At 64.8% G+C, this 46355-nt stretch carries 37 protein-coding genes (1 of these 37 only partly in view); 21 read left to right on the top strand and 16 right to left on the bottom strand.

The window, feature by feature from the left end:
* Positions 1-45 precede the first annotated feature (45 nt).
* Together AD89_RS19340 and AD89_RS0111545 are read right to left on the bottom strand one after the other, a co-directional pair.
* Positions 46-441 (bottom strand): hypothetical protein, encoded by a 396-nt coding sequence (locus tag AD89_RS19340; protein ID WP_025779019.1) that lies wholly within the window; start codon positions 439-441, stop codon positions 46-48.
* 212 nt (positions 442-653) lie between these two features.
* Complete coding sequence (locus tag AD89_RS0111545) at positions 654-1688, bottom strand: agmatine deiminase family protein (protein WP_025779017.1); 1035 nt, start codon at positions 1686-1688, stop codon at positions 654-656.
* Positions 1689-1888: 200 nt separating this feature from the next.
* Here AD89_RS0111545 and AD89_RS0111540 point away from each other — a divergent pair, with 200 nt between their 5' ends.
* The 3 genes from AD89_RS0111540 (at position 1889) to AD89_RS18520 (ending at position 5390) form a co-directional block, all read left to right on the top strand.
* A complete protein-coding gene (locus tag AD89_RS0111540) occupies positions 1889-3064 on the top strand; it encodes a CaiB/BaiF CoA transferase family protein (protein WP_025779014.1) in 1176 nt (391 codons plus the stop codon).
* A 306-nt stretch (positions 3065-3370) separates the two neighbouring features.
* Complete coding sequence (locus AD89_RS0111535; RefSeq protein WP_025779013.1) at positions 3371-4159, top strand: DUF5819 family protein; 789 nt, start codon at positions 3371-3373, stop codon at positions 4157-4159.
* A complete protein-coding gene (locus AD89_RS18520) occupies positions 4149-5390 on the top strand; it encodes an HTTM domain-containing protein (protein ID WP_025779012.1) in 1242 nt (413 codons plus the stop codon). Before AD89_RS0111535 ends, AD89_RS18520 begins: the two co-directional genes overlap by 11 nt.
* A gap of 412 nt (positions 5391-5802) precedes the next feature.
* Here the strand turns inward: AD89_RS18520 and clpB are convergent, their stop codons facing one another.
* Both clpB and AD89_RS0111515 read right to left on the bottom strand, forming a co-directional pair.
* Entirely contained in the window at positions 5803-8409 is a 2607-nt protein-coding gene (clpB, locus tag AD89_RS0111520; RefSeq protein WP_025779008.1) for an ATP-dependent chaperone ClpB, read from the bottom strand.
* A 205-nt stretch (positions 8410-8614) separates the two neighbouring features.
* The gene (locus AD89_RS0111515) at positions 8615-10192 is read right to left on the bottom strand and encodes a Na+/H+ antiporter (RefSeq protein ID WP_025779006.1); all 1578 of its coding nucleotides are present in this window, start codon (positions 10190-10192) and stop codon (positions 8615-8617) included.
* Between the two features lie 108 nt (positions 10193-10300).
* On the opposite strand from AD89_RS0111515, the gene AD89_RS0111510 reads away from it, so the two are divergent.
* Together AD89_RS0111510 and AD89_RS0111505 are read left to right on the top strand one after the other, a co-directional pair.
* Entirely contained in the window at positions 10301-11080 is a 780-nt protein-coding gene (locus tag AD89_RS0111510) for an enoyl-CoA hydratase (protein WP_025779005.1), read from the top strand.
* A 33-nt stretch (positions 11081-11113) separates the two neighbouring features.
* Positions 11114-12046, top strand: coding sequence for an NAD-dependent epimerase/dehydratase family protein (locus tag AD89_RS0111505; protein ID WP_025779004.1), 933 nt, complete (start codon positions 11114-11116; stop codon positions 12044-12046).
* Between the two features lie 41 nt (positions 12047-12087).
* Here AD89_RS0111505 and AD89_RS0111500 read toward each other — a convergent pair whose 3' ends face one another.
* The 7 genes from AD89_RS0111500 to AD89_RS0111470 all read right to left on the bottom strand — a co-directional run bounded on the left by AD89_RS0111500 (position 12088) and on the right by AD89_RS0111470 (position 19587).
* Positions 12088-12927 carry an SDR family NAD(P)-dependent oxidoreductase gene (locus AD89_RS0111500; protein ID WP_025779003.1) on the bottom strand — a complete coding sequence of 280 codons (840 nt, stop codon included), beginning with the start codon at positions 12925-12927 and terminating at the stop codon, positions 12088-12090.
* Entirely contained in the window at positions 12924-14759 is a 1836-nt protein-coding gene (locus AD89_RS0111495; protein ID WP_025779001.1) for an FAD-binding dehydrogenase, read from the bottom strand. Before AD89_RS0111495 ends, AD89_RS0111500 begins: the two co-directional genes overlap by 4 nt.
* Positions 14760-14945: 186 nt before the next feature.
* Positions 14946-15884, bottom strand: a complete 939-nt coding sequence (gene pheA / locus AD89_RS0111490) for a prephenate dehydratase (protein WP_025778999.1) — start codon at positions 15882-15884, stop codon at positions 14946-14948.
* Positions 15881-16654, bottom strand: a complete 774-nt coding sequence (locus tag AD89_RS0111485; RefSeq protein WP_025778997.1) for a glycosyltransferase family 2 protein — start codon at positions 16652-16654, stop codon at positions 15881-15883. Before AD89_RS0111485 ends, pheA begins: the two co-directional genes overlap by 4 nt.
* Before the next feature lie 81 nt (positions 16655-16735).
* A complete protein-coding gene (locus AD89_RS0111480) occupies positions 16736-17614 on the bottom strand; it encodes a DUF5926 family protein (protein WP_025778995.1) in 879 nt (292 codons plus the stop codon).
* Between the two features lie 132 nt (positions 17615-17746).
* Complete coding sequence (locus AD89_RS0111475) at positions 17747-18661, bottom strand: GTP pyrophosphokinase (protein WP_025778994.1); 915 nt, start codon at positions 18659-18661, stop codon at positions 17747-17749.
* A 131-nt stretch (positions 18662-18792) separates the two neighbouring features.
* Positions 18793-19587 (bottom strand): exodeoxyribonuclease III, encoded by a 795-nt coding sequence (locus AD89_RS0111470; protein WP_025778992.1) that lies wholly within the window; start codon positions 19585-19587, stop codon positions 18793-18795.
* Between the two features lie 156 nt (positions 19588-19743).
* On the opposite strand from AD89_RS0111470, the gene AD89_RS0111465 reads away from it, so the two are divergent.
* Together AD89_RS0111465 and AD89_RS0111460 are read left to right on the top strand one after the other, a co-directional pair.
* Positions 19744-20568: a thioesterase family protein gene (locus AD89_RS0111465; RefSeq protein WP_025778990.1), complete on the top strand. Its 825-nt coding sequence runs from the start codon at positions 19744-19746 to the stop codon at positions 20566-20568.
* Entirely contained in the window at positions 20565-21416 is an 852-nt protein-coding gene (locus AD89_RS0111460) for an SDR family NAD(P)-dependent oxidoreductase (RefSeq protein ID WP_025778989.1), read from the top strand. Before AD89_RS0111465 ends, AD89_RS0111460 begins: the two co-directional genes overlap by 4 nt.
* 582 nt (positions 21417-21998) lie before the next feature.
* On the opposite strand, the gene AD89_RS0111455 is transcribed toward AD89_RS0111460, so the two are convergent.
* A complete protein-coding gene (locus AD89_RS0111455) occupies positions 21999-22211 on the bottom strand; it encodes a hypothetical protein (RefSeq protein ID WP_101595372.1) in 213 nt (70 codons plus the stop codon).
* 105 nt (positions 22212-22316) lie between these two features.
* On the opposite strand from AD89_RS0111455, the gene AD89_RS0111450 reads away from it, so the two are divergent.
* Positions 22317-22505 carry a hypothetical protein gene (locus AD89_RS0111450; RefSeq protein WP_025778985.1) on the top strand — a complete coding sequence of 63 codons (189 nt, stop codon included), beginning with the start codon at positions 22317-22319 and terminating at the stop codon, positions 22503-22505.
* Positions 22506-22579: 74 nt separating this feature from the next.
* Here AD89_RS0111450 and AD89_RS0111445 read toward each other — a convergent pair whose 3' ends face one another.
* Entirely contained in the window at positions 22580-22852 is a 273-nt protein-coding gene (locus tag AD89_RS0111445; RefSeq protein WP_025778983.1) for a GlsB/YeaQ/YmgE family stress response membrane protein, read from the bottom strand.
* Between the two features lie 343 nt (positions 22853-23195).
* Here AD89_RS0111445 and pyrE point away from each other — a divergent pair, with 343 nt between their 5' ends.
* The 4 genes from pyrE to AD89_RS0111425 all read left to right on the top strand — a co-directional run bounded on the left by pyrE (position 23196) and on the right by AD89_RS0111425 (position 27089).
* Positions 23196-23762 carry an orotate phosphoribosyltransferase gene (gene pyrE, locus AD89_RS0111440; RefSeq protein ID WP_025778981.1) on the top strand — a complete coding sequence of 189 codons (567 nt, stop codon included), beginning with the start codon at positions 23196-23198 and terminating at the stop codon, positions 23760-23762.
* 182 nt (positions 23763-23944) lie between these two features.
* Positions 23945-24820 (top strand): ABC transporter ATP-binding protein, encoded by an 876-nt coding sequence (locus tag AD89_RS0111435; protein WP_025778979.1) that lies wholly within the window; start codon positions 23945-23947, stop codon positions 24818-24820.
* Positions 24820-26463, top strand: coding sequence for an ABC transporter permease (locus tag AD89_RS0111430; protein ID WP_025778976.1), 1644 nt, complete (start codon positions 24820-24822; stop codon positions 26461-26463). The genes AD89_RS0111435 and AD89_RS0111430 overlap by 1 nt, the downstream gene beginning before the upstream one ends.
* Positions 26460-27089, top strand: coding sequence for a TrmH family RNA methyltransferase (locus AD89_RS0111425; RefSeq protein WP_025778974.1), 630 nt, complete (start codon positions 26460-26462; stop codon positions 27087-27089). Before AD89_RS0111430 ends, AD89_RS0111425 begins: the two co-directional genes overlap by 4 nt.
* Positions 27090-27300: 211 nt before the next feature.
* Here AD89_RS0111425 and AD89_RS0111420 read toward each other — a convergent pair whose 3' ends face one another.
* Both AD89_RS0111420 and AD89_RS0111415 read right to left on the bottom strand, forming a co-directional pair.
* Positions 27301-28446 (bottom strand): acyl-CoA dehydrogenase family protein, encoded by a 1146-nt coding sequence (locus AD89_RS0111420; protein ID WP_025778972.1) that lies wholly within the window; start codon positions 28444-28446, stop codon positions 27301-27303.
* A 38-nt stretch (positions 28447-28484) separates the two neighbouring features.
* The gene (locus AD89_RS0111415; protein ID WP_025778971.1) at positions 28485-29678 is read right to left on the bottom strand and encodes an acyl-CoA dehydrogenase family protein; all 1194 of its coding nucleotides are present in this window, start codon (positions 29676-29678) and stop codon (positions 28485-28487) included.
* Positions 29679-30358: 680 nt separating this feature from the next.
* Between AD89_RS0111415 and AD89_RS0111410 the strand changes: the two genes are divergently transcribed.
* From AD89_RS0111410 to AD89_RS19335, 9 genes are all read left to right on the top strand, one after another.
* Positions 30359-32929 carry an AAA family ATPase gene (locus tag AD89_RS0111410; RefSeq protein ID WP_025778969.1) on the top strand — a complete coding sequence of 857 codons (2571 nt, stop codon included), beginning with the start codon at positions 30359-30361 and terminating at the stop codon, positions 32927-32929.
* Positions 32926-35604: a LuxR C-terminal-related transcriptional regulator gene (locus tag AD89_RS0111405; RefSeq protein WP_025778967.1), complete on the top strand. Its 2679-nt coding sequence runs from the start codon at positions 32926-32928 to the stop codon at positions 35602-35604. The genes AD89_RS0111410 and AD89_RS0111405 overlap by 4 nt, the downstream gene beginning before the upstream one ends.
* 260 nt (positions 35605-35864) lie before the next feature.
* Positions 35865-36947 (top strand): ATP-grasp domain-containing protein, encoded by a 1083-nt coding sequence (locus tag AD89_RS0111400; protein WP_025778965.1) that lies wholly within the window; start codon positions 35865-35867, stop codon positions 36945-36947.
* Positions 36948-37011: 64 nt separating this feature from the next.
* The gene (locus tag AD89_RS0111395; RefSeq protein WP_025778963.1) at positions 37012-38271 is read left to right on the top strand and encodes a hypothetical protein; all 1260 of its coding nucleotides are present in this window, start codon (positions 37012-37014) and stop codon (positions 38269-38271) included.
* Positions 38272-38512: 241 nt separating this feature from the next.
* Positions 38513-41197: a helix-turn-helix transcriptional regulator gene (locus AD89_RS0111390; RefSeq protein WP_025778961.1), complete on the top strand. Its 2685-nt coding sequence runs from the start codon at positions 38513-38515 to the stop codon at positions 41195-41197.
* Between the two features lie 118 nt (positions 41198-41315).
* Positions 41316-42422: a sugar transferase gene (locus AD89_RS19705; RefSeq protein WP_025778959.1), complete on the top strand. Its 1107-nt coding sequence runs from the start codon at positions 41316-41318 to the stop codon at positions 42420-42422.
* Entirely contained in the window at positions 42422-43045 is a 624-nt protein-coding gene (locus AD89_RS18510) for an arsenate reductase/protein-tyrosine-phosphatase family protein (RefSeq protein ID WP_025778957.1), read from the top strand. The genes AD89_RS19705 and AD89_RS18510 overlap by 1 nt, the downstream gene beginning before the upstream one ends.
* A 154-nt stretch (positions 43046-43199) precedes the next feature.
* A complete protein-coding gene (locus AD89_RS18505; protein WP_025778955.1) occupies positions 43200-44816 on the top strand; it encodes a polysaccharide biosynthesis tyrosine autokinase in 1617 nt (538 codons plus the stop codon).
* 5 nt (positions 44817-44821) lie between these two features.
* Complete coding sequence (locus tag AD89_RS19335; protein WP_025778953.1) at positions 44822-45463, top strand: arsenate reductase/protein-tyrosine-phosphatase family protein; 642 nt, start codon at positions 44822-44824, stop codon at positions 45461-45463.
* Positions 45464-45490: 27 nt separating this feature from the next.
* Here AD89_RS19335 and AD89_RS0111365 read toward each other — a convergent pair whose 3' ends face one another.
* On the bottom strand, positions 45491-46355 hold the 3' portion of the coding sequence (locus AD89_RS0111365; RefSeq protein ID WP_155807421.1) for a lipopolysaccharide biosynthesis protein. It continues 404 nt past the right edge of the window; 865 of the gene's 1269 nt are visible here — the last part of the coding sequence; its start codon lies off the right edge, out of view; its stop codon occupies positions 45491-45493.

Genomic DNA, 46355 nt, shown 5'->3' with positions numbered 1-46355 from the left:
TCACCTTTTTCTGTGCTGTTGCCGACTGACTCAGCCAGCCGATTCTCAGTCGTCGTCGGCGACTCCGGCCGGGCCTTCGTCGTCGAGGTGACGCTCGGGATCGGCAATCGTGTCCTTCGCCTTCGGCGACGGCGAGTGCTTGGCGGCACCGCCCGATGCCTTCGCGCCGGCCGAATCCTCGTCACCGTCGAATTCGGAGACCGGAGTATTCGTGGCTGCGGCGGCATTGACCTTGTCGGCCGCGGTCTGCACGGCATCGGCGACGGCCGGCGACTTCTCGCGGATCGACTGGTTGGCTTTTTCCACGGTGTCCTGGACGCGCGGGTCGGTCCACAGTTCCTGAGCCTGGGCCTTCAGCCGTTCGTAGCTCTGGCGCCCGGTGCGTGATCCCAGGATGAATCCGACTCCGAGACCGGCCAGGAGAATCAATCTCTTCTTCATGGTCTTGCTCCTCTTCGCAACTCGACGTCACCGTATTCGGCTCTGCTGTGCGACACAGGTCCGGGCAACGATGTGGCCGCGCACGGGCACTGTGCCCTCTGGAACCACCTTATACCGAGTGGGGCCCGTGCGGGTATGGATTGCGCCGCTGAAGCGGATTCCCCACGGCCACCGGGCCGGCACGCGGTGATTGCGATTGTGCCCTGTCCGGCTCAGCCGAGACTCGGCTGCTGCTGAGTGATGCAGTGGATTCCGCCGCCGCGGGCGAAGAGCTCGCGAGCATCGACCCCGACGACCTTCCGGCCCGGGTAGACGCGTTCGAGCACGGCAGCCGCCTCGGCGTCCATCGGATCATCGAAGGTGCACGCGATGACCCCGCCGTTGGTGACGAGGTGATTGACGTACGAGTAGTCGACCCATCCCTCCTCGTCGCGCAGCACCTCGGGGGCCGGGATCGGCACGACCTCGAACGGTGTGTCGTCGGCCGTGGTCTCGGCCGCGAACTGCTCCTTGAGTCCGCGACTGAATTCGAAGTCCGGATGCTCGGGATTGCGCTGATCGTGGACGAGCACGACGCCTGGGCTGGGCATCGCGGCGACGATGTCGACGTGTCCTCGGGTGCCGAAGGTCTGGTTGTCCCGGTGGAGTCCGCGGTCGAGCCAGATGACCTTCTTCGCCCCGATCGTGCGCGCGAATTCGGCCTCCACATCGGCTTCCGTCAGCCCCGGGTTGCGCCCGGGATCGAGTTGGACGCTGCGCGTGGCGAGCACGGTGCCCGCACCGTCAACATGGATTCCGCCGCCTTCATTGCGCAGATCCGAGGACACCACGGGCGTCCCGGCGAGGTCCGCGACGAATTTCCCGATGTGCTCGTCGTGATCCCAGCTCGCCCATTCCTGCGCACCCCAGCCGTTGAACACCCAGTCCACCGCGTGCAGCGCGCCCGCCTCGTCGATGACGAAGCTCGGCCCGATATCGCGCATCCACGCATCGTCGAGGTCGGCGTTGACGATCGTGATCCCATGGGTGATCCCCTCGCCGAGGTGGCGCTTGGCATGATCGGTCTGTGCCCTGGTCACCACGACCGTGACTGGGGTGAATTCGCTGGTGGCGCGGGCGACGGCGGCCCAGGTGGCGCGTGCGGCCTCGGCCTCTGCTTCCGTATCGCCGAGGGCGTAGCCCGACGACGGGAACGCCATCCAGACTCGATCCTGGGCGGCGGTCTCCGCTGGCATGTGCAACGTCATCGTTCGTCCCTTCGCTTGGCCGGTCACTGAGCCCGAGTGTAGCCAGAATCTCGCCACGGCGGTCGACGGATTTCGTTGTCGACCTGCCCGGCTCTCGACTCGTTTCCGCTCTCGAGCAACCCGCAGTCCGGGGCAGCCATGTCGATTCCGTATAGTCAGGCGGAGAACGGACAAGTCGAACGTGCCAAGGGAGGCATCAGTTGTCAGCAGCGGACGCAGACGCAGCATTCGGCCGGCAGGGGACGGGGCCGCTGGCCGGAACCGTCGTGGCCGACTTCTCGCGAGTCCTCGCCGGCCCCTACGCGACGATGATGCTTGCGGACCTGGGGGCCACGGTCATCAAGGTGGAGGGGGAGACCGGGGACGATACACGTCACTGGGCGCCGCCTCGGCGAGGGGACGATGCGACGTATTTCCTCACGGCGAACCGGAACAAGCACTCCGTCGTCCTCGATTTCAAGGACGAGGATGATCTCGCCTTCGCGCAGCAGCTGGCCGCGCGTGCGGACGTGCTCGTGGAGAACTTCAAGGCCGGGGGACTGGCGAAGTACGGCCTCGACTATGACACGGTCAGCGCGGTCAACCCCGGAATCGTCTACGCCTCGGTGACGGGTTTCGGTCGAGGCAACCCGCAGCCCGGCTACGATCTGCTCATCCAGGGTCTGTCCGGATTCATGTCGGTGACCGGATCCGAGGAATCGGGCCCGGTCAAGGCCGGTGTCGCCGTCGTCGACGTGATCACGGGGCTGCACACGGCCGTGGGCATCCTCGGTGCGCTCAACCATCGCAAGGACACCGGCGTCGGTCAGCTGGTGGAGACGAACCTGCTGTCCTCGGCGCTGTCCGGTCTGGCGAACCAGACTTCGGCGTACGTGGCCGGCGGCGTGACTCCGCAGGCGATGGGCAACAAGCACCCGAGCCTCTACCCGTACCAGCCGATGCCCACGGCCGAGGGGCAGATCATCATCGCGTGCGGCAACGACAAGCAGTTCGCCCGCCTCGCCGAGGTGCTCGGCCACCCCGAATGGGCTCGTGATGAGCGGTTCGCGAACTTCGCCGACCGCAACGTCAACCGCGACGACCTCGAACCCGAGCTCATCGCCGCGCTGAGTGAGAAGACGAATCAGGAATGGTTCGACATCCTCACCGAGGCGGGGCTGCCCTGTGCACCGATCAACTCGATCGCCCAGGGCGTGGACCTGGCATCGTCGCTGGGGCTCGAACCCGTCGCCGAGGCGGGTCAGGGAGATCGCGTCATCCCCACCGTGGCCAACCCGATCCGACTGTCCGAGACCCCGCCCAGCTACGAACTGGCCCCGCCGACGCTCGGCGATTCCACCGAAGCGGTCAAGGCGTGGCTGCGGGCCGGCGAATAGGCGGCGCTCTGCCGTGGTCGGTCTGCCGTGGGTCGGCGAGGCGGCCGTGGTCGGTCTGCCGTGGTTCGGCGAGCCATCGTGCCTGCGACCGCGAAAGGTGGGACATCGTGTGTGCGGTGGTCGCGGATGATGGGTCATCGTGCGTCTGATGACCGCGAATGATTGTGCCGACACCCGGGCGGGCAGCGCCACAGCTGAAGTACGCTATTGACTGTGCGTTGTCACCGAGGGAACTGCGAAGCGACCAGCGCGGTGCGGGACCTGCAGTGACGACAGTCGTAACCCCAAGAGAATTCCGGAACCGAGATGGACAATGAGCCGACCGAGGTCACGCCTCGGCGACGTTCGGCGGTGAAACGGACCCTGATGGTCATCGCGATGGCGATCACGGGGTTCCATATCTTCGCCAGCTTCCTGTGGATCGCCCCTGCGTCGACGATGCGGGAGGTGATTCCCGGTGACCTGCTCTCCAAATACATGATCCCGCTGTGGGGACAGTCGTGGAGCGTGTTCGCCCCCGAGCCGATCAACGGAGACTACTACTTCGACGTGCGCGCGGTGATCACAACCGACAGCGGCGAAGAGATCACTCAGTGGGTGCGGGCCACCGACGTCGAACTCGACCACTCCACCTACAAGCTCTTTCCGCCGCGGTCGGCGGGACTGGGCATCGGAGTGGCCTCGGACATCAAGGGCTCGTGGGAGGACCTGCCCGACGACCAGAAGGCGATCGTCAAACTCGACTACTTCAAGGGCGATGACTCCGTCGACCGTCTGGAGACGAAGATGAAGGAGTACGACGACCCGGAGAACGCGATCCCGGCCTATCTCGAGAGCGAACACCTGGCCACGGCCTATGCGACCCAGGTGGCGAAGGCCATCTGGGGCGACGATGTCCAGCGCGTCCAATACCAGGCCGCCCGTCAGAACGTCGTGCCGTTCGCCGACCGCAACGACAAAGGCGCGAAACGTCCGAACATCCAGCCCGTGCCCGTGGGCTGGCGCGCACTCGTCGTCGAAGACCATCAGTCCCAGGAGGAATTCACGAAATACTTCTGCGCCTCGGACGAAGTGAGGTGCGTCGGTGAACAGTGACAACACGACCGGCAGGGACGATCGTGACGCTGAGGTCACGGACCAGCGGACCGGCACGACCGCCTCGGCGCAGGTCTCCGCCCCCGAATTCGGGCTCGTCCCGGTGACGGCCCTCGTGCGGACGAAGCTCGCGCAGGGGTGGAACTGGCTCGAGGAGATGCTCACCGGCCGTTACCACGCGACCTACGGGCTGGCTGTGACGCGGATCCTCATCGGCCTCACCGGGCTCGGCCTCATCCTCACGAACTTCAGCGCCCGGCACTACGCCTTCGGTGTGGGATCGGCCTGGAACGGCGAGATCGCCGAACCGAAGAGCGACTTCCCGAACATCTGGCTGTTCTCCCTCTTCCACCGGGCGGTGACTGTGCCGCCGCTGTTCACCGCGATGCTGATCGGACTCGCGCTGTTGGCGATCGTCATCATCCTCGGCTGGCGCACGCGCATCGTCCTGCCCTTCTACCTCGTGCTGTGGGTGAGCTTCATCGAGCTCAACGACGGGGCCGGCGACCAGGGCGACAACGCCTACAGGATGTTCATGATCGCCCTGCTCTTCGCCGATACGACCCGCCGGTGGTCCCTCGATGCCAGGCGGCGGGCGCGGAACCCCGAGTTCCCGGACAACGACGGCGGTCAGTGGCGCTGGGCGCTCATCATGGCCAACAATCTGGCGATCGTCGTGCTCGCGTTCCAGGTGTGCGCGATCTACATGTCGGGTGGTCTGTACAAGGCCGGAGGTGAAGCCTGGCAGCACGGTTTCGCCGTGTACAACCCGCTGCACACTCAGCAGTTCGGCACGTGGCCGGTGCTGTCGGACCTGGTCACGGCGTGGGGGCCGATGGTCGTGGCGATCTCGTGGGGATCGATCCTCTTCCAGTGCGCCTTCCCGTTCATGCTCTTCAACCGCTACACCCGCATCATCGCGCTGCTGGGCATCCTGTCCTTCCATTTGGGCATCGCGCTGCTCATGGGCCTGCCGTGGTTCTCGCTGACGATGATCGCCGTCGATGCGATCTTCATCCGCGACCGTTCGTTCGCGAAGGTCAGCGCCTACCTGCGGCACTGGTGGACGTCATCGGCGCCGCGGGATGCTGGTGAGGCTTCGGGCGGTTCGGCCGGTGGCCGCGGTGGTTCGGCCGGTCGAGTGGCCGGTGGCCGCGGTTCCAAAGACACTGTTGCGAAGGCCGGCACGAGTGCCAAGTCGAAAGCTTCTGCCGGGCCACGCAAGAAGTAGTCCGCGTGCGCGTCGACGCCGCAGGCTCCCGCGGCAGGTAAACCGCGCGCAGCGTCCCGCAGACGGTGCTCGGCGTCCTGCCCACGGTGCTCGGCGTCCAACCCACGGTGCTCAGCGTCCTGCAGGCGCAGAATGGGACATGTTTCTCTGAAATGCTCACCGAAGAAAGTGAGCGATTCGGAAGAACATGTCCCATTCGACTCTGTGCTCCAGTTCAGTGCCCTCGTTCTGTGCCGCCTGAGGGAACTGCGCCGCAACGACTGTCAGCCACTCCTCCTGTCGGCGCAGACATTCGCAGTTCCCGCGTTCGGCCGGCATCGGTAGGCGGAACAGCCCAGTCTGAGTTGAATAGCCCATGTTCAAACATGTGCTTTCCAACTCAGACTGGGCTGAACCCGCGCGGCCGGGAGCCTCAGCGCTTGGGGCGCAGCTCCAGGCCGGTGGCCTCGGGATCCTCGGGCAGGTCGACGACCACGGTGTCCCCGTCGACGATGTCGCCGGCCAGCAGCGCGCGGGCCAGTTTGTCGCCGATTTCGCGCTGGACCAGCCTGCGCAGCGGCCGGGCACCGAACGCCGGATCGTAGCCTTCGAGGGCCAACCAGTCCTCGGCGCCCTGAGTGACCTCGAGCGAGACCCGACGGTCGGAGAGCCTGCGCGACATGTGCGCGATCTGCAGATCGACGATCGACGCGAGCTCGCTCTGGCTGAGTGCGTCGAAGAGCACGATGTCGTCGAGACGGTTGAGGAACTCGGGCTTGAACGTCGAATGCACGACATCAAGCACCTTGGACCTCTGCTCCTCGGTCGACAGGTTCGTGTTGACGAGGAACTGCGAACCGAGGTTCGAAGTCAGGATCAGGATGGTGTTCCTGAAATCGACCGTTCGGCCCTGACCATCGGTGAGGCGGCCGTCATCGAGGACCTGCAGCAGGATGTCGAAGACGGACGGGTGCGCCTTCTCCACCTCGTCGAGCAGGACGACGGAGTACGGACGACGGCGGACCGCTTCGGTGAGCTGGCCGCCCTCGTCGTATCCGACGTAGCCCGGAGGGGCACCGACGAGGCGGGACACGGTGTGCTTCTCACCGTATTCGCTCATATCGATCCTGATCAGGGCCTTCTCATCGTCGAAGAGGAAGTCCGCCAGCGACTTCGCGAGCTCCGTCTTACCCACACCGGTGGGCCCGAGGAACAGGAACGAACCGGTCGGACGGTCGGGGTCGGCGACACCCGCACGCGAACGGCGGATGGCGTCGGAGACCGCGGCGACAGCGTTCTTCTGACCGATGAGGCGCTCACCGAGGATGTTCTCGGCTTCGAGCAGCTTCTCGACCTCACCTTGGACGAGGCGTCCTGCGGGAATGCCCGTCCAGGAGGAGACCACCTCGGCGATATCGCTGCTCGAGACCTTGTCCGAGACCATCGGATCCGAGGTCTGACCGGCGTCGGCCTGAGCCTCTGCTGCTTCGGCTTCGGCGATCTCCTTCTGCACGGCGGGGATCTCCCCGTAGAGCAGGCGGGATGCGGTCTCGAGGTCCGTGTCGCGCTGAGCCTTCTCGGCGGCCGAACGCAGTTCGTCGAGCTTCGTCTTCAGCTCACCGACCCGGTTGAGGCCGGCACGCTGGGACTCCCACGTCGCTTCGAGCGAACGCAACTCCTCCTCTTTGTCAGCGAGGTCGGCGCGCAGGGCGGTCAGGCGCTCGGCCGATGCGGAATCGGTCTCCTTCGACAGGGCCATTTCCTCCATCTTCAGGCGGTCCACGGCGCGGCGGAGCTCATCGATCTCGACCGGAGCCGAGTCGATCTCCATCCGCAGGCGGGAGGCCGCCTCGTCGACGAGGTCGATGGCCTTGTCCGGCAGCTGCCTGCCGGTGATGTACCGGTCCGACATCGTCGCCGCGGCCACCAGCGCGCCGTCATTGATCGAGACCTTGTGGTGCGCCTCGTAGCGTTCCTTGAGCCCGCGGAGGATCGCGATCGTGTCCTCGACGCTGGGCTCTCCGACGAACACCTGCTGGAACCTGCGCTCAAGGGCAGGGTCCTTTTCGATGTTCTCGCGGTACTCGTCCAGGGTCGTGGCGCCGATCATCCGCAGCTCGCCGCGGGCGAGCATCGGCTTGAGCATATTGCCCGCGTCCATCGAGGAGTCCCCGCCGGCGCCGGCTCCGACGATCGTGTGGAGCTCGTCGATGAAGGTGATGATCTGCCCGTCGGAGTTCTTGATCTCCTCGAGCACGGCCTTGAGCCGCTCCTCGAACTCGCCGCGGTACTTCGCACCGGCGACCATGGCGGACAGGTCGAGGCTGATGAGCGTCTTGTCCCGCAGCGATTCGGGCACGTCTCCGGCCACGATCCGCTGGGCCAGGCCCTCGACGACGGCGGTCTTGCCGACGCCGGGATCACCGATGAGGACGGGGTTGTTCTTCGTCCTGCGCGAGAGCACCTGGACGACGCGGCGCACTTCCTTGTCGCGGCCGATCACCGGGTCGAGCTTGCCTTCGCGGGCGGTGGCGGTGAGGTCGACGCCGAACTTCTCCAGCGACTGCAAGGTCTCCTCGGGGTTCTCCGAAGTGACCTTCTTGCCTCCGCGCAGTTCGGGCAGGGCCGCAAGCAGTGCGTCCCGGTTCGCCCCATTCGCGCGCAGCGTTTCGCCGGCGCCGTCATCTCCGGCCGCCGCTGCGAGCAGCAGGTGCTCGGTCGAAACGAACTGATCGCCCAGGGAGGTCATCTCCTCCTGCGCGAGGTTCATCATCTCGAGTCCGGCGCGGGACAGGCCCGGCTGGCTGACCGAAGATCCGCTGACCGTGGGGAACCTGCCGATCGCTGCTTCAATCGCGGTGAGCACCGACTGTGGGTCGGCGCCGACCTTCGTCAGCAGGGCCGAGGCCAGGGAGTCGGGCTGCTTGAGCAGCGCGGCCACGAGGTGGGCCGGTTCGATCTGGTTGTTGTGCCGGGCGACGACGTCGTTGACCGCAGTCTGCAGCGCCTCCCGGGATTTGGTTGTCATCTGTGCGTCCATCTGCGCATCTCCTTCTTGAATTCTGTGCTGATTTCAGCTCTCGAAAAGAACAACATCGACAAAGTTGAGTCTATTCCGCTCAACTTTGAAAATCGAGAGGAAATTCGCCGAGGCGGCCCGCCCGGATGCGTGGCGCCACCGGTCAGGGGCCGGCCCAGAAACGGGCCGGGACCGGCCCGGAAAACCAACCGGGACCGGCCCGGTCCTACCGGGTGATGACGGACTGCAGGTCGAAGCGGTGGAGCACCTTGTCCGCGACCTCCGGATCGGTGCCGCGCTCACGACGAGCTTTGAGCACCTCGGCGCGGGCGGACTGCATGGCCTTCTTCTGCACGGCCAACATCTGCTCCCGGTGTTCCTTGAACGCCATCGCCTGCTCCGAACTCGCCTGGTCATCGGTGGTTCCGCTGAGCTGATCGTGCAGGACCTTGAACCTCGCACGCAGTGGTTCGATGATGTCGTCGGGCAGGCTGTCATCGTTCTTGATCTCGCGCATCGCTGCCTTGTAGGCGCGCAGTGCAATGTCCCTGGTCGCCTGATGTTCCTTCTCCGCTTCGTCGTCGATGCCGAGGACAGCGACGACTGTCGGAAAGCTCAGGCCCGCCAGCACCAGAGTGACCAGCAGAACCACCGCCGCCGCGACGACGACATAGGACCGGCCGGGGAACGCGGCGCCGGAGGCCGTCGTGGCCGGGATCGACAGGGCGAGGGCGACTGTGGCCAGGCCGCGCATCCCGCCCCAGGTCATCAGTGTGGCATCGCGGACGCTCAAGGGTGCGGCGTCGGGATCCTCCTCGCGTCTCTTGCGTTCGATGAGTGTGCCCAGCAGCAGCCACACGAAGCGGACGGCGACGACCACGACGGCGATGAAGCCGCCGACGAGCAGCGCTCGCCCGAGGTCGGCATGCTCGGATTCGACGATGAGGCGCAGGTCGAGGCCGATGAGTCCGAAGGCGATTCCCGTGATGAGCATCTCGAGGACCTGCCACGTCGAATTCTGCGTCACCCGCTCCGCCGAGTTGCCCGCGACATCGCGGCGCCGCACCTCGAGGGCTGCGACGACGACGGCGATGACCCCGCTGGCGTGGAAGTGCTCGGCGACGAGGTAGACGCCGAAGGGCAGGACGAGCATCAGGGAGGACCGAGCGATCGTGTGATCGATCTTCTCCATCACCCACCAGGCGGCGAAGGACAGCACCAAGCCGACGAGGATCGCCACGACGGCGGAGACGACGAACGACACGGCCAGATCTGCGTAGTCCACCTCGGTGCCGGCCAATACCGCGGCCATCGCGGTCTGGAAGATGACCAGGGAGGCGGCATCGTTGAACAGGCCCTCGCTCTGCAGGGTCGACATGATGCGGCGGGGGATCGACACGGTGCTGGCCACGGCTTCGACAGCGACCGGGTCGGGTGGGGCGAGCATGGCGCCGAGCGCGATGGCCGCGGCGATCGTGATTCCGGGGATGAGGAAGACCGCGGACCCGGCGACGGCGGCCACGGTCACCCCGACCAAGGCCACGGACATGCCGAGGATCGTGCGCCACCGGATCGCGAACAGCGCCCACGACGTCTTCTGTGCGGCGGCGAAAAGCAGGGGCGGCAGGAAGAGAGGGAGGACGAGCTCCGGATCGATGGCCACCTCGGCGAAAGTGGGGATGAACGCGCCGGCGATGCCGATGAGGACCATGAGCGCCGGCCACGGAAGCTTGAGCTTCTGCCCCAGACCGACCACCACCGAGGTGGCGGCACCGAATCCGATGATCATCAGCAGTGTGGTCATGCCAGTCCCTCCGAATCGCTCCCACCGCAGCAGATGTGTCCGGAGGCGGGCGGAAATCGTCGGCGCAGATTCCGCGCCGGGCCCGGCGACCTTTGGCAGAATGAGGCTATGTCGGAATCAATTGTATTCGCGCTGCTCGACGACGGGGTCGCGTCCGTGACGATCAATCGGCCATCCACGCGCAACGCGCTGTCGCTTCACGTGATGGAATCCCTCATCGACACCCTCACCGAGGTGGCCGACCGCACCGATGTGCGCGCAGTCATCTTGTCGACCGCCGGCCATGTGTTCAGCTCCGGTCATGACCTCACCGAGATCCGCGGGGCGGATCTGGAGACCCAGCAGGTCACGTTCGATGCCTGTGCACGGCTGATGCAGCTGATCCGATCAATCCCGCAGCCGGTGATCGCGCAGGTCCAGGGCGTGGCCACGGCGGCCGGCTGCCAGCTGGCGGCGACCTGCGATCTGGCCGTCGCCGCCGAATCCGCCAGGTTCGCGACGCCGGGCGTGAAGATCGGGCTGTTCTGTTCGACGCCGATGGTGGCGCTCTCCCGTGCGGTGCCGGCGAAGCAGGCGATGCGGATGCTGCTGACCGGTGACTTCGTGACCGCCGAGGATGCGCTGACGTTCGGTCTCGTCTCGGATGTCGTCGCCGATGCCGATCTGGAGTCGGCCACCGTGGAATTGGCTCGCAAGGTCGCGTCCGCCTCGTCGGCTACAGTTGCCCTAGGAAAGGCTGCGTTCTACGAACAGCGGGAACTGCCTGTGGCCGATGCCTATGCGCGGATGTCGCAGGTGATGGCGGACAACGCCGTCGCAGCCGATGCGCAGGAGGGGATCGATGCCTTCCTGAACAAGAGGGAACCGCAGTGGCAGCACCGCCGCTGAGGCGGAGGGTGTGACGATGAGAAGAGGACCGTCGTGTCGGTGATAGTGACCGGAGCCAGCGGCTTCATCGGCGGTGCCATTGCACGGGCGCTCGCCGATCGGGACGAAACGGTCTATGCTCTGTGCCGGAGAGACCCCGAGATCCCCGGGGTGAACTTCCAACACTGGGACATCACACAACCCGCTCCCGCGTCGGTGACCTCGTTGGCCAAGAGCGTGACCGCGGTCTTCCACTGTGCCGGAATCTCTTCGGTCAGCGCCGATGACGACGATCTCTACGCCGTGAAGGTGACGGGCACGCGTCATGTCCTCGATGCCTTCCCGGTCGCCCGGATCGTCCACCTGTCCTCGACGACGGTGTACTCCGAGACCGAACCCCACACCGAGCTGTGGGAGGAGGCCGGGCCGAAGGATCCCAGTGAATTCGCCGACGCCTACTCCCGCACTCACGCTCTCGCCGAGCAGCTTGTCATGAGGATCCGCCCCGATGCCGCGATTCTGCGGCCCGCGTCGGTCTACGGTCCGGGGGAGACGATGCTCATGCCGTTCCTGTCGAGGCTGGCGAAGAAGGGTGTGCTGCGGCTGCCCGGCGGCGGTCGGCAGAAGCTCACCCTGACGCATGTCGACAATGTGGTGCGAGCCGCTCTCGCCTGCCTCGACGTGCCGTCGGCGGCGGGACCCTTCAATATCGGCGACCCGATTCCGTACCGGCTCAAAGAGGCGATCGTCACGCACTTCGCGCGGATGGGCTACGACCAGGTCGTCATCGAAGGCGTGGCGAAGGACAAGGCGCTGGTCGCGGCGAAGCTCGGACTCAAGATCAAGGGCGTGTTCAAGCGCGGGGACCAAGCAAAGCTCTTCCTGGTCAAGTACCTGCAGTCCGATCGGACGTACAACCTGTCGCGGCAGCAGCGGGTGCTCGGCATCTCGACTACACAACACCTCATCCCGTCCCGCCTGCAGTAGTCAGATGACCACTCCGCCGCCGGACCCGGCGACTGAGGCACTCACCGCTTCAGCCCGTGCTGGGCGGCGACGATTTTCGATACGAGCTCGCGCGGAAGCGCACGCCCCAGAAGGAACGGCAGCGGCGCTCTGCTGCCGACGGCGTAGAACTCCCGCGGCCTCGGAGCGATGATCGCATCGACGATCGTGACCGCAACCTTGGCGGCCGGAATGCCGCCGCGTTCGTGGGCGTCGAGATGCTGGAGCATCGTCGTCACGTCCTGCGTATAGGGCGACCCCTCGTCGAGGTACTTCGTCCGTCGCAGCCCGATACCTGTGGCGATCGATCCCGGTTCGACGGTGGTCACCCATACGCCGAAGGGTGAGAGCTCCTGCCGTGCCGCCGTGGCGAAAGCGCGCAGAGCCGCCTTCGCCGCAGAATACGAACTGCGGTGGGCCAAAGGGAAGCTGGCGAGCATCGACCCGACCATGATGATGCGTCCCGCCCGCCTCGCACGCATTCCGGGCAGAACGAGTTGGCTCAATCGAACCGGCCCGAACACATTCGTGCGGAAGAGCCGCTCGATCGCCTCCGCCGGCAGCTCTTCGAACGGACCCGACTGGCTCTCCCCGGCGTTGTTGATGAGCACATCGATGCTCTCGAGCAGACCGAGCCCGTCGAGCTCTGCGGCCAGCCGGTCCGGACCGTCCGGGTCGGCGAGATCGAGCCGAAGATAACGGACGCCGGGGATCCGTTCGGCAGGGGAGAGACGGTCGGGGTTCCGGCTGGTCGTCACCACTGTGCAGCCTTTCGCCGCGAGCGCCTCGGCGACGGCTCGACCGATTCCCGAAGTGCCGCCGGTGACTAAGACTGTGAGGGCTGAACGCGCGCTGCCGGTCACGAGTGCGCTCCTTCGTCTCGTGCAGACCCGCTTTCCGGTCGCACAGATGTCACCGCACGACTCGCCTCTGCGGCAGCGCGCCCGGCACGCAGGCCGGAGAAGATGCACCCGCCGAGGAACGTTCCCTCGAGCGCGTTGTAGCCGTGCATTCCGCCGCCCCCGAAACCGGTGACCTCCCCGGCCGCGTACAGGCCAGGGATCGGTGTGTTCGAGTCTGTGCCACCTGCGCTGTCACCAGTGACGGCTCCCGCCAGCACCTGCCCGTCGAGGTTCGTCTCCAGCCCGCCGAGGGTCTTGCGCGAGAGCAGGCTCAGACGCACCGCGATGAGCGGGCCGTGTGCCGGGTCGAGGATCTTGTGCGGCTTGACCGCGCGCACGATCTTGTCGCCCAGGTAGGACCGCGCATTGTGGATGGCCTGGACCTGCGCGTCCTTCGAGAACGCATGCTCGGTCTGCCGATCCCGCTGCCGGATCTGTGCGATGAGGTGGTCGTGGTCGATGACCGGTCCGCGGGAGCGTTCATTCATTCCCGCGACCAGTTCCTCGGTCGTGTCTGCCACGACGAAGTCGGAGCCGTACTTCTTGAAAGCCTCGATCGGTCCCGGCGCATCGGAGGAGCGCACCCGATCGAGCGTGATCCGGATGTCCTTCTCGGTGAGGTCCGGGTTCTGCTCCGAACCGGAGAGCGCGAATTCCTTGCGGATGATCGACTCGTTGAGCACGAACCACGAATAGTCGTGCCCGGTCTCCAGGATCGTGCGCATCGTCCGATTCGTATCGAAGCCGGGATAGTTCGGCGCAGGGAAACGATTGCCCTCGGCATCGAACCACATCGACGACGGACCGGGAATGATCCGGATGCCGTGCTCCGGCCAGATCGGGTTCCAGTTCTCGATTCCCTCCGTGTACGCCCAGATCCGGTCCCGGTTGATGAGGCTGGCACCGGCATCCTCGGCGATCTGCAGCATCCGCCCATCCACATGCGCGGGCACTCCGGCGAGCATCGTATCCGGGAACTCGCCGAGGCGGTCGACCGGCCAGTACTTCTTCATCAGCTCGAAATTGTGTCCGATGCCGCCGGTGGTGACGATGACGGCGGGAGCGCGGAGTTCGAAGTCGGTGAGTTCGTCGCGGTTCGATTCGACTCCGCGGGCCGTGTGGCTGGGGGCGAGCGTGTGCCCGCGGACGCCGACGACGGCTCCGCCCTCGGTGATGAGTTCGTCGACGCGGTGACGGAAGGCGAACTCGACGAGCCCGTCCGCCTCGGCGGCTTCGACGGGTTCGCGGAAGACCCGGACCACCTCGGGGCCGGTGCCCCAGGTGAGGTGGAAGCGCGGCACGGAATTGCCGTGCTCGCCCGCCCCGGAGCCTCCCCGTTCGGCCCACCCGACGATCGGCGTCAGTCGCAGGCCCAGGTCACGCAGGTACCGGCGCTTCTCACCGGCGGCGAACTCGAGGTAGGCCTCCGCCCATTTCCGGGGCCAATGATCGTCCTCCCGGTCGAATCCCGCCGAGGTGGCCCAGTCGTCCTTGGCGAGTTCGAGCGAATCGTGGATGCGCAGTCGCCGCTGTTCGGGGGAGTCGATGAGGAAGAGTCCGCCGAGGGACCAGAACGCCTGTCCGCCGAGGTTCGCCCGGTTCTCCTGGTCGAGGATGAGCACGCGTTTGCCGGCCTGGGTGAGTTCGTGGGCGGCGACGAGACCGGCGAGTCCAGCCCCGACGACGATCGCATCGGGGGAGCGGCGATCCGGGGCGGAATGATCACCGGGTCCGGCGCTGTCTCTGCCGTCACCAGGTGCGTGGGACGAGCCCGTGCTGTCTAAAGAACCCATCGTCGACTCCTCTGTCGTCTCTGTCAGCTGGTGAACCGATGTTAAGTGTGCGCATATTGTCCGGAACGGGCCGTTTTCTGACATTCTGCGCACACTTACTTACCAGTAGACCTCAGTATTGCAGACGTTCCCGGTGTGAAGAGGCACAGACGGTCCGCAGTCAGGCGCACTTTCGGTCGGTGTCGATCAGCCTTCGAGGGTGCGGTCGAGCCAATCGGCGGCTGCGGCGAAGGACTCGTCCGTCGTCGTCGGGTCGACCGGCACCACGGCCCCGTCGGAGCTCGGGTAGCTGCCGAGGAAGTGCAGTGTGAGAGCCGCCCGGTGAACGCCCTGCAGGGCCTCGGCCATCCGTGCTTCATGAATGTGCCCGAGCAGATCGATCGAGAACTGGTAGAGGCCCAGCCCGTCACCGGTGGGACGGGACTCGATGCGGGACATATTCACCCCGCGGCTGGAGAACTGTTCGAGCAGTTCGAGCAGCGAACCCGCCCGGTCCGAGCGCAGGGCCGCGACGATGGTCGTCTTATCGGCGCCGGTCGGAGCGGGCAGAGGGCCCGGGCGGGTGACCACGACGAATCGGGTGACGGCATCTTTGCGGTCGCCGATGTCCTCGGCGACGACCTCGAGTCCATAGCGATGGGCGGCCAGCGCCGGGCAGACCGCGGCCATATGGTCACCTGCATCATTGGCCAGATCCCGGGCGGCAGCGGCAGTCGAGGAGGTGGGCAGGTAGACGGCTTCGGGGAAGTTCTCGTTCATGAATGCCCGGACCTGCGCTTCGCCGTGCGGATGCGAACCGAAGGAGGAGATCTCTTCCCTGGTGGTGCCGGGTTTCACGGCGAGGACGAAGCGGACGGGCACGACCACCTCGGCGATGATCTGCAGGCGCCCGTTCTCGGTGAGCGCATCGATCGTGGCGGGCACTCCGCCTTCCAGCGAGTTCTCGATCGGCACGACCGCGGCATCGCAGTCACCCTCGAGCACCGCGTCGAGTGCCGAGGGGGCGTTGCGCATCGGATGCGTCGTGGCCTCGGCGCGCAGGTTCCGGGAGTCGAGGAAGCTGAGCAGGGCCGCCTCGGTGAAGGTGGCCTCAGGGCCGAGGTAGGCGAAACGGTTGAGGCTCACTTGCCGGTCTCCTTCTGGTTACGGTTCCGCTTCGCGCGGAGGCGGCGGACGAGGAGCGCACGGGCGACGTCGCGGTACTGCGCGGCACGGTGCAGCTGTGCCTTGAGATCGCGCCCGGTGACGCGGTGGTGGAGGTCGCATTCGACCTCTTCGACGCGCAGTCCGGCACCCACGACGTCGATGGTCATGGCCGCCTCGACGCCCCATCCTGCGGCGAACGGCTGGGCCGCATCGAAGGCCTCCCTCGACAGGCAGCGCATTCCCGACAGGGGCTGGGTGGCGTCGAATCCGGAGAGTTCGGCGATGCCCTTCTTCGCCAGTCCGACGACGAAGCCGAAGCCTCCGCCCTTGCGTTTCTGCGCGGGCAGGATCGCGATCGTCATGTCCGCCCGACCGGCGAGCACGGGCTCGGCCAGGGGAGCGGTGTTGATGGCAGAGTCCTCGAGGTCGCCGTCGATGAACAGCAGCGCCCGGTGGTGCGGGTCGACGCCCGGGTCCGCATCGGAGATCTCCCGATTGCGCACAGCGAAGGCCCCGGTCATCATGGCCGCGGCCTTGCCCTTGTTCTTCGGGTGGGTGATGACCTCGGCGCCGGCCCGGCGAGCCAGGGTGCCCGTGTCATCGGCCGATCCGTCGTCGACGACGAGGACCATGTCGACCCCGGGGATCCGCTTGGCCGCAGCGACGGTGGCACCGATCCGCTGGGATTCGTTCATCGCGGGGATGATGGCGGCGACCGCCTCGGGGGCGGGGTGCGGCTGTGCGCTCATGTCGGTTCTCCTGTCCGTCACCGGCACCGAGGCGGGACACCGTTTCCGGGGCCCGCCCCGGTGATGGGGTGGTGACGGATATCAGTGGATGGTCAGCTGGCGGGACACGATGCCCGAGCGGACGCGGCGGGCCTCGGTGCTCATCGGCTCGGTCGTGTTCAGCGCCTCGTCGAGGCGTTTGCCGAACGTGGTGATGGGCTCTTCGACGTCGTCGACCTGGGTGCCGAACTCGAGTTCCCAGACGGGGACGATGATGCCGTGGGCGCGGAAGTAGCCGAGGAAGGTGCCGATTCCGCCGAGGTCGTTGGCGTTCTCGGCCTGCAGGCGGGCCATCGCATCGACGACGCGGTCTTCGCCTTCGGGGCGGGCCCAGCGGACGTAGGTGCGGCCGGACATCTCGGTCCAGTAGGCGGAGTCGACGGAGGCGAGCTTCTCGGTCGGGGCCACGGAGTCGTTGGCCTGCTGGAGGGCGGCGGCGACGTCGGCATCGGATTCGGCTTCGGGCAGGGCCCAGTAGTCGAAGTTCTCGAGCACACGGACCTCGAACGGGTGAGAGGTGTCGAGGATGTCCTGCAGGCGGGGGCCCTCACCGGGTTCGGTCGTGGCTTCGATGGAGGTGCCGGGTTCGGCGTCGACGGCGGCCAGCAGGCCGCGGGCGACATCGCGGGAGGCGTCGGTCGAGGACACGGGCACCTGCATTCCGGCCAGGATCTCACCGTCGTCGCGACGCCAGGCCTGCCATGCGGCGGGCAGCAGGGACGTGATGGTCACCTCGTGGCCGCCGTATTCCTCGGTGATCTTCGCGGTCGCGGTGGCCGCGGGCACGAGTTCACGCAGGCAGATGAGGTCGGCTTCGAACGGCAGGTCCGCGAACGGACGTGCGACGAATGCCGTGGCCTGCGCCCTGGCGAGGCGTTTGGCGATGAGTTCTTCCTTGGAGCGCTTCGACTTCTTTCCCATGGGACGCAAGTCTAGTCGGTGCAGCGGTTGCCAGGCTGTTGGGTTCGCAGGCGCGCCGGTGACGGCGGGGACAGAGGCATCGAATGCTCGAATGCGACTGAGCACAGTCTGTCCGAGCCGATGCGCGGCCGTTCAGCCCTCGTGGCCGACGGGGATGAAGTAGCGCGTGGTGTTCGACTCGTCCATCCGCACCTGCAGCTTGTCGCCCGGATGGGGGAACGCAGAGCGCTCCGGATTGTCGGGAGTCAGCCCGAGTGTCTCGAGCCGGATGATGCCGTGGCGGCCCACCTCGTCGGCGGCGAGGACATAGGAGTGGTTGAGCTCGCGGATGGTGACCTCGATGGCCGGATCGGTGGGTTCGTCCGCCTCGGCGAAGGCTCGCGGCGGCGCGGAATTGCCCATCCCCAGATACGCGCCGACGTCATCGGCGATGTAGCCGGCCACGGAATCGGCCTGCGCCATGAGTCCGGCGAGGATGACCGACAGCCGCTCCTGCTGCGGATCGGATTTCAGGGCCTGGCCGGGTTTGAACAGGTGCTCCTCGGCCAGCACGCACCACGCGTCCTGCATGATCGTGCGCAGCTGGAGTTCGACGAGGACGGAGGGTTCGGAGTCGAAGGGGACCTCGACGATGAGGTGGCGGCCGCGGTATCCCGAGGGCTTCGGGGTCGCGGAGTAGTCGCGCACCTCGGCGATGGAGAGGTTCGTATCGTCACTCACCTCGGTGAGCAGATCCCACAGGGCCGACTGTTCGCGTTCGGTGCGGCAGATGACGCGGGCCCCGACGACATCGATGACCTGATTCTCGACCTCGACGGATTCGTGGATCTCGTCATTGGCATCGGCGAGCTTGCGACGCAGCTTCTCGCCCGTGCGCAGCCGATCCTTGATCCGACCGTCGACGACGCGGATTCGGTCCCCGGAGAGCAGAGCGGACGGAGCGCGGACGGACTCGACCCAGTCGTTGACCGTCTCGAGGGCGGCTCTCCAGGTGGACTCACGCCGGTCGTAGGCTTCGTCGACCAATTCACGGACAGTTGCTGACATCCTCGTCACCTTCCTAGCTCCTGATTCAACTTCACCAGAAGAGAGGGGAGATGTCTATGGCTTCGACGCTGAAGTTGCGCCGGGGTGCCGAAAGGTGAGACAGCAGTCCGAAATCACCGAGGCGGGATGGCTCAGACGTCGAAGTCGACGATGACGGGAGCGTGGTCGGACGCGCCCTTGCCCTTGCGTTCCTCACGGTCGATCTCGCCTGCGGTCGCGGTCGTCGCCAGTGCCTGCGAGGCGAGCTGGAAATCGATGCGCATGCCCTGCTTCTTCGGGAACCGCAGCTTCTGGTAGTCCCAGAAGGTAAAGACGCCGGGGCCGGGGGTGAACTGTCGAGTGACCTCGGTCAGTCCTGCGCCGAGCAGATCATCGAAGGCGGCGCGTTCGGCCTCGGAGACATGGGTGGCGCCGTCGAATTCGGCCATGTCCCAGACGTCCTCGTCGAGCGGAGCGACATTGAAGTCACCGCAGAGGACGAGCTTCTTCTCCGGCTCGGCGCTCAGCTGGGCGGCGATATCGGCCGTCAGCGCCTTGTACCAGTCCAGCTTATAGCCGTAGTGGGGGTGGTCGAGTTCGCGGCCATTGGGCACATAGAGCGAATAGACGCGCACATCGTTGCAGGTCACCGACAGTGCACGGGCTTCGACGACAGGCTCCTCGGCGCCGAAGGCGGGGATGTCCTGGAACCCGATCTCGGGGTCGGACAGTCCCACACGGGAGGCGATGGCCACGCCGTTCCACTGGTTGAGGCCATGGAAGCTCACCTCGTAGCCGCGTTCGGTGAACAGCTCCTCGGGGAACTGCGAGTCCTTGCACTTGAGTTCCTGGATGGCCAGGACGTCGACATCCGAACGATCCAGCCAGGCTCCGATGCGGTCGTGGCGGGCACGGATCGAGTTCACATTCCACGTAGCGATTCTCACCCTCCCACCCTAAGCCGTCCGCGCCGGAGGTGAAAGCGGACAGTGCGGGCGGCCGGGACGGGCCGCCTCGGCGAGCCGATGACGAAAGTGCGAACGAACGTGCGGGCGTCGCCCCTGCGCCGATCGCGGTGCCGACGGCTCGATAGGATGGGGACCATGCCTGACGCTCCCAACGAACACCTCGGCCACGACGGTGCCGCTTATCCGGACTCCTACTATGTGCGGCTGTCCGAAGACCGCCTCGTCTCGACCCTGCACAGCCAGGGCGCCTGGCAGCCCGGCGAGCAGCACCTCGCCCCCGCCTCGGGGATGGTGCTCGCCGAGATCGAACGGCGGCTGCCCAGCGACAAACTCATCTCCCGGGTGACCTTCGACGTGCTCGGCGTCATCCACTCCGGTGAGTTCACCATCGACGTCGACGTCATCCGTCCGGGCCGGACCATCGAACTCGTCGAGGCACGGATGCGCCACGGTGAGCGCACCAGCGTGACCGCTCGGGTGTGGCGACTGCAGGCTTCGGACACCGAGGCGGTCGCCGGCGACGAATGGTCGGCGCTGCCGCCCGTGTCCGAGGTGCCCGAGATCCCTTTCACCAACCGTTGGGGCGGCGGCTACATCGCGTCACTCGAGGGGCATCAGGGAGCGGACGCCCATCCCGGCCGCGCCCGGTCCTGGGTGCGCAGTCCCTATCCTCTCGTCGACGGTGAGATCGATCCGCCGACCGCGGCTTTCGTGAAGTTCGTCGACACCGCCAACGGTCTGGCCGTGCGCGAGGATCCGAAGACGACGTTCTTCCCGAACGTCGACCTCTCCATCCACCTCACCCGCGTGCCCGAGGCCGGCTGGGTCGGCTTCGACACCAAGGTGGCCTTCGGGCCGACCGGCTTGGGGCAGACGACGAGCGTGCTCAGCGACGCAGGCGGCCCCATCGGCACAGCCGTGCAGTCCCTGACCGTGCGCAGAGGACAAGGCGCGGTATGAACCGCGAGGTCCCGCCCATGCAGCGCAGCGAGACGTCCCGAACCCGGGACGGATCCTCGCCGAGGCGGGACCCGAGTCCCCGGCCGCGTGCCCTCATCACCGGGGCGAGCTCCGGGCTGGGGCGCGGCTATGCCCGCACTCTGGCCGCAGAGGGCTACGACCTCGTCTTGGTCGCCCGGGACGAGGCCCGGCTGGAGAGCTTGGCTGCGCAGCTGCGAACCACGCAGAATATCCACGCCGAGGCGGCCGTGGCCGATCTGTCGACCCGTGACGGTATCGACGCGGTCAACGAGATCATCGCGACGCAGCCGATCGACGTGCTCATCAACAACGCCGGCTTCGGGCTGCGCGGGACGCTGTTGGATGCCGATGCTGCTGAGCTCGATGCGCTCGATCGGGTGCTGACCGGGGTAGTGAGGCAGCTGTCGCTGGCGGCGGCTCGGCGCATGCAGGCCCGCGGTCGTGGAGGAATCATCAACGTCTCCTCGCTGGCGGCGGTGACGACGATGGGACAGTACGCGGCCTCGAAGGTCTCGACCCTCGTCTTCACTGAGGCGCTCGCCGGAGAGCTCAGGGACTCCCCGGTGACGGTGACCGCCGTCCTGCCCGGTTTCATCCGGACGGAGTTTCACAGTCGCCTCGGCGTGGAGCGTCCCGGACCCGGTCTGATCTGGCTCAGCGTCGATCAGGTGGTGCGGGAGTCGCTGCGTGATGCGCGGGCGGGAAAGGTCGTCTCGATTCCCGGGCGCGGGTACCGTCTGGCTGCACTCGTCGCCCCTGCGGTGCCGCGTCCCCTCATGCGGTGGGGGTCGACCGGATTCTCCTTCGCCCGCACCCGCGATCACTGATTCGAGTCCTGTCGCATGCGCCGGCGGTCATCGGACCGGGGCCGGACGCACACCCGCAGAATGTGACCTATATGCAATTTTCGGCAAGCGCGGCACAACTGAGTTGAGGATTGAACTACCTTGACCCGAGCCTGTGACCAGGTGTTTTATTCTGATCACTTCTATGCTATAGGGCCCGACAGGATTCAAGACGGTGCGTGAGATTCTTTACAAGCGATACGAAAGTGTGGTCAAATTAATGTGTTCGCCCGGTGGGGATCGGGTGGACATAACGGACGTATGGGGATGCGTCCGGGTACTCGAGGGGAGTGCTGCGAGGACCCCGGGATGTCGCGATTACGCGCCCCGGGGTTCTTGTCATTCACAGCAGTGTTTCGCGACTGCCCGCCTGACTTCAGGTCACTATCGGACATCCGAACTCGAATCTAGGTCACTATCGGATACTTCTGCGTGCGAAAAGTATCCGATAGTGACCTAGATTCGGTGGCCGCATCCGATGGTGACCTCGCCGCTGCCTGCTGCTAAAGCAGAAACTGCAGCTGCCGGCTTCTGCCTACTGCGGCGCTCTTGGATGGCGGCCGGCTACTGCACGCTGACGCTGCGTTGGCGGCGCGAGCGCGTGCGGGCGACGCCGACCTCGAGGGCCACCGCGCTCAGCGGGGCACCGAGCGCCACCGAAGCATTGCCCGCGGCGCGCTCGGCGACTTCGGCGATGACGGTATCGATGTCGGCGCGTTCATCGGCATCGACATGGATGAGCGGCTCCGGACTCCGCGCGGTGCCCCGCAGGATCACCTGGGCCTCCGAGACCCTGTCGGTGGATTCGAGGTCGGCGGCGACCGCCCGCACTGCGGATCGACGTCACCGTCGAGGACGTATTCGTCGACGAGGAGGCCGCCGATGGCTGAGAAGCCGATGGCTGAGAAGGCGATGGCTGAGAGCGAGACCGTCCGCGGGTTCGACGAGTCGGCCGTCTCGGCCCGCGTGACCGAGTCCGTCACCGTAGTAGACGGTGTTGCGGGACTGGCGCCGGGGCTGCGCGACATGATCGCCAATGCGGCCACGCGGGTGATGCGCCGCAGCACGTGAACGGCACAGAAAAAGGTGGATAGCACATGTTTGAAACTGGGCTATCCACCTTATTCTGTGCTGTTGCCGACGGGTCAGGCGGCCTTGGACTTCGAGCGTCCGGTGATGAGGCCCCAGACGATGAGTACGATCAGCGAACCGCCGATGGCGCACAGCCAGGACGACAGCGAGAAGAACGAATTCATCTCAGCGCCGAAGATCATGCCGCCGAGCCAGCCGCCGAGCATGGCACCGATGACACCGAGGATGAGCGTGGCGAAGAAGCCGCCGCCCTGTTTGCCGGGCAGGATCGCCTTGGCGATGGCTCCGGCGATGAGTCCGAGGATCAGATATGCGATGAAACCCATGTTGTTCACGTCCCTTCTGAGACAGTTGACCGGCAGGGTTGCACGGTGCTGTTGCCACTGTACAACCGAGACCCACCGTGAGCATCAAGTCCCGTTGATTCATTATGACATCTCTACAGACGCAGCGCCGACCGGATCCTCACGCGGAGCACTGAACGCAGCCTCACGCAGCGATCTGCACGGGTTCCTCACGCCGAGCCCCGCACGAATTCCTCACGCGGTGCTTCGCCTCGGTTCCTTCCGCGCAGGGCGTCCTCGGTCGCTGAGTCCCGATTCGCGTCGGAGGCTGCCGCTGAGACGGTGCTGAACGGTCGCGCGCTGACCGCGCAGTAGACTGGAGGCCATGACCGACAGCGCTGACACTCGCCGACAACTGCTCGACCTCATCGACGAACTCGCCGTGGTGCGCGGCAGAGTGACCCTCTCCTCCGGCAAGGAGGCCGACTACTACCTCGATCTGCGTCGGGTCACCCTCGACCACCGCTCGGCACCGCTTGTCGGCGACGTCGTCCTCGACCTACTCGAGGCTCATGATCTGCTCGACACGGTCGACGCCGTCGGCGGTCTGACCATGGGCGCCGATCCTGTCGGCACCGCCGTCATGCACCGCTCGGTCGTGCGCGGCACGCCGCTCGACTCCTTCGTCGTGCGCAAAGAGGCGAAGAAGCACGGAATGTCTCGTCGCGTCGAAGGCCCCGACGTCGCCGGCAAGCGCGTCATCGCCGTCGAGGACACCTCGACGACGGGCGGTTCCGTGCTCACCGCCGTCGACGCGCTCAAGGAAGCCGGCGCCGAGGTGGTCGCCGTGGCCGTGGTCATGGACCGTGACACCGGTGCCAAGGAACGGGTCGAAGCCACGGGAATTCCGTATCTGACGGCGCTGACGACCGCGGACCTCGGACTCGACTGAGTCCCGCCTCGGCGAGGTGGACCTGTGAGGTGCCGCCTCGGTGAGGAATCGGCTCACCGATCACGACCTGGGACTCGACTGGCAATTCTGTCGAAATCGAGGACGTGGTTTGAAACAAGTCTCTGATTTCAACACGATAGATGAGACACTCCCCAAGAACTGTTCGATGCAAAGGATGACGCGTGCTCACACTGAAAGAGGTTTCCCTGCGCAAAGGGAAGCGGACATATCTGGACGAGGTGAGTTTCACCGCCGAGGCGGGCCGGATCACCGCAATCGTGGGAACCCGATCGGCGGGCCGCACCGAACTGGTGCGCATCATCATGGGCCTCATCTCCGCCGATGAGGGCACCATCGAACTCGAGGACTTCGAACTCGACTTCGGAGACCGACAGAACTTCGGCTATCTGCCCGCCGAACGCGGCGGATACCCGACCATGCGTGTACTCGACCAGATCGTCTACCTCGCCCGCCTGCACGGGATCACCCTGGGCGCGGCCGAACGGAACGCGCTGACCCTGCTCGGCCACCTCGAGCTCGCCGACCGCGGCTACGCACCGTTGAAGAACCTCTCCGGCACCGAGATCGCCCGCGTCGACATCGCCGCGACGCTGGCCGCCGACCCGGACGTCGTCGTCATCGACGATGCCTTCGCCGGCCTTGACGCCGCCTCGCTGCGCCTGGTCACGTCCCTGCTGCGGGCCCACGCATCCTCGGGAGTGCCCGTCATCCTGGCCACCGATGACTGGGAGGCCGCGCAGACCTTCGCCGATGACGTCATCATTCTGAACCAGGGCAAGGTGACCGCCTCGGGCAGCGTCGACAAGCTGCTCGGCGACCCGCACTACCGAGTCGAGACGACCGACACCGAGGCGGCCGCCTCGGCGCTGACATCCCGGACGGGAATCAGCGACGTGACGACCGCCGGACGTGAGGCCGTGAGCTTCCGCACGAATGACGCGAAGACAGCTGCCGCTGCCGTGGCCGAGCTGAAGAATGTGAAGAACTTCGAAAGTGTCCGCCCGACACTGGCCGAGCAGTACAAGGAGGCTCTGTAATGGCGCGCAAGGACAAGGGTGCGAATGACGAGTCCCCGGAGCCGATCGTGTCCAAGGGCACGGCCGGCGAAGGCATCGACGACCTCGGTCTGCCGGCCGACGACGATGTGATCGACGACGAGACCACCGCCGAGGAGGTCGACTCGGACGACGAGGCGACCGTCACCGGTGCGACCACGGGATCGGCCGCCTCGGCGAAGAAGGACTCGGCAGCGAAGGGCACCGACGCGAAGGGCACCGACGCGCAGGACGCGAACGCATCCGGCGCGACTGGCGGCCTCGATGACGTTCCCTTCGAGCTCGCCGAGGACACCCCCGACCCGGACGAGCTGCCGGAGACCGGACTGGTCTCGGAATTCGTCGACGTCGGCAATCGCCAGGCCGCGTGGCTCGTGTCGAACCGTGAGTCCACCACCGCCATGCGCAGCCCGTACTTCCTGGTCACCGCCGCTGTGATCATCCTCGGTGTGCTGGCTGCGATCATCTCCGGAATCGTCGCCGATGTGCAGAAGGACTCGGGCACCCCGACCATGGCGATGGTCGGAGTCGGCGAGCAGGCTCAGATGTACGAACAGCAGCTGGGTGTGAAGATCACCGATGTCGACGATGCGCAGGCGGCCGAGAAGCTCGTGCGTGAGGGCAAGGTCGACGCCGCGTTCATCCAGGACCCGAGCGGTCAGGGACAGCCGACGATCATCGCGCTGGACAAGCAGCCCGACGCCCTGCTCGAGAAGCTCGCGCCGAAGACGGAAGCGACGCTGCTCGAGACGCCGGCCGTCGAGAGCGATGTGGCCACCCCGCTGCTGTGGGCAATGGTCGCACTGTCGATCCTCGTCGTCGCCACTCTGGGCACCGCGCTGTACCAGAACCTGCGTCTGGAGAAGCGCAACCGGATCACCGAGATCATCGCGGCCACGATTCCGCCGCGCTCTGCGGCTTCGGGCCGGATCACGGGCATGCTGACCTTGGCCATCGTCCACCTCGTGGCCGCCGCCGTCGTCACCGAGCTCGGGCTCTCGCTGTCGGGCAAGACGTCCCTGGCATTCGCCATGCTGCCGGGCCTCGGCTGGTTCGCACTGACCCTGCTGCTCACCGCCTGGTCGGTGTTCGCGCTGCTGGTCTGGGCATCGACCCTCGTCGGAAACAAGGCGCGCGCCACCTTCGTCACGATCATCGGCGTCATCTCCGTGGCCGGCGTCTTCGCCCCGGTCATCATCGGACCCACCGGGACTGTTGCGAAGGTGCTGTCGTGGACGCCGTTCACCTCGCCGCTGGGCATCGCCGGTCGCTCCTTCGCCGGTCAGGCCGAGTGGTGGGAGGGCCTCGTCGCCGCCGGCATCGCTCTGGTCCTCGCCGTCATCCTCCATGCCCTGGCCTCGGGTGCGTACGTGCGCTCGGTGCTGTCCGGAGGCGGACGCGGCGGCAAGACCGTGAAGATGAGCAAGCGCGCGCAGAAAGTCGGTGCCGCCGCCTCGGCGAAGAATGCGAAGAAGTCGGACTCGACCGCAGACGAAACGGATGACTCCGCCGGCGCGGAGGATGCGGACCATTCGGACGACGATGTGAAGAAGTCGGGCTCGACCGCAGAGTCAGCGGACGACGAGGACGCGAAGTCGGCGGATGATTCCCGCGACGACAAGTGACCGATAGCGCTGAACCGCAGGTGGGGGTCGGTCCGTGGACCGGCCCCTGGCCTGTGGAAGAGCATTTCGATCCGGAGCTGCTGGCGGAAGGCGATCGGCGCAATGTCGTCGATCAGTATCGGTATTGGAAGCATGACGCGATCGTGGCCGACCTCGACGCCTCGCGGCACGATTTCCACGTCGGCGTCGAGAACTGGCAGCACGACCTCAACATCGGTTCGGTTGTGCGCACCGCCAACGCCTTCAACGCCGCAGCCGTGCACATCGTCGGCAGACGCCGCTGGAACCGTCGCGGGGCGATGGTCACCGACAAATACCAGCACGTCATCCACCATCCGAGCGTGGACGACCTGCTCAGCTGGTGCGCCGAGAACAACGTGCCGCTGCTGGGCATCGACAACTTCCCGGACTCCGTGCCGCTGGAGACCTATGATCTGCCCAGGCGCTGCCTGCTGCTGTTCGGTCAGGAAGGGCCGGGACTGAGCGAGGAAGCGCATCAGGCCAGCCGCGACGTGCTCTCGATCGCGCAGTACGGGTCGACGCGGTCGATGAATGCCGCAGCCGCCGCCGCGATCACCATGCACTCCTGGATCCGTCGCCACGTCTACGACCAGCCTGTGAACTGAGGCAGCTGCCGGCAGCGGAGTCCTCCGCATGGTCTGTGGGAAACCGGCCGGGACGCAGCGACGAAGAAGCGCCGAGGCGGCACGACGTTGGTCGTGCCGCCTCGGCGCTTCGTGGTGTGGGGATGCGGCCGCCTCGGTGGGCTTCGGCAAGCCTCGACGACGCAGCGCCGCACGCTCGGGGTCGAACGTGCGGCGCTGAAGTGCGCCTGCCTCAGCTGAGGTCGGCGGCCTTGGGTTCGATGAGTCCGCCGAGTTCTGCGAGCTCTGCAGTCAGCGAATCCGAGTCGTCGAAGGTGCGGGTCATGACCGTCAGGCGCTTGGCGTAGTGGCCGATGGGGTATTCCATGGTCATGCCGATGCCGCCGTGCATCTGGATCGACTCCTGGCTGATGTTCCGAGCGGCCCGGTCGACGATGATCTTCGCGGCGATGACGTCGCGGTGACGGTCCTTCTCGGCCCCGGGGACCTCGGAAGTGACGGCCAGGCGCGAGTACAGGGCCATACTGCGTGCGTACTCGAGTTCGGCGTAGAGGTCTGCGGCGCGGTGCTGCAGAGCCTGGTTCGCGCCGATCGGTGCGCCGAACTGCTCACGGGTCTTCAGATACTCGGCGGTCATCGTCAGCGAGGCTTCGAGTGCGCCGACTGCCTCGGCCATGATCGCGGCGTTGCCCAGGTCGAGGACCTCGGACAGGACGGCGTTGGCATCGGCGGCGTCGAGGCGCTGTGCGGCGACACCGTCGAGCTTGAGGTTCGCGCTGCCCAGGCCATCGGCCTGGCGCTGAGCGACTCGGGTCAGACCTTCGGCATCGGCGGCGACGAGGTAGAGTCCCAGTTCGCCGTTCTGCGAAGCGGTCACGACGAAGTGGTCGGCGACGTCTCCGCCGAGCACGTTGTTCTTCTCGCCGGTGAGGGTGAAGCTGCCGTCTGCACCGGAGACCTGGGTCTGCGGGGCGTCGACTGCGTAGCGCAGTCCGGGCTCGAGTGCGGCGAGAGCGAGGAAGGTCTGTCCCTCGGCAACACCGGGCAGGATGGCCTGCTTCTGCTCCTCGCTGCCGCCGAGCAGAACGGCGTTGGCACCGAGGACTGCGGTCGCCAGGAACGGTTCGAGGACGAGCGAGCGCCCGAACGCCTCGGCGACCACGGCCACCTCGTTGAAGGTCATGTCCGCGCCGCCGTACGACTCGGGGATTGCGAGACCGAGCAGTCCCATCTCGGCGAACGCCTGCCACTTCTCGCGGGAGATGCCCTCGTCGCTGCGAAGGATCTCTTCGCGCTTGGCGATGTCGTACTCGGTGCGCAGGTACTTGTTCAGTGTGCTGGCGAGTTCTTGCTGAATGTCGTTGAGTTCAAGATCCATGGTTGTCCTTCTTGGGAGATCGGATGAGCGTCGGTATCTCAGAGACCGAGCAGTGCCTTCGAGATGATTCCGCGCTGCACCTCTGACGAACCGCCGTAGATGGTGACCTTGCGGGTGTTGAAGTAGCCGGGCAATGCGTCGACGGCGCCGTTGGGCAGGTCGGACAGACCCTGGCCCTGGACGCGGTCGGAGACGAAGTCGAGACCCTGCGGGCCGAGCACGTCGACGAGGAGTTCGGAGATGTCCTCCTGCAGCTGCGAGCCCTTGAGCTTGAGCACCGAGGAGCGCGGATCCGGCTTGTCGGATCCGGCGGCCTGAGTGGAGAGGATCCGCAGCTGGGTCATCTCGAGCGCGGTGAGCTCGGCTTCGATCTTCGTCAGACGAGCGGAGAACAGAGGATCGTCGAGGAGTGTGCCGCGAGCGGTCTTCGTCACCGCGGCATAGGCCTTGGCGCGGGCGAGGTTGACCTTCGAGCCGCCGATGCGGGCGATCCCGGTGCGCTCGTTGCCGAGGAGGAACTTCGCGTACGTCCAGCCCTTGTTCTCTTCGCCGACGAGGTTCTCGACGGGCACCTCGACATTGTCGAAGAAGATTTCGTTGACCTCATGGCCGCCGTCGATGAGCTGGATCGGACGGACGGTGACGCCGGGGGTCTTCATGTCGATGAGCAGGAACGAGATGCCGGCCTGCTTCTTCACATCCGGATCGGTGCGCACGAGGTTGAAGATCCAGTCGCCGTACTGACCCAGGGTCGTCCAGGTCTTCTGACCGTTGACGATGTACTTGTCGCCCTGGCGCACCGCGGTGGTCTTGAGCGAGGCGAGGTCCGAACCGGCGTTGGGCTCGGAGAATCCCTGCGACCACCAGATGTCGATGTTCGCGGTGGCGGGCAGGAAGCGTTCCTTGAGCTCCTGCGAGCCGAAGGTGGCGATGACGGGGCCGACCATGGAGACGTTGAAGGGCAGCGGCTGCGGGACGCAGGCCAGCTGCATCTCTTCGAGCCAGATGTGACGCTGCACGGGGGTCCAGTCCTGGCCGCCCCATTCGACCGGCCAGTTCGGCACGGCATAGCCATGCTGGTTGAGGATCCGCTGCGAGGTGACCATGTCTTCCTTGCTCAGCTCCTGGCCAGTGGCGACCTTGAGGCGGAGCTCCTCGGGGATCTCCGTGCGGTAGAACTGACGCATCTGCTGCGCGAACTCGCGCTCTTCTGCATTCAGTAGGGTGTCCATGTGAACTCCTTATAGATCGTTCAGTAACTTTCCTCCAATGGTACGGTCCGGTGTTCCGGCTCACAAGTGGGCGGGCCTGAGGCTTTGACGGCTGCCTCTGCCTCGCGGGCGAATAGAACGGGCGACGTGAAAGGTGTCGCCTGAGGTGCAGAGGCCCGAGTTGCGGGCGGGCAGCTGAGTGTAGCTGTGACTGCGATTCGATTGGGCTATTTGCATCGTTATTGCGAAATACAAGTGAAGTATTGAAAGTTTGTCACATTAGGTCATTTTCCGTGTTACAAATTCTTAACATTGTAATAGTAGATGGGTTCAGATCTTTGCATCAGCCTTACTATCGGATCAATGAATCCGCCGATTGCGGATGAACGATCAAGTGTTGCAACTGCATCTGGGGCATAACGAGCCGAACTCCCCTCGGTCGCTCGAACTGCCATCTGCGAGAGAAGTGGACGGATGATTTCACTATCCCCACGCGGCTGTGCCGCTGGCGGTTCGCCGCGAGTGAATCCCCTCGATTCCGTCGACGGGATCGTCATCTCCTCTGCCCTGATTCGGCGTCTGTCAGATATTTCCGGCGCAGGCGACTACGGAGTCAGTGAGGCGAACTGTGCCGTTCATATGAGCGGGCTGACATGACATCCTCTGTCGAATCGCGTTCTTCGATAGGCAGGTCGGCAGTAGTGCGGCAGACCGAAATCGCTGAGATCGCAGCCGTTCTCACCGATCAGACTGCCGGCGGGGCACTGGTGATCGGAGCGTCGGGAACGGGCAAGACCACCATCCTCAACGCAGTTGCGGCAGGCCTCGCGCCTGGGATCACCGTATTTCGGTTCCGCGGTTCGAACCTGCTCGCAAACAGGGCTCTCGGCATCTTCGAGATCCTCCTCACGAGGGAAGGCGAAGTCCCCGAAGAGATCTCGTTGGGTGCCGCATTTTCGATCGTGACTCGAGTCTTAGCACGATCATCGGGTGAGCACAGTCCCGTCATCATCGTCGACAATGCTGATCGGGTGGATGAGAAATCCTTGTCGATCCTCTCCCAGTTGGCAGCGGACATGCGGATCCGGTTGCTGGCGGCTGCTGAATCGGTCCGTCGGCCCGTCGATCTCCTCGCTGCTCTGTGGAGTGCGGGGAAGCTCGTCCGTTTCGATCTGAACAGCTTGGATGACGCGGCTGTCGCCGCCTTTGCCAGAGAAGCCGGCTACGACGTCGACGCACAGATCATCGCTGAACTTCGTGCGAAGTCAAGAGGCAATCCTCGTCTGCTGGGCCGACTCGTCGCCAACCGGAAGTCGACTCCGCTTGCTCGACGAGGTGCTGAAGATCGAGCCCTGTGGAACGTCCTTCCTGCTCAGCGCCGTATTCTCGAACTCGTCGCCATGGCCGGAGCCCTTCCGTACGATGCTCTGCAGGCCACGTGTGATGTCGATCTGCTCGACAACCTCGTCGAGCGGGGGATATTGAACATCGGCAGGGACAGACAGTCCGAAGTGTCCTTGGTCGAACCGGCCTTGGCCATGGAAGTCAGGGAAAGTGTTCCCTCGTCACGTTCTCTGGAGCTTCTCCACGAGGTCCTCCCAGTCCTGGACTCTATGAGTATTCAGGGCGCTGCGCTGTTCGGAAAGATCAGCTGGATGCAGGAATGGGGGGTCTACGTCGACCCGCACATGATTCTCAGCGCTGCGATGTGGGCAAACGGGCGCGGGGACCATTCCGGGGCGGCGGGGCTGCTGAGGCGATCGCATTCGGACATTCCCGAGCTGCAGCTCGAACTGGCGCGCGCGGAATACGGCGGACACGACACGGTCGAAGCCGAGGTCATCCTCGACCGTCTCATCTCCTCAGCTCCTGAGGGTGACTGCTCCGACGAGTACCTCTCACGTCTCGCGTGTCTCGAACTGCGGGTCACAGACCCTCGTGAACCCCAGAGCCTGCGCACCGAATGGGTCCGAGAAAGGCTTGCCAACGCAGTCGACATCGGGCGCCTCGACGTCACCAGAGCGCAGTTCGACATTCGGGGAGGTCGATTCGATGACGCCCGGAAGACCGCCCAACGCGTCTTCCGCGATTTCGACTGTTTGCCACGTCATCGGCAGCGGGCTTGCGCGATTCTCGGCAACGTGGCGGTCATCCAAGGTCGGAACGAGCGTGGGCTCACGTATCTGATCCAAGCCGAAGCGATGCTTCAGCTGTCCGACAACACCAGTTTCGAAGTTGAGGACTCGTCTCCCCGGATCTTCGCCGGTCACTATTTTGCTGGCTCCTGGGATGTTGCCAGAGCTGCATTGAAGCACATGCCACCGCATATGGACGTCTCGACCGCTGGCGCTCTCGTCGATCTATGGACCGGTCACGTCACCCGAGCCCATCAGGCCCTGGACAGGCCACCGCGCAGTCGAGATGAGTCAGAGCAGGATCGGGCGCTCCGGCTCGCAGCACTTGCGTTGGCAGACGGCTACCTGCGGATTCGCGAGGCTTCGACATCCCGTGCGGCGAAGACGGTGTCGGTCAGACGCGCCTCACGGCGGAGTGACAAGTCGAGATTCGACCCCCGTATGGTCGGCAGAGCATTCGAGCCGATCCACAGTGTGTCGAACTCCGAATATTCCTGGCTGCACGATTTCACGACAGATCTTCTTCAGCTCCAGGCCGCTGCACTGTCCGACCCGGAGAAGTCTGCAGGTGATCTTCACCAGCTCGGGGCAGAAGCCGAAGAGCTCGGCGCTCATACCCTCGCCGTCTATGCGTGGATGGAGGCGATCCGTCACGGCAGCACGTCTGCACGTTCTGATCTCAGCCGGTCCGCCGGCAAGGTCGACGGCGAGTTGGGCCGCTTGGCGGCTGCAGTCGCACGGGCATATGCCGAAGCCGACGACGGTGCGATGATCGAAGCTGCGGCAGCGGCACTGAGTTTCGGGGCCGCTATGATCTCCGCTGACCTCGCTCGCTCCGCTCGAGACAGCGCAGTCGAGAAGGGGGACTCGGCCGGGGTCAAACGAGCTCGCACACTCTTGGACTCCACCCTGCGGGCGATCACCTTCGACGCCGGTGGTGTTGATCTTACGGCGATGCTCAGCGATATCGAGAAGAAGCTGGTTCTCGGCGTCGCTCGGGGATCTAGCAACGCAGAACTCGGCTCTCAGCTGCATCTGTCGGTTCGAACCGTGGAATGGCACCTCGGTCGGATCTACCGGAGGCTGCACGTCAGCAATCGCCAGGCGCTCAAACAGTTCGCCTGGAGGCTGGCATGAGCGCTCCGACGAAACTGCACCGCCCGCCGCTGCTGGGACGTGAAGAGGAGCTTCGGACCATCGCAGAGTCGTTGACCGATACCTCCGTGGTCGGAATCCTCATCAACGGCGATGCGGGCATGGGCAAGACCCGGTTGGCGAAGGAGATCCATCGGCGAAGAGGCGGACATGAGACCTGGCTGCGCGCCGACCGCGTGCTGACCTCGACTCCCTATGGCGTATTCGGGATGGTCGTCGACCTCAACGATTCGGTCGGTCTGTCGCGGAGGGTGATCGAAGCGCTGACGGGAAGCAGCCAGACCCCGACGGTGTACGTCGACAACGCGCACTATCTGGATCCGCACAGTCTGCGAATCCTCACTCAACTGGCCTCAGACGGAACGATCAGGATCGTTGCGATGACGCGACAGTCCGCTTCTACGGCCTCGTGGCCATTCGCCGAACTCGTCGATGAACAAGCCATGGCCCAGGTCACGCTCGGTCCGTTGACATTCGACGACCTGCGCACAGCGATCGAAAGCAGCTTCGGAGGAATAGCAGCTCAGGCGACATTGGACATCGTTGGCTTCCATTCCGGTCGCAATCCGGGCAAGATGTTCGAACTTCTCGGCTACTGCAAGCGGAAGAACCGTCTGCTGCTGCGAAACGGCGTCATCATCCTCGACGGTCTCGACACGGACTTCGACGACCGGGCGCGTGACTTCGCCCGAATCGATCTGGACGAGTACCCGGAAGCAGAGCGGACTGCACTCGAGCTTGTCGTCATGGCCGGCGAGATCGAGATAGAGCTCATGCTCTCACTCGGGTTGGGAACGGCGGCGGATCGTCTCGTCGACCTCGGCGATCTGCTGATCGTCAGCCGCGCCAGCCGTGTCTATGTCGCGCGGGAGCACCACGCATCAGAGACAATTCGTGTGAGCATTCCAATCGGCCGCAGTCGTAGGTGGTACGGCATCGTCCGCGACTATCCGGACAGTCCGAGCAGATGGTCCCGGATGCTTCGGACGGAATGGGCTTTGGGGTGCGGGATCGAGGTCGAAGACGAAGAGATCATCGACGCCGCCATGACCGCGATCGAAGCGGCCGAGTGGCATCGAGCCCTGCGGATCATGGCGGATGTTCCCACTGGCGACCTGAGGGCCGCGGAGCTCTTCGAACTGGCCTATCTCTACTGCAATGTCGGGCAGGTCGAGCTGGGGCTCGACCTGCTCGCAAACTGCCTGCACAAGGCGTGCTGTCCCGGACTGGTGATCACCGCTGCCGTGGTCTGGGGAAACCGCCAGACCACTCATCGATCCGTAGCGCTCGAAGCGAAGGACTTCTTCGCCGCTCTCGACAGAATCGCGCTGCTCGAACGAGACTGCTGCGCTGAGAGGACATGCACCGACCATTCTGCTGAGCACAGCCAGGCTGCTAGATGGTTCGCCGCCGACGGCCTCAGCGCGGAGGCGGCGAAGGATGTGCTGCAGATAATCCAATCCGTCGTCGGATCCGGCACTCACCATGACAAGAGGTCACTGGCACGGCGTCCCGACGGAGATCTGCTGCGCAGCCACGCTCTTGACGCTTCTCTTCCGGATATGTATCGAATGGCAGCGGGGTTGGTCTGCGGGGCATTCGAATTGGAGCGGGGGCGGCCCGGAAGGACTGTCGAGATCCTTGGCCTGGTGAAGCGCGAGCTCCGGTCACTCGGTATGGGGAATCTGTTTCTGCGAATGCTCGAATCTCGAGCTCAGGCAGATCTGGGAGACCTCGGCGCAGCCCGACGAGCGCTGCAGGCGCCGCGAACGAATGATATTGCTCAGCTTGCAGCTAGAAGCGGAGCCGGTGACATCATGGAAGCAGAAATTCTGCTCCGAGAGGGAGAGATCGAATCGGCTCTTCGATTCGCTCGCGCGGGCGTTGAAGCAGTGGACTATTGGAACCAGTCGGCCGCTCTCGCCGTTGCACTGGGTTTGGCTCAGTACATCGCCACTCTCAATGGGGAGTCTCAGCTTGCCGAAGAGTTCGACGGTCGCTTCATCCGTCTCGTCCGTTCTAGTTTCCAGATGGAATACAGACGGGCGTCCGTGTACGCGCTCATCTCCCGTCGGCTGCGCAACTCTGATTCGGAGGCCGAAAGGGAGCTGAACCGGATGCTGGCGGACGCCGAGACTGAGGAGGTATTCGGGCTGGCGGCACATATTCGCTATCTGCTCTTCCGCCATTTCGGTGAGGCCGATGCGGAAGCGATGTGTCGGCTCGCCTTGGCAGGCGAGGGTCAGGAATTCCGCTTCCTGGGTGCAGTGGGAAAGGCCTTGCGGGAGAAGGATTCTGCGGGTCTGCTGAAGATCGCCGAGGAAGAGCGATCGTCGGCTCCTGACGTTGCCGCGCGTTGCGTGCAGCTGGCGAAGGAACGTCTCAAACATCGAGGCAGTGTGCCGTTGACAGCAATCGCTGCTGTTCAGCTGGTCGAACTGACGGAACGAGAACGAGAAATCTGCGGACTTCTGCTCAAAGGCCACTCGAACGCTGAGATCGCCGAGCAGCTCGGAGCGGCCGTTCGCACTGTGGAAGGACATACCTATCGGCTCTACCGGAAGTTGGGGATCACCCGCCGCCACCAAGTCGCTGAGGCTTTTGCACGGCTGAACATCGATCTCGTGCCAAGAGCCAGGCAGAAGTCCGACAGATAGCGAATCGCGCTGTTCTCCTGTCGGTGGAGATGCCATCGCATTTCGCATTCGGTAAACCGCAAAGATCCCTGCAACCGGCTGGCAGAGCGGCAGCCCACGGCTAGCCTGAGAGTACATCGGGAGCTCCTGCATCGGATCCGACCTCAGGCGAAATCGTCTGGCGTCCGCCTCCGAGGCTTCCTCGTGGGAGACGGCGAATGCGTTCTGCAGACGAGCAGCCGATGAATTGTCCACTATGGCACGAGCGTCGGGAGAGACCATTGAGAGCTGAAGTTGCGCCGATCGTCATCGGCTCGGCAGGACGAAGGCTCTACCTCATCGACTGGTTTCGAACAGCTTTCGAGGAACTCGGCCTCAACGGACGCATCATCATCGCCGAGAACGATCCCACCAGCGCGGCCGCGTCCTACGGCGATGAGATGCGTCTGCTGCCTCCTTACAGCGACCCGTCCTATGCCGATGAACTCCAGCAGCTGATCGACGAATTCGAGCCGAAGCTGTTTCTGTCCGCGAATGACTATGAGCTGATGCATCTGCACGTAGACACGAGTATCGCCGTCGGACTGCGAAAGCGAGGGATCTTCGTCCCGGGGGTCTCATCCGCCTGGCAGCAGGGATGCGCAGACAAGGTCCGGATGGCGCAGATGCTGGAGGAGATCGGAGTGAATACCCCGATGACGGTCACAGGCAATGACTTGGACCGACTTCTCGACGTGGCAGGCTCGTCCGCGGAGTTCGCAGTCAAGCACAGATTCGGCTCTCGGTCGTCCGGGTTGGCCGTTGTCACCGCGAACAGACTCGAAGAAGCAGTGCTCGATTCTGCGAAGAGCGTCAGGTGTCGGGCCGGCCGATCCGACGTTCTCGACGAGGTCATCGTGCAGCCCTGTGCGCCGGGAAGCGAATACGGGTTGGACATAGTCTCGAGCCTGGTGGATGAAGGCACCCTGTCTGGGGTATTCGCTCGTCGCAAGCTCCGGATGCGTGCGGGAGAGACCGACAAGGCCGTCACCGTCGACCCTCAACCCTTCCTAGACGTCGCAGCTCAGATCGCTCGCGCTGCGGAACTGTCCGGGCTCATCGACCTCGATGTCTTCCTCGACAGCGCAGGCAAGGCTTCGGTGATCGACATCAATCCCCGCTTCGGAGGCGGCTACCCATTTGTGCACCTCGCCGGTGCAGACGTCCCTTTGTACTACTTGAGCCAGATCTACGGTCTCACGATCGATGCAGAATGGCGCAACTACGATTTCGGGGTCGTCTCCGCCAAATATCAGGAGACTCGTGTGACCTCTCGCGGTCAGCGAAGTGACAGTTCGACGAAGGTCGCAGTCGAAGTCGCATAAACGGTCGGTCCGCAGCGAGCGCAACGACTCGGCGGCTCCGTCTGCGCAGAGAGGAAAGGCAGACATGAGACAGGCAGAACACCAGCGGATCACCGGCCCGCCGACCCCCGCCTTCGTCATCGATGAGAACGCACTCGGTGCTCTGGTGACCCGATTCCAACGAGCGCTGGAGACGCATTGGCCGAATTCCATCATGTCGTACTCCGTGAAGACCAATTCGCTTCCGTGGCTGCTGTGCTATATGAGGGAGAGAGGGATCTGGGCCGAAGTCGTCTCCGATTCCGAATACGGACTGGCGCGCGCACTCGGCTTCGGCACCGACCGCATCGTGTACAACGGTCCGGTCAAGAGCCGCGCGCAGCTGCGGAGCGCGCTGAGCGGCGGCTCACTGACGAACCTTGACTCCGGCCGGGAGGTCAGATGGGCAGCGGAACTGGCAGGGGAGAGGCCCGACCTGGACATTCGGGTGGGACTGCGCGTCAACTGGGATCTCGAGAGACTCTGCCCCGGCGAGAGCACTGTGGGCGATGCGGCGAGTCGCTTCGGATTCGACTTCGAGAATGGCGATCTCGGGAGGGCCGTTGCCGAACTGACCGAGGCCGGGGCGAAGGTGGCGGGGCTCCACCTGCACCGAAACTATCGGACGAGCAGTCCGAAGGTCTTCAAGGCATCCGCGGGAGTCGCGGCGGAGATCATCTCGGCTCTCGGGCTCGAACTGGACTGGCTCGACGTCGGTGGAGGATTCTTCGGCAGTCTCAAGGACACGGAACTGTTCGACCAGTACATCTCGAGCATCCGTTCGACGCTCACGGATGTGGTCGATCCGCGGCGGACTCGGCTGGTCATCGAGCCCGGCGGGTCGGTGGTCGCAGCTCCGATTGAACTCCACGCTCAGGTGCTCGATGTCAAAGATGTCGGGCGCCAGCGCTTCGTCATCACCGACACGAGCCGGGTCGACCTCGATCCGCTCTTCCGCAAGCAGGCCCCGTTCGACATCCACAGTGAGACGGCTGCGCAGCGAACGCACCCGGAGCAGGTGATCTCCGGCTTCACCTGCATGGAGGACGACCGACTGATGGTGATCACGGACCACCCGACCCTGGGCGAAGGGGACCGCATAATCTTCCGAAGAGTCGGGGCCTACACCATGGCATACGGGTCCTCGTTCATCGAATATCCTCCCGCCGTCTATCGCCGAGACGATGACGGGAAGCTCACACTCATTCGGCCACCCGCATCGGTGGCGGACTACCTGCAGTACAACGGCTGGACGGGACAGCTGTCGGCATCGCAAGCTGGGACGACGGCCGTCGGTGTGAGCTGACAGCACCCCTTCCGCAGTTCTTGTGGGTCGGGATCGCTGCTGCCCGTGCCGACTGTGAGCGTGCCTGAGTACCTGCGCCAGTGCTGTCCCGATCGTGACTGAGTACTGACCCGGATATGTCCGGGCATGACCACCTGTCGCTGGTTTCGCGGCCCCACGATCATGAGGACATGGACACCACGACGCCGCAGCGTGTGCGACCGCACGCCGGCGAAATCTCAGGCACGAAGCAGGACTCACAATGACAATCCAGATCCGACGCAGCGAACTCGAGCAGATGCGCATCCTGTTGGCGCGACACAGTGCAGCCGCCGTCAGCGGTCCTCCGGGGCTGGGCGGCGAAGAGATGCTCGCAGCTCTCGAAGACGAAGCCGATGGACCGGTCATCAGGGTCCCGATCGGGCAGGCCGAGAATGCGCGGCCCTACGCGGGGCTGGAGATCATCTTCTCCGCGCTGAGAGCCGTGGAGCCGACGAGCTTCGGTGGAGTCCTGCTCGACAATCGACTGCAGCAGAACTCCGGCGAAGACACGGCAGCTGCACTGAACATCGCCGATGAGGTCACCCGTCGGATCGGCAGTCTCGACCTGGCGCACGCAGCCCTGGTGATCGTGCCCGATGCCGATGCCATGGATCGCTCGTCGCAGGTGGTTCTGGGCCATCTGCTCCGCCGTATCGCCGGGAGTCCGCTGAGGTTCGCGGTCTCCACGGGAGAGCTCATTCCAAGCAGCCTGCTGGCCGGCGTTCCGAGCGTGGAACTCAAGCGAGTGGGCCATCGACCTATGGCCGGGCTGGCAGACAGACTGACCGGCGGCCGGATAGCGCCCGAAGTCGCAGCGACAGCGATTCGCACTGTTTCGGGTCGTCCCGCTGCACTTGAGGGAGTGCTCGATCGTCTGCCGATGAATCAATTGGAAGGGGTCCAGGCTCTCGACCTGCCGATGCGAGTAGGACCGAATGCCGAGGATTTGGTCCGCACAGACTTGGTCGGCCTCACCGAGGGGGCTGAAGGGCTCTTGAACCTGATGGCTTTAGCGCCGCTGTCGCCTCGACCGGCCCTTCTCGGGGACTCTCCGGACGGTATGGAATGGTTTGCCGAGCTCGCGTCTCTCGGTGCCGTCGAACGCGACGGAGCGTACAGCCGCTGTTCCCGGGAGCTGGTTCGAGCAGTCAGACATGGGCAGATGAATGCTGAGACGCGCCTGAGCGGACATCTGCTGCTTGCGCGACGCTGCGAGGGGCTCTATCCGGAACTGCATAACTGGCACAGGTCCTTCTTCGCGGCTGCCGACGATACACCGCTGATTCTGCTCGACGACGCCTGCCGCCTCGTCCGGGAAGGTCTGGTCTGGGCAGGAGTCGAATTCGCAGAACGGGCGATTGCACTGGGGCCGGACACCGAGGATTCGGCTGCCCTGCTGATTGATCTGGCAGAGCGTCTCATCGATCGAGGGCAGATCGACTTCGCACTTCGCTACGTCGACCATTCCGCTCGCACCGGCTCATTCAGGGTCGGGCTGCGCGCGAGGGCCCTTCGAATCTGGGCCGAGTACCTCTCCCACCAGTCGGTCCCGCTGCGTCTGCGCAATCAATGGAGCAGCCGGGAAGTCGCAGAGGCGCCCTTGGAGGTTGCCCACCTGCAGTTGGTCATCGGTCTGTGCCATGCGCTGAGACGAGAGGCGGTCGAGGCTCAGGAGCTGTTGGAATCAGCACGGAGCCTCGGCGCGCATTTCGACAAGCAATCTCGCGAGCTGTCCCGGTTCCTGGAGATTCTTCTCGATTGCGGACGCGGAGTCGACGGACGTGCGCTTGAAGCATTTCGGAACCTCGATGCCACCGGCAAACTCGATCACATCAATCTCCTGCTGCTGTCTCTCGGACTCATGATGACGGAGAACTACGACGCCGCCTCGGCGACATTGGACTGCCTCGAGGACGGCGGAAGCCGCGGCGAGGCTTGGGACATTCAGTCGCAGTGCATTCGCGCTGAGATCGCAGCCAGATGCGGGGACATCGGACGTGCGGTCGCGCTCATCGACGGGTTGGCTTCGGTCATCGACGGCGAACTGACGGTCCGTCGTGACAGACTCCTGCTTCTCCGGTGTTGGAGTCTCCTCGCCCAGGGACGCGCCAGCGACGCGGAGGACGCGGAGTCCGAACTCATCGCCCATGCGATGGCTTCAGCGAACCGCAGTCTGCTGGCCGAGCTCAATGCACTCCAGGGCAACTATCTTCTGCGGGTCGGGCTCCCCGCCGAAGCGGTGCGCCATCTCCACCGCTGTGAGGAACTCGCCTCGAACGAACTCAATCCCAATATCATCCGGTACGAGCCGGACCTCATCGAAGCTCTGGTGGCGACTGGACGTCGGGAACACGCCGGAATGCTGGTCCAAGTCCTCCACAGAAAAGTCGATCGGGCACCGTCGCGGTGGGCGGAACTGGCATTGGAACGGTCCAGATTCCTCCTTCTTCCCAGCACCGCCGGGGTGGGGGCGATCGGACGTCTGCTCGGTTCGTGGCGTCCAGAGGACTCCCAATTCGAGAAGGGAGTGACGCTGCTGGTCGCGGCTCGGAAACTCACCGAATCAGGAGCCGCTGAGGCTGCTGCGGAACGGGTCCGTCTGGCAACGGCCATCTTCCGGGAGGTCGGATCTGAACATCTCGCCTCAGTCGCGCCCGTCGAACCCGCCGATGAGCCTGCGCAACCTCAGCGCAGCAGTCTCCTGGACGCGCTGACCCCGGATGAGAGGGAAGTGGTGGGGCTGGTGAGCGAGGGAATGAAGAATCGGGAGATCGCCTCGCGCATCTTCGTCTCCCTCCGCACCGTTGAACTGAGGCTGACCTCTGTCTACCGCAAGCTCGAAGTCGGTTCGCGTACCGAGCTCATCGCCCGACTGGCCAGGGAACCCGCTCTCCCCGTGGGTTGAACCCGAGAAGGACCACATGAGAATGGCGGCAACCCGCATGAGGAGGGCAAGCCGCCTATCCAGGCGGCCCCGTCTGACTAGTCTGAGGAACAGCTTGAGAACGAAGGAGTGAGTCGCCATGCCGTCGACTTCGAACGGATATCACACAGTCAAGAGGATGCTCGATTTCGTCGGTGCGCTCCTGGCGCTGCTCGTCCTCTCACCGATCTTCGCCGTCGTCGCCGTCCTAGTGCTCGTATTTCTCGGGTCGCCGGTCTTCTTCACTCAGCAGAGAGTGACGAAAGGTGAGCGGGTCTTCCGACTCTGGAAGTTTCGCACCATGCTCAATGCCGATCCGGCGCGGGGGCTGATCACGGACGCTCAGAGACTGACCCGGTTCGGTCGGCTGCTGCGCTCGAGCAGCCTGGACGAACTTCCGAGCCTGTGGAATATTCTGTGCGGTGAGATGAGTTTCATCGGCCCCCGCCCGCTGCCGACTCGCTACCTGCAGCACTATTCCCCCGAGCAGCGGCGGAGGCATCTGGTTCGCGGAGGGCTGAGCGGGCTGGCACAGGTCAGCGGTCGGAATCGGATTCATTGGGATGACCGCTTCGATCTCGACACCGAGTACGTGGACTCGGTGAGCCTCTCCGTCGATCTGAGAATCGTCTTCCGAACCATCGGAATCGTGTTGCGCGCCGACGGAATCAGCCAGGACGGTGAAGCGACCGCAGACAACTTCGGCGGGACTCTGAAGTCGGATCTTCTGGTGTTCGACGAGGATGGGTGCGGGGAGCAGAAGAGATCCTGGTCGGTGAGGACCACAGCCGGCGACGTGGTCGGTCGATGCGATATCTCGCAGTCCGGTGCTGACGCCGCAGTGATCCTCTTCGACGCCCATCCCGATGCCGAGAACGATGAGGAAGTCCGTCGCGAAGTCATCCGCCTGGTCACGAACCGGGCGCGGGCGACCGAAGCGACATTCGCAGCCTGGGTCCTGCCGCCCGACAGTCAGGACCTGGCGATCCTCGCCAATGCAGGTTTCAGCGACTGCGACGAGGTTTCGCGGCTGTTGGGCGACGCACCGGAGAATCACGACGATGAGATCGTCGTCGTGTGCCGTCTCTGGCCGGAATCCGTACCTGATGCCATTTCGCCTCAGAACATACCGCTCTCGTGCAGGCAGATGGGACTGCTGCCACGAGCACGGACTTCTCAGACCGACACGACCGTGGAGACCGCCTGATGACGCGCAGAGACAAGAATGGGGCCTGGGCCGTGATGCCCTCAGAGTTTCGAATACTCATAGTCGGAGTGAGGGACACTTGCCGGTCTCCTCTGGCCGCGCAGATCCTGCAGCGAGAACTCGATGACAGGGCACTCGGAGAGTTCGCAGTGTCCAGCGCCGGCACGCAAGCCGTCACGGGACAACCTGCGGTCGTCGAAGTGCTGGAACTGGCGGCGAGGCGCAACATCAGACTGCACGGCTTCGTCGCACGCGAACTCGACGAGGCGACAGCCAACGACGCCGACCTCATCCTGGTGATGGATCGGGCGGTGCGCCGAGAAGTCGTCAGCTTGGCTCCATCTGCCTTGCGGAAGACCTTCACGCTGCGGGAATTCGCCCGCATCCTGCCCTCGATCCGTCCTGAACGGCTGGCGACGCCTATCGGCAGATGGCAGTCCCTGGCCGCTCTGGCTCCCCGCTATCGGACCGCACCGGAGGGCGACGGCAGCGACGATGATGTCATCGACCCTCTGAACCGGCCCCTGCGGACCTTCGAACGCATGTGCGCTCAGATCGATCGGGCCGTCGAAGCGATCGGATACTGGGACATGCCGGCGGCCGTCGCCGAAGGTCGACGCTGAGCTGTAAGGAGAAGCAGGATGATCCGCCTGCCGCAGGTTCCTTGCGGGACGCCGCAAGCCCGGCAGCGACACCGACTGGCCCGGTCTGAGCGAACGTAGGGTTGAGAGCGAACAGCGGCACCGCTGCCTGTACTCCGACCCGATTGGAACCGAGATGAGCATCGTCGACTATGTGCGGATCCTGCGCAAGAACGCCGTTCTGCTGATCGTGATGATCACTGTGGGCGGTCTGTGCGCTGCGGCTGCGTTCCTCCTGCAGAAGCGTGAGTACACCTCCCAGACCGAACTGTTCGTCTCGACGGTCGAAGCCGCGAACCCCGACCAGAAGCAGATTGCCTCTGCCTTCGTTCAGGAACGGCTGCGGACCTATGTCGACCTCGCGAGCTCACGAAAAGTGCTCGAACCGGTCATCAGCGACCTGGGCCTCGACGTCGCTCCTGAGGAACTGGCCGACAAAGTCTCAGCCTCATCAGGGTATGGAACCGTGATGCTGACCGTCGATGCCACCGCCGCCACGCCGGGCGAAGCGGCGGTGCTCTCAGAGACCGTTGCCGACAGCCTCACGCAGACCATCACCGACCTCGAGTCTCGCCATGGCAAAGCCCAGTCGGGCATTCGCCTGGCCGTCGCCAACGATGCGAGCGTCCCGATGGCTCCGGACGGTGCGGCGTGGTGGATGTTCGTGCTCGTCGGAATGGCAATCGGGGCTGCACTTGGCATCGCTGCCGCACTCTTCAGATCGGCAGTGGACTCGAAGATCCGCGATATCGCCGGAATCCGAGAGATCACCCATCAGCCGATCCTCGGATCGCTGCCGGTGCGCGGCGACTCCTCGTTCCGCACAGGGTCTGCGACCGATCACCAGGATGAACCCTACACCGAGGCGATACGTCGGCTGAGGACGAATCTGCGTTTCGCACGGGTCGAGGACTCGAGCAACATCTTGGCTGTCACCTCGTCGATTCCGTCAGAAGGGAAGACCTCGACTTGCATCGAACTGGCCGTTTCGCTGGCGCATTCCGGGCAGCGGGTCGCACTCGTCGATGTCGACCTGCGACAGCCGGCCATTGCCGGTCGGCTCGGACTGGAGAACTCTGCCGGACTGACGACGGCCCTGATCGGGGCAGCTGAGGTCCACGATCTGCTCCAGCCCTGGGGGCAGGACGAACTCTATGTGCTCACTGCCGGCGACAGTGTCGCCAATCCGGTCGAACTCATCGAATCACGTTCGATGGCCAAGCTCATGGCGACCTTGGGCAACGACTTCGACACAGTCCTCCTCGACTGCCCGCCGATTCTGCCGGTCACCGACGGTCTGCTGCTTGCGAAGTCCGCCGGACGGATCATCCACGTCGTCGCGTTCAACCAGGCCTCCCGCAACGAACTCGATGAAGCTCTGCAGGATCTGTCCGTAGTCGACACGCCGCTGAGTCTGGTCGTCAACAAGGTTCCCCTCGGCCACGAAGACATCAGCGGTTATGCCGTTGCGTACACTTCTGCTTCGCAGGTGCTGTCCGCGCCCCCACAGCTGGTGCCATCCGGAAGACGCTCCGGCGCCGAAAACACGCTTCTGACGCAGCGGGCCGGCCTCGGCGAATGGGTGCTCGAGCAGTCGGGCAAGGAGTCGACGACCAACATTCCCCGCGTTTGGCCGGGAGCTGAAGCAGGAACGGGACGCGGGACAGTCGAGCAGTCTCCCGCAGCCGCGATTCTCGCGAGACGATCCGGGAAGAGGTCGAAGCGGCGGTTCAGGCACGGAGATCGGAGCTGACCGTCGTGCGCCGCCCGATCGAGTCGAGGAGCGAACCGGAGCGAGGACAGGCTGATCGAGACCGGCCGGAGTTCAGAATCCTCGTCATCTGCACAGGAAACCTGTTCCGTTCTCCGCTGGCCGCCGGGCTGCTCCAGCAGGGCTTCGATGAGGTGTCCCCTGGGCGGTTCCGAGTCGACAGCGCAGGCACCGCTGGTGTGAGCGGAGCACCTGTGACACATGGGGTCAGGTCGTTGGCCGCAGACTGGGGCTTCGACCTCTCCGGGTTCCGGGCCAGGAGGCTGCAGCGCGCCGACATCATCGCATCCGATCTCATCCTCGGCATGGAGCGGCAGCATCGCAGCCAAGCAGTGATCGTCGACCCCAGAGCTCTCAGACGGTCTTTCACACTGCGCGAATTCGCGCGGATAGTCCGCCCGTTCTCGACTGAGCTCCACCACGCTCCGATGCGGCGCTGGACCGAACTGGTTGCCCACGCACAGCGATCGCGCACGCCGAACGTCGATGGGCCGGAACACGACGATGTCATCGACCCCCACGAAGACTGGTCGCGGCTGAGCGGGACGATGATCGAAGAGATGGTTCCGGACGTGTTCGATATCGTCGACTGGGAATACCGCAGCAGTGCTCGCTCATCCCACGGCTGAGCACTCGCTCGGCAGCAGTGCCAGTGCTCATCCGCCTAGGGCCGCACCGTCTGCCGGCTCCTTCGGCGAAGCCGAATCACGACGGGGCTTCGCGCACAGAATCTCTCCGAGCAGCCGGACGGTCGAACCGATGAACACTGCGAGGCTGCCAGCTTCGACTGCCGGCATTCCGGCGGTTCCGGCAGCACCTCCACCTACGAGCACCGCGACGATCGCAGTAGCACCCACGAAGAAGGTCGCCCAATAGCGGTTGAGGACGAGCAGGTTCGCCGAAGCCAGGTAGGTCGGAAGAGTGCAGATTGCAGCCAGCGACAGATAGAGCACGGAGACTCGAGTGAGTTCGAACTCGGCTCCGTAGACCACAGTGAGCAGCCACGGGCCGATGAACAGCGCGAGGATGACGAAGGGGGCGAGTGCGAACAGCCCGATTGAACACAGTCTCCTGACCCTTCTGCGCAGGACATCGGCTCCGTCGGATTCATGGACCACGCGGAAACGCGGCAGCACGACCGTCTCGATCGAGGCCCCGACCAGGTTTGCGAAGACGACCAGATAGGCGGCCGAAGCATAGCGGCCGACGTCTTCCGGTGATCCGAACCAGGCCACGATGGCCAAGGGGACATAGGACAGCAGTGAATAGACTGCCTGCATCATCGACATCGGGATGCCGGCAGCGAGGAGAGCGATGACTTCTCCGTGAGCTGTCGTTCGATCATTCGCTTCGGCGGCTGTCTCGGGTGGTCGGGCAGAGGCGACCTTCATGGTGACCGCTGTTCCTCCGACGGAGACGACGGCGGCTGCCCACACTGCGATCTCCGGCGATCCGGTGGTCACGACTGCTGCGGTCACGGCAAGAGCGCTGAGTAGAGCCACGATGATGAGGATGAGCCCG

It is taken from the genome of Brevibacterium sp. VCM10 (assembly GCF_000583215.1).
In the GTDB taxonomy this organism is placed as follows: domain Bacteria; phylum Actinomycetota; class Actinomycetes; order Actinomycetales; family Brevibacteriaceae; genus Brevibacterium; species Brevibacterium linens.
The sequence above is the reverse complement of the archived record's forward strand: the minus strand, read 5'-3'. Positions and strand labels throughout refer to the sequence as shown.

Excerpts from the sequence above, each read along its gene's own strand:
- AD89_RS19340 (WP_025779019.1), bottom strand. The coding sequence starts at position 441 with ATGAAGAAGAGATTGATTCTCCTGGCCGGTCTCGGAGTCGGATTCATC.
- AD89_RS0111545 (WP_025779017.1), bottom strand. The coding sequence starts at position 1,688 with ATGACGTTGCACATGCCAGCGGAGACCGCCGCCCAGGATCGAGTCTGG.
- AD89_RS0111535 (WP_025779013.1), top strand. The coding sequence starts at position 3,371 with ATGGACAATGAGCCGACCGAGGTCACGCCTCGGCGACGTTCGGCGGTG.
- clpB (WP_025779008.1), bottom strand. The coding sequence starts at position 8,409 with ATGGACGCACAGATGACAACCAAATCCCGGGAGGCGCTGCAGACTGCG.
- AD89_RS0111515 (WP_025779006.1), bottom strand. The coding sequence starts at position 10,192 with ATGACCACACTGCTGATGATCATCGGATTCGGTGCCGCCACCTCGGTG.
- AD89_RS0111510 (WP_025779005.1), top strand. The coding sequence starts at position 10,301 with ATGTCGGAATCAATTGTATTCGCGCTGCTCGACGACGGGGTCGCGTCC.
- AD89_RS0111495 (WP_025779001.1), bottom strand. The coding sequence starts at position 14,759 with ATGGGTTCTTTAGACAGCACGGGCTCGTCCCACGCACCTGGTGACGGC.
- AD89_RS0111485 (WP_025778997.1), bottom strand. The coding sequence starts at position 16,654 with ATGAGCGCACAGCCGCACCCCGCCCCCGAGGCGGTCGCCGCCATCATC.
- AD89_RS0111480 (WP_025778995.1), bottom strand. The coding sequence starts at position 17,614 with ATGGGAAAGAAGTCGAAGCGCTCCAAGGAAGAACTCATCGCCAAACGC.
- AD89_RS0111475 (WP_025778994.1), bottom strand. The coding sequence starts at position 18,661 with ATGTCAGCAACTGTCCGTGAATTGGTCGACGAAGCCTACGACCGGCGT.
- AD89_RS0111465 (WP_025778990.1), top strand. The coding sequence starts at position 19,744 with ATGCCTGACGCTCCCAACGAACACCTCGGCCACGACGGTGCCGCTTAT.
- AD89_RS0111460 (WP_025778989.1), top strand. The coding sequence starts at position 20,565 with ATGAACCGCGAGGTCCCGCCCATGCAGCGCAGCGAGACGTCCCGAACC.
- AD89_RS0111450 (WP_025778985.1), top strand. The coding sequence starts at position 22,317 with ATGGCTGAGAAGCCGATGGCTGAGAAGGCGATGGCTGAGAGCGAGACC.
- AD89_RS0111445 (WP_025778983.1), bottom strand. The coding sequence starts at position 22,852 with ATGGGTTTCATCGCATATCTGATCCTCGGACTCATCGCCGGAGCCATC.
- pyrE (WP_025778981.1), top strand. The coding sequence starts at position 23,196 with ATGACCGACAGCGCTGACACTCGCCGACAACTGCTCGACCTCATCGAC.
- AD89_RS0111430 (WP_025778976.1), top strand. The coding sequence starts at position 24,820 with ATGGCGCGCAAGGACAAGGGTGCGAATGACGAGTCCCCGGAGCCGATC.
- AD89_RS0111420 (WP_025778972.1), bottom strand. The coding sequence starts at position 28,446 with ATGGATCTTGAACTCAACGACATTCAGCAAGAACTCGCCAGCACACTG.
- AD89_RS0111415 (WP_025778971.1), bottom strand. The coding sequence starts at position 29,678 with ATGGACACCCTACTGAATGCAGAAGAGCGCGAGTTCGCGCAGCAGATG.
- AD89_RS0111405 (WP_025778967.1), top strand. The coding sequence starts at position 32,926 with ATGAGCGCTCCGACGAAACTGCACCGCCCGCCGCTGCTGGGACGTGAA.
- AD89_RS0111395 (WP_025778963.1), top strand. The coding sequence starts at position 37,012 with ATGAGACAGGCAGAACACCAGCGGATCACCGGCCCGCCGACCCCCGCC.
- AD89_RS0111390 (WP_025778961.1), top strand. The coding sequence starts at position 38,513 with ATGACAATCCAGATCCGACGCAGCGAACTCGAGCAGATGCGCATCCTG.
- AD89_RS19705 (WP_025778959.1), top strand. The coding sequence starts at position 41,316 with ATGCCGTCGACTTCGAACGGATATCACACAGTCAAGAGGATGCTCGAT.
- AD89_RS18510 (WP_025778957.1), top strand. The coding sequence starts at position 42,422 with ATGACGCGCAGAGACAAGAATGGGGCCTGGGCCGTGATGCCCTCAGAG.
- AD89_RS18505 (WP_025778955.1), top strand. The coding sequence starts at position 43,200 with ATGAGCATCGTCGACTATGTGCGGATCCTGCGCAAGAACGCCGTTCTG.